The organism is Komagataeibacter intermedius TF2 (assembly GCF_000964425.1).
GTDB lineage: Bacteria > Pseudomonadota > Alphaproteobacteria > Acetobacterales > Acetobacteraceae > Komagataeibacter > Komagataeibacter intermedius.
In genome coordinates this window covers 1-57547 of sequence record NZ_BANF01000100.1, presented here as the reverse complement: position 1 = coordinate 57547, position 57547 = coordinate 1, and the positions used below count along the sequence as shown (strand labels likewise).

Annotated in this window: 48 protein-coding genes (1 of these 48 cut by a window edge); 25 read left to right on the top strand and 23 right to left on the bottom strand. The window is 66.0% G+C overall.

From position 1 onward, the window contains the following. The 4 genes from holA to B7449_RS12645 all read right to left on the bottom strand — a co-directional run. Positions 1-774, bottom strand: the 5' portion of a protein-coding gene (gene holA, locus B7449_RS12660; protein WP_039732678.1) for a DNA polymerase III subunit delta. Its footprint begins 246 nt before the window's first position; only the first 774 of its 1020 coding nucleotides appear in the window; the start codon lies at positions 772-774; its stop codon lies off the left edge, out of view. After that, positions 771-1628, bottom strand: coding sequence for an LPS assembly lipoprotein LptE (locus tag B7449_RS12655; RefSeq protein WP_039732679.1), 858 nt, complete (start codon positions 1626-1628; stop codon positions 771-773). The genes holA and B7449_RS12655 overlap by 4 nt, the downstream gene beginning before the upstream one ends. A 3-nt stretch (positions 1629-1631) precedes the next feature. Next, the gene (gene leuS, locus B7449_RS12650; RefSeq protein ID WP_039732680.1) at positions 1632-4265 is read right to left on the bottom strand and encodes a leucine--tRNA ligase; all 2634 of its coding nucleotides are present in this window, start codon (positions 4263-4265) and stop codon (positions 1632-1634) included. 101 nt (positions 4266-4366) lie between these two features. Next, positions 4367-4900, bottom strand: a complete 534-nt coding sequence (locus tag B7449_RS12645; protein ID WP_039732681.1) for a DUF3576 domain-containing protein — start codon at positions 4898-4900, stop codon at positions 4367-4369. Between the two features lie 228 nt (positions 4901-5128). Here B7449_RS12645 and B7449_RS12640 point away from each other — a divergent pair, with 228 nt between their 5' ends. Continuing rightward, complete coding sequence (locus tag B7449_RS12640; protein ID WP_039732703.1) at positions 5129-7162, top strand: glycoside hydrolase family 3 C-terminal domain-containing protein; 2034 nt, start codon at positions 5129-5131, stop codon at positions 7160-7162. Between the two features lie 137 nt (positions 7163-7299). Here B7449_RS12640 and B7449_RS12635 read toward each other — a convergent pair whose 3' ends face one another. The 6 genes from B7449_RS12635 to B7449_RS12610 form a co-directional block, all read right to left on the bottom strand. Next, complete coding sequence (locus B7449_RS12635) at positions 7300-8361, bottom strand: lytic transglycosylase domain-containing protein (protein ID WP_039732704.1); 1062 nt, start codon at positions 8359-8361, stop codon at positions 7300-7302. Between the two features lie 32 nt (positions 8362-8393). Then, on the bottom strand, positions 8394-8837 hold the full coding sequence (locus tag B7449_RS12630) for a DUF1489 family protein (protein WP_039732682.1): 444 nt from the start codon (positions 8835-8837) through the stop codon (positions 8394-8396). A gap of 17 nt (positions 8838-8854) precedes the next feature. Beyond that, positions 8855-9913, bottom strand: a complete 1059-nt coding sequence (locus B7449_RS12625; protein ID WP_082084862.1) for a nucleoside hydrolase — start codon at positions 9911-9913, stop codon at positions 8855-8857. 118 nt (positions 9914-10031) lie between these two features. Next, positions 10032-11204, bottom strand: a complete 1173-nt coding sequence (hemW, locus tag B7449_RS12620; protein WP_039732684.1) for a radical SAM family heme chaperone HemW — start codon at positions 11202-11204, stop codon at positions 10032-10034. A 153-nt stretch (positions 11205-11357) separates the two neighbouring features. Further along, positions 11358-13358 (bottom strand): potassium transporter Kup, encoded by a 2001-nt coding sequence (locus B7449_RS12615; RefSeq protein WP_039732685.1) that lies wholly within the window; start codon positions 13356-13358, stop codon positions 11358-11360. 126 nt (positions 13359-13484) lie between these two features. Continuing rightward, the gene (locus tag B7449_RS12610) at positions 13485-14168 is read right to left on the bottom strand and encodes a YggS family pyridoxal phosphate-dependent enzyme (RefSeq protein ID WP_039732686.1); all 684 of its coding nucleotides are present in this window, start codon (positions 14166-14168) and stop codon (positions 13485-13487) included. 70 nt (positions 14169-14238) lie between these two features. Here B7449_RS12610 and B7449_RS12605 point away from each other — a divergent pair, with 70 nt between their 5' ends. The 4 genes from B7449_RS12605 to B7449_RS12590 are packed head-to-tail and all read left to right on the top strand — an operon-like array spanning position 14239 to position 19146. Next, positions 14239-15573, top strand: coding sequence for an RsmB/NOP family class I SAM-dependent RNA methyltransferase (locus tag B7449_RS12605; RefSeq protein ID WP_039732687.1), 1335 nt, complete (start codon positions 14239-14241; stop codon positions 15571-15573). Positions 15574-15633: 60 nt separating this feature from the next. After that, entirely contained in the window at positions 15634-16311 is a 678-nt protein-coding gene (gene rpe, locus B7449_RS12600; protein ID WP_039732688.1) for a ribulose-phosphate 3-epimerase, read from the top strand. Positions 16312-16348: 37 nt separating this feature from the next. After that, positions 16349-18022, top strand: coding sequence for a heparinase II/III family protein (locus B7449_RS12595; protein WP_039732689.1), 1674 nt, complete (start codon positions 16349-16351; stop codon positions 18020-18022). Next, the gene (locus tag B7449_RS12590; protein ID WP_039732690.1) at positions 18019-19146 is read left to right on the top strand and encodes a glycosyltransferase family 4 protein; all 1128 of its coding nucleotides are present in this window, start codon (positions 18019-18021) and stop codon (positions 19144-19146) included. Before B7449_RS12595 ends, B7449_RS12590 begins: the two co-directional genes overlap by 4 nt. Positions 19147-19300: 154 nt before the next feature. On the opposite strand, the gene B7449_RS12585 is transcribed toward B7449_RS12590, so the two are convergent. After that, entirely contained in the window at positions 19301-19846 is a 546-nt protein-coding gene (locus B7449_RS12585; RefSeq protein WP_039732691.1) for a hypothetical protein, read from the bottom strand. Continuing rightward, a complete protein-coding gene (locus tag B7449_RS12580; protein WP_039732692.1) occupies positions 19843-21090 on the bottom strand; it encodes an aminopeptidase in 1248 nt (415 codons plus the stop codon). Before B7449_RS12580 ends, B7449_RS12585 begins: the two co-directional genes overlap by 4 nt. 117 nt (positions 21091-21207) lie before the next feature. On the opposite strand from B7449_RS12580, the gene B7449_RS12575 reads away from it, so the two are divergent. Further along, on the top strand, positions 21208-21555 hold the full coding sequence (locus tag B7449_RS12575; protein WP_235721080.1) for a Rieske (2Fe-2S) protein: 348 nt from the start codon (positions 21208-21210) through the stop codon (positions 21553-21555). Here B7449_RS12575 and B7449_RS12570 read toward each other — a convergent pair. From B7449_RS12570 to B7449_RS12560, 3 genes are all read right to left on the bottom strand, one after another. Continuing rightward, positions 21518-22039, bottom strand: a complete 522-nt coding sequence (locus B7449_RS12570; protein WP_039732694.1) for a DUF4186 domain-containing protein — start codon at positions 22037-22039, stop codon at positions 21518-21520. The genes B7449_RS12575 and B7449_RS12570 overlap by 38 nt on opposite strands. Before the next feature lie 11 nt (positions 22040-22050). After that, positions 22051-23298: a tyrosine--tRNA ligase gene (tyrS, locus tag B7449_RS12565; RefSeq protein WP_039732705.1), complete on the bottom strand. Its 1248-nt coding sequence runs from the start codon at positions 23296-23298 to the stop codon at positions 22051-22053. 118 nt (positions 23299-23416) lie between these two features. Further along, entirely contained in the window at positions 23417-24082 is a 666-nt protein-coding gene (locus B7449_RS12560; RefSeq protein ID WP_010507247.1) for an alpha/beta hydrolase, read from the bottom strand. A gap of 577 nt (positions 24083-24659) precedes the next feature. On the opposite strand from B7449_RS12560, the gene B7449_RS12555 reads away from it, so the two are divergent. From B7449_RS12555 to B7449_RS12515, 9 genes are all read left to right on the top strand, one after another. Further along, positions 24660-25796, top strand: a complete 1137-nt coding sequence (locus tag B7449_RS12555) for a cysteine desulfurase family protein (RefSeq protein WP_039732695.1) — start codon at positions 24660-24662, stop codon at positions 25794-25796. Next, positions 25793-26974, top strand: coding sequence for a cysteine desulfurase family protein (locus B7449_RS12550; RefSeq protein ID WP_039732696.1), 1182 nt, complete (start codon positions 25793-25795; stop codon positions 26972-26974). The genes B7449_RS12555 and B7449_RS12550 overlap by 4 nt, the downstream gene beginning before the upstream one ends. A 32-nt stretch (positions 26975-27006) precedes the next feature. Then, positions 27007-27321, top strand: coding sequence for a ferredoxin family 2Fe-2S iron-sulfur cluster binding protein (locus B7449_RS12545; RefSeq protein WP_010515078.1), 315 nt, complete (start codon positions 27007-27009; stop codon positions 27319-27321). A gap of 118 nt (positions 27322-27439) precedes the next feature. Further along, a complete protein-coding gene (gene mnmA, locus B7449_RS12540; RefSeq protein ID WP_039732697.1) occupies positions 27440-28549 on the top strand; it encodes a tRNA 2-thiouridine(34) synthase MnmA in 1110 nt (369 codons plus the stop codon). Beyond that, complete coding sequence (locus tag B7449_RS12535) at positions 28546-29214, top strand: glutathione S-transferase family protein (RefSeq protein ID WP_039732699.1); 669 nt, start codon at positions 28546-28548, stop codon at positions 29212-29214. The genes mnmA and B7449_RS12535 overlap by 4 nt, the downstream gene beginning before the upstream one ends. A 16-nt stretch (positions 29215-29230) precedes the next feature. Beyond that, positions 29231-30328, top strand: a complete 1098-nt coding sequence (locus tag B7449_RS12530) for a glycosyltransferase family 4 protein (RefSeq protein ID WP_039735574.1) — start codon at positions 29231-29233, stop codon at positions 30326-30328. A 121-nt stretch (positions 30329-30449) separates the two neighbouring features. After that, the gene (locus tag B7449_RS12525; RefSeq protein WP_039735430.1) at positions 30450-31451 is read left to right on the top strand and encodes a CobW family GTP-binding protein; all 1002 of its coding nucleotides are present in this window, start codon (positions 30450-30452) and stop codon (positions 31449-31451) included. Beyond that, on the top strand, positions 31448-32512 hold the full coding sequence (locus B7449_RS12520) for a WD40 repeat domain-containing protein (protein ID WP_039735431.1): 1065 nt from the start codon (positions 31448-31450) through the stop codon (positions 32510-32512). Before B7449_RS12525 ends, B7449_RS12520 begins: the two co-directional genes overlap by 4 nt. A 99-nt stretch (positions 32513-32611) precedes the next feature. Continuing rightward, positions 32612-33649, top strand: a complete 1038-nt coding sequence (locus tag B7449_RS12515; RefSeq protein ID WP_039735432.1) for a glycosyltransferase — start codon at positions 32612-32614, stop codon at positions 33647-33649. On the opposite strand, the gene B7449_RS12510 is transcribed toward B7449_RS12515, so the two are convergent. From B7449_RS12510 to B7449_RS12500, 3 genes are all read right to left on the bottom strand, one after another. Continuing rightward, positions 33632-34987, bottom strand: coding sequence for a chloride channel protein (locus B7449_RS12510; RefSeq protein ID WP_039735433.1), 1356 nt, complete (start codon positions 34985-34987; stop codon positions 33632-33634). The genes B7449_RS12515 and B7449_RS12510 overlap by 18 nt on opposite strands. A gap of 159 nt (positions 34988-35146) precedes the next feature. Further along, positions 35147-36049, bottom strand: coding sequence for a cation diffusion facilitator family transporter (locus tag B7449_RS12505; protein ID WP_039735434.1), 903 nt, complete (start codon positions 36047-36049; stop codon positions 35147-35149). A gap of 22 nt (positions 36050-36071) precedes the next feature. Then, a complete protein-coding gene (locus B7449_RS12500) occupies positions 36072-37139 on the bottom strand; it encodes a cation diffusion facilitator family transporter (RefSeq protein WP_039735575.1) in 1068 nt (355 codons plus the stop codon). Positions 37140-37289: 150 nt separating this feature from the next. On the opposite strand from B7449_RS12500, the gene B7449_RS12495 reads away from it, so the two are divergent. Next, a complete protein-coding gene (locus tag B7449_RS12495) occupies positions 37290-38975 on the top strand; it encodes an NAD(P)/FAD-dependent oxidoreductase (protein WP_039735435.1) in 1686 nt (561 codons plus the stop codon). Between the two features lie 41 nt (positions 38976-39016). Here the strand turns inward: B7449_RS12495 and B7449_RS12490 are convergent, their stop codons facing one another. Then, entirely contained in the window at positions 39017-41266 is a 2250-nt protein-coding gene (locus B7449_RS12490) for a primosomal protein N' (RefSeq protein WP_039735436.1), read from the bottom strand. Positions 41267-41370: 104 nt separating this feature from the next. Here B7449_RS12490 and B7449_RS12485 point away from each other — a divergent pair, with 104 nt between their 5' ends. From B7449_RS12485 to B7449_RS12475, 3 genes are read left to right on the top strand one after another with little or no spacing between them, the layout of a single operon-like run. Continuing rightward, positions 41371-42348, top strand: coding sequence for a tyrosine recombinase XerC (locus B7449_RS12485; RefSeq protein WP_039735437.1), 978 nt, complete (start codon positions 41371-41373; stop codon positions 42346-42348). A 12-nt stretch (positions 42349-42360) separates the two neighbouring features. Next, positions 42361-43317, top strand: a complete 957-nt coding sequence (gene pip, locus B7449_RS12480; RefSeq protein WP_039735438.1) for a prolyl aminopeptidase — start codon at positions 42361-42363, stop codon at positions 43315-43317. Continuing rightward, positions 43317-44279 carry a retroviral-like aspartic protease family protein gene (locus B7449_RS12475; protein ID WP_039735439.1) on the top strand — a complete coding sequence of 321 codons (963 nt, stop codon included), beginning with the start codon at positions 43317-43319 and terminating at the stop codon, positions 44277-44279. Before pip ends, B7449_RS12475 begins: the two co-directional genes overlap by 1 nt. Before the next feature lie 202 nt (positions 44280-44481). Here the strand turns inward: B7449_RS12475 and B7449_RS12470 are convergent, their stop codons facing one another. Then, positions 44482-44958: a hypothetical protein gene (locus B7449_RS12470; RefSeq protein ID WP_039735440.1), complete on the bottom strand. Its 477-nt coding sequence runs from the start codon at positions 44956-44958 to the stop codon at positions 44482-44484. Between the two features lie 43 nt (positions 44959-45001). After that, positions 45002-45340 (bottom strand): P-II family nitrogen regulator, encoded by a 339-nt coding sequence (locus tag B7449_RS12465; protein ID WP_010515060.1) that lies wholly within the window; start codon positions 45338-45340, stop codon positions 45002-45004. Positions 45341-45544: 204 nt separating this feature from the next. Between B7449_RS12465 and B7449_RS12460 the strand changes: the two genes are divergently transcribed. From B7449_RS12460 to B7449_RS12445, 4 genes are all read left to right on the top strand, one after another. After that, positions 45545-46777 (top strand): UbiH/UbiF/VisC/COQ6 family ubiquinone biosynthesis hydroxylase, encoded by a 1233-nt coding sequence (locus B7449_RS12460; protein ID WP_039735442.1) that lies wholly within the window; start codon positions 45545-45547, stop codon positions 46775-46777. A 105-nt stretch (positions 46778-46882) separates the two neighbouring features. After that, a complete protein-coding gene (gene cysE, locus B7449_RS12455; protein ID WP_373321490.1) occupies positions 46883-47692 on the top strand; it encodes a serine O-acetyltransferase in 810 nt (269 codons plus the stop codon). Then, positions 47692-48948 (top strand): TIGR03862 family flavoprotein, encoded by a 1257-nt coding sequence (locus B7449_RS12450; protein ID WP_039735444.1) that lies wholly within the window; start codon positions 47692-47694, stop codon positions 48946-48948. The genes cysE and B7449_RS12450 overlap by 1 nt, the downstream gene beginning before the upstream one ends. Further along, on the top strand, positions 48945-50444 hold the full coding sequence (locus B7449_RS12445; RefSeq protein ID WP_039735445.1) for an ATP-binding protein: 1500 nt from the start codon (positions 48945-48947) through the stop codon (positions 50442-50444). The genes B7449_RS12450 and B7449_RS12445 overlap by 4 nt, the downstream gene beginning before the upstream one ends. 143 nt (positions 50445-50587) lie before the next feature. Here the strand turns inward: B7449_RS12445 and B7449_RS12440 are convergent, their stop codons facing one another. After that, the gene (locus tag B7449_RS12440; protein ID WP_039735446.1) at positions 50588-53548 is read right to left on the bottom strand and encodes an Rne/Rng family ribonuclease; all 2961 of its coding nucleotides are present in this window, start codon (positions 53546-53548) and stop codon (positions 50588-50590) included. Between the two features lie 660 nt (positions 53549-54208). Between B7449_RS12440 and B7449_RS12425 the strand changes: the two genes are divergently transcribed. Further along, positions 54209-55168: an N-acetylmuramoyl-L-alanine amidase family protein gene (locus tag B7449_RS12425; RefSeq protein ID WP_039735449.1), complete on the top strand. Its 960-nt coding sequence runs from the start codon at positions 54209-54211 to the stop codon at positions 55166-55168. Between the two features lie 336 nt (positions 55169-55504). Next, entirely contained in the window at positions 55505-57079 is a 1575-nt protein-coding gene (locus B7449_RS12420; RefSeq protein ID WP_039735450.1) for a 2-isopropylmalate synthase, read from the top strand. A 92-nt stretch (positions 57080-57171) separates the two neighbouring features. Here the strand turns inward: B7449_RS12420 and B7449_RS12415 are convergent. Next, positions 57172-57547: hypothetical protein (locus tag B7449_RS12415; protein WP_048883673.1), on the bottom strand; the 376-nt coding region annotated here is incomplete at its 5' end.

Below are 57547 nucleotides of genomic sequence, written 5' to 3'. Positions count from 1 at the left end.
CGCAATCCGCGCCCGTCGCAGCCGGTGAATGTGCGACAGCAGCACGCGCGCCAAAGCGACCGGACTGCTGCCATCGGTGGTCAGCGCCCGTTCCGCGGCGGCATCCGCCCCCCTGCGGTCACCCGTCATGGCGGCAAAGGCCGCATCTTCCAGTGATACGCCCGCCGCGTCACCAATGCACGCGCGCACGTCCTCCATCCCCAGCCTGCCACCCGCACCGGCGAACAGGACCAGTTTTTCAACCTCGCTGCGTGTCGCCGCGCGGTCGGGCCCCGCGCGTTCCACCATCCACCCCAGCGCATCGGGGTCGATCCCTACATTCTGTGTCGATAGCATCTGCCGGATGGCGGCTTCCAGCGTCCGTCCCTCTTCGGGGTAACAGCCGATCACGCCGCACTGCCTGTCCTTTTCCGCAAAGGCACGCAACTTCGAACGCGACGCAAGGCCCAGCGCTTCCATAATTATCAGCGTATCGGATGACTGGTCCAGGCTGCGCTGCAATGGGGCAAGCAGGCTGTCACCCGCCTCGCGCAGCCAGACCACGCGTCGCCCTCCCGTCAGGGCAAGGGCGGTCGTCTCCTCTTCCAGCCGGTCATGGTCTTCGCGCCCCAGAATGGCGACCCGGAACGGATCGTGCAGATCCGCGCAGACCGCTTTCGCCGCGGTCGTGGCCCGTTCACGAATCAGCCCCGCGTCATCCCCGTGCAGGATAATGGCCCGCAGCGCACCCGGGGCCTGCAGGGTGGCGTTGACGGCGCGGGCATCGATCTTCACTCGTTCGCGCCCCCGCCGCCTATGCTGATGCCGGAGGAGGGGGATGTATCGACATCCGGGGCCATGGTGCCCGTACCGCTCCGGTTGCCGCTGGTGGATTGCGGCGTGCTGTCCATGGGGACGCTTTGGGTGGACAGGCTGCTGCCTTCGTTGTTTTCCTCGTTCAGCTGGGAATCTGTCCGGCCCGTCGCCAGCGCGGGCAGGCCATCGGCACCCGGCTGCTGGGATGGCATCTGGTTATTGGGGTTCACGATGCTGTTGGGATCGACATAGCGTGGCTGGTTCTGGTCCGCGACCGATCCGTCCACCGCCGGGCGGGCATGTGTGCGGAACCACGTCGCGACCTGCTGGGTGACCTGTTCGGCCATGTTCTTGGCGACGCGGGTCCGTACGGTTTCCAGGTTCAGCGTCAGGGCGAAATACTGTTCATATGTATTGTTGACCCCATCCACGACCGAGGCATCCCCCCCCGCCAGCATGCGTGGGTTGTCCCCCAGCGTATAGAGCTGCCAGTGGGCGAAGGCGGTGGTCCGTGTGCGGCCACTGGTATTGTCCGCGTGGATGTCCACCGCCTCGTTCATGATGTAGGTGCTGATGCGCAGTTCGTAACCGGTCGGGTCTTCCGGCCCCGCCCCGCCCAGATCCTGCTGCAGGAACTGGCGAAGCTGCTGACCGTACCGTTCCTGGATGACCGGTACGTACACCTGTTTCAGTTCCGCCACCACATTGGCCACGGTGGGTTTTCCATCCGCGCCAATATGGGTTCCCGTCGTCTTGTACATGGGCGAAAAGCCGCATCCCGCCACCATTAGCAGGATGCCCAGCAGGACAGGATGACGGACGGGATGCGCCATGGGCTATTTCGCAACCACGAAGTTGACGATCCGGCCCGGCACATGGATGCGCTTGACGATCCGCGCGCCATCCAGCAGGCGCGCCACGTTGGGTTCGGCTTCCGCCATGGCGATGACCCTGTCCGCGGGCATGTCCGGCGGCACGGCGATCGTACCGCGCAGCTTGCCCATGATCTGGACGGCGATGGTCAGTTCGTTCGCCTTCAGCAGGTCCGCGATGGCGACCGGCCACGTGCGGTCCACCACCGGCTGGCCACCGGGTTCAAGCAGCGCCATCATCGTTTCCGCCTGATGCGGCACCATGGGCGCGCACAGCAGCGCCAGCGTGGTGGCCGCTTCACGCCGGGCGAACGCCATGCCGTCCTCGCCTGCCGTCTTTTCCGCATCGGCCATGGCGGAGGTCAGTTCATGCAGTCGCGCCACGGCGACGTTGACACTGAAGGTTTCCAGCGCATCGGTCACTGCCGCGATGGTGCGGTGGGTGGTGCGGCGCAGGGCATCCGCATTGCGTGAGATGGTGGCGGGACACGCGGCATCCGCCGGGGTCTGTTCCGCCACCGTGCGGACAAGGCGGAACAGGCGCTGCAGGAAGCGCGATGCCGCGGCAACGCCGGATTCCGTCCATTCCATGTCACGTTCCGGCGGGCTGTCGGACAGTACGAACCACCGTGCCGTATCCGCGCCGAAGCGTTCGATGATGGCGACGGGCGCCACCGTGTTGCGCTTGGACTTGGACATCTTTTCCACGCGACCGATGGTGACGGGCGCACCATTGTCGCGGCGTACGGCCCCGTCGGCCCTGCGCTCGACCTCTTCGGGATACAGCCAGTTGCCGTCCGCGTCGCGGTAGCTTTCGTGGTTGACCATCCCCTGCGTGAACAGCCCGTTGAAGGGTTCGTCCACATGCAGGTGTCCTGTCTCATGCATCGCGCGGGTGAAGAAGCGGGCATACAGCAGGTGCAGGATCGCATGTTCGATCCCGCCGATATACTGGTCCACCGGCAGCCAGCCATCAGCTGCGGCAGGCACGGTGGGCGTGGGCGCGTGTGGCGCGGTGAAGCGGGCGAAATACCACGAACTGTCCACGAAGGTGTCGCAGGTATCGGTTTCGCGCACGGCGGCCTTGCCACATTTGGGGCAGGTCACGTGCTTCCATGTCGGGTGGTGTTCCAGCGGGTTGCCGGGGCGGTCGAATGTCACGTCCTCAGGCAGCGTGACCGGAAGCTGGTCATCGGGCACCGGCTGCGCGCCGCAATCCGTGCAGTGGATGACGGGAATGGGGCAGCCCCAGTAACGCTGGCGCGAAATGCCCCAGTCACGCAGCCGCCAGTTGACCACGCCCTGACCGATTCCCATGCCTTCCAGCCGGGTGATCGCTTCCTTTTTCGCCGTCTCGGTATCCAGACCGTCCAGGAAGCCGGAATTGAACAGCGTGCCGTGGCCGTCACAGGCCCTGTCGGTCATGGTGAAGGTCGCGGCCTCGGCCCCCGGCGGCAGGATCACGGGGGTAACCGGCAGGTTGTACTTGCGCGCGAAATCAAGGTCGCGCTGGTCGCCGCACGGGCAGCCGAACACCGCGCCCGTCCCGTAATCCATCAGCACGAAATTCGCGATCCAGACCGGAAAGGATTTATCGGGCATGAAGGGGTGGCTGACGCGCAGCCCGGTGTCGAATCCACGCTTTTCAGCGGTTTCGATTGCCTCTTCCGACGTGCCCAGACGCTGGCATTCGGCAATGAATTCCCCGGCCGCCGCATTTTTGGCCGCAATCCTGGCCGCCAGCGGATGGTCGGCCGCAATGGCCAGGAAGGACATGCCAAACAGCGTGTCGGGGCGGGTGGTGAAGACCTCGATCGAATCAAGGTCGATGTCGAAACCCGCTGGCGGTTCATGCAGGGCGAAACGGACCCTGGCCCCTTCGGATCGGCCAATCCAGCGTTCCTGCATGGTGCGCACGCGTTCGGGCCAGCGCGGCAGGGTGGACAGGCCATCAAGCAGCTGCGGGGCGAACTGCGTGATTTTCAGGAACCACTGCGACAGCTTCTTCTGTTCGATCAGCGCGCCCGAACGCCAGCCCCGGCCATCGACCACCTGCTCGTTCGCCAGTACGGTGTTGTCCACGGGATCCCAGTTGACCCAGCTTTCGCGCCGTTCAACCAGCCCGCCCTTGAGCATGTCGAGGAACAGCTTCTGCTGCTTGCCATAATATTCCGGCAGGCAGGTTGCGATCTCACGATCCCAGTTGAATGAAAAGCCCAGCCGTTTCAGCGTCGCGCGCATGGCGGCGATGTTGTCCATCGTCCACTGGCCCGGATGCACCCCGCGTTCGCGCGCGGCGTTTTCCGCCGGCAGGCCAAAGGCGTCCCAGCCCATCGGGTGCAGCACGCTGAAGCCACGCGCGCGCTTGTACCGCGCCACCACATCACCCAGCGTATAGTTGCGCACATGGCCCATATGCAGCTGCCCCGACGGATAGGGGAACATCTCCAGCACATAATATTTGGGCCGGTCGGCAGGGGGAACGTCCGGGACATTGAAGATGCCTGACGAAGCCCAGCGTTCCTGCCACTGCGGCTCGGCCGTGTGGAAGTCATAGGCGGGGAGGGCGCTGTCCGGTGGGGTGCTGGTTTCGGTCATCTTCTTCTGGTTCGGTATGCGGGAGGCGGGGCTGCCCCCGCCGGAAGGGTGCGGGCGGCACGGCCTGCGCCGCCCGGTGGAAAGGAACGTCGGGCCGGGGGTCAGCGCTGTCCGCTATCGGTCCGCAGCTGGCGCGCGCGGGTCAGGATACGCGCGGTAATGTCGGATACGGTATTGGCCGCGACCGGGGTATCGACCCACTGGTTGTCCTGGAACACCTGACGGAACACCGATACGCGCACCGCATCCGAACGCAGGCTGCGCGACAGGATGAAACAGGTGATCTTGAAGCGTTCATCCTTGGTTGCGGGCGGTGTGTACCAGTCCGTCAGGATCACGCCCGCCACCGCATCGGCGGAGGCGAACGGCATGAAGGACAGCGTATCCAGCGCGCCGCGCCACAGGAAGGCATTGACCCCGTTGCTTTCCAGCGGGGTAGAACCGCCATTGGCGCCCCGGTCTTCCTTCAGCAGGCGGTTCTGGGGAATGGCCAGCCCGCTTTTGTCATGCTGTGGCGCGCTGCCGCAGCCTGCCAGCAGGCTTATGGCCAGCAGCGCGGGCACGATCGCACGCGGCGGCAGGTGGCGGCCCGATGGGGCGGCAGGAGGGGCAGAACAGGGCGGACGAAGGGTCATGATGCCTCTATGGACGCCGGGGATGGCCCCCGCATGTGGTAATCCAGCCATGCGCCTGACCTGCCGGCCATGCCGGGCAGGGTGCGTTCTGGCCTGTCGCGTTGTCCGTTCTTCATATCCTGCCCCGCCTGTCCCGCCAAGTCGCACGGCCACTTTACCCTGCGTTGCGTGACAATCCCGGCCCGGAGGCGCAAAAATGGCGTCACCTTTCAACAGCAATGGGACATGATGAGACATTCAGCCATATGGTACGTCGCCGCCCTGTGTACGGGCATCGTGTTTTTGCCGCTGTCGGTCATGCCAGCCCATGCCGCCGGGGCGCCGGGTGGCAGCACGGGCACCGCGCATGCGGCGGACATGGCTGCGCGCATGCAGCCTGATGAACAGCAGACGGTCGTGCAGGCCCGCCCCGCTGCCGGTCTGGGCACCACAGCGGAGGCAGGCGACCTGCTGGCATGGCCGGGCGTGGCCCGTCTGGGCCTGCCGGTGCTGCGCATGCCGGATTTCGCCCATGCGGCCCAGTCTGCCGATGGCGCACCCCATCCGCTGCTGCCATGGCTGGCGCTGGCGGCGACATGGGACCCTGACCTTGCCCGCCGGGCGGGCAGCGCGCGGGCACGGTCCGAATGGCTGCACGGCCGTGCGGTGCTGCGGGTGGGGGGCGTTGACCTGCTGCCGTCGGGCCGCCTGCAGGCGGGGGAGGACCAGGTTCTTGCCGGAGGCATGGCGGGCATGATCGGGGCGGGACTGCTGGCGGGGCATGTGCTTCCGGTCTTCGGGTCCGTCGCGACGGAGGAACAGCCCCGCGCGGATGGCGCCCTGCCTGACCGCACGACGCAGGTGCCCGCGGCCCAGCTTGCATCCCAGAGCCTGCTGGGTGTCGCCATGGCGCTGGAGACGGCGCATGGGGGCGCCATACTGTGTGGTGGCATGGCGCCGTGCCAGACCGTAACCGGCCTTGGGTCCATAGTGCATGACGCCTGGCATTTCCCCGGCATGGTCATGGCGCGGCCCGGTGGCGCGGGCGAAATCAGGAATGCGGACATCGCGCCCACGCTGGCGGCCGTGGCGGCCAGCGTGGACATGGAACAGGTGGATACGGACGGCCATGACGTCTTTGGCGCGGCCCTGCGGCAGGCCGTGCGCGAGGGCAGTCTGAAACCCGCGCAGGTGCAGGCCATGGTGACGCATATCCTCGCTTCGTTCTACATGTCGGGCAGCCTTGACCATCCGCCCCCTTTCTCCAGCGCGCATAATGGTGCGCCGCCCGCATCCCCTGACACGCTGGTGGCGGATGTGGAGGCACAGGGCGCGGTCCTGCTGCAGAATGAAAACAGGGTCGTGCCGTTTGACCCCGCCCTTGGCCCCGTCCTGATACTGGTCCATCCCGCGTTGCGTCCTGCGGCGGAAAAGCTGGCTGATGCGCTGCGGCATGCGGGGCTGAATGTGGCGCTGTCCGTTGCGACAGAGGGAGCGGGTGCCCCTGGCACCCTGCCACCTGCCGTATCGCAGGCCGCGCGCACGCTGGTGCTGAGTGCCGGCAATGATGACAACCAGATGATTTCGACAGTGGCGGAAATGGGGGGGCACGTTGTCGTGGTGCTGGCGTCGGACGACCCGGACCGGCAGATGCCCTGGCTGGATACGGTGGACAGCGTGGTGCAGGCATGGGCGTGGCGGGATGAATACGCCCAGCCACTGGCCGCCCTTCTGTCCGGACAGCAGGATTTTTCCGGGCATCTGCCGGTTACGCTGACGGGGGGCTTTTACCCGCCGGGCCTGGCGGATGCCGATTATCGCGCGTTCGCCCGCGCCCATGTCGTACCGCTGTTCCCGTTTGGCTATGGCCTGTCAACGCGGGGACACCTGACCTTCAGTGACCTGCATGTCGTGCGCGAGGGCAACCATGCGACGGCCAGTTTCTCCATCACCAACCCCGATGACACCCCGGTGCGCGCGGTTCCGCAGCTATATGTGGAAATGCCCGATGATGTGCCGGGCGCTGCCCGTCGCCTGGCCGGATGGCGCAGCATCATTGTCGCGCCGGGACATACGGTGCGGCTGGGCGTGCCGGTCAGCCTGCGGCTGGTGGGGCAGTGGAACCCGGCGGGCGGCAACTGGAGCGTGCCAGCGGGGGATTATACTCTCTCTCTGGGGTTTTCTTCTGTCATGATGGTGCGGCATGCGACGCTGCATCTGCCCGCGCTGCATGTGCCCGGTGCGCTGGACAGCACGCCCGCGCCGGTTGTGGCTGCGGAATAGGGACAATATGTTCATGAAAATGAAGAAAGATTTTTGGTGAAGCGTTCTTCAGAAAGCTTCGGAAGAACGTCGCCTTTTTGAACAAAGGCGACACTCCGGAACGTTTATGTTGCGCATCAGGACGTCATCGGACCCTGTTACTGTCCCGGGCGGACCACGCTGCAGGGCAGGCCCTGATTTTTCAGTGTGGAACAGGCCTGCGTGGCCGTCGCCTGTGACAGCCCGGCAAGGCGGGCGCGATAGATCACGCCGCCGGTGGGCCTGTTGACCGGAATGACCATGCTGCGCGCGCCCTGCAGGGCGGCGAAATCCCCCTGCCGGGCCATGGTGGTGGCGAAGCGGGCCTGTCCCTCGGCGGTAAAGGCTCCGACCTGCACCATCCATGCCCCGTAACCGGCCCCGGCGCTGGCGGCGGGGGCGGCAGCCGTGCGGGCGTCGGTATGGCACGTGGTGTTGGTGGGATCATACGCCAGACTGGCGTCCTGCACGCAGGCCGTGCGGTGCTGTACGGGGGCGGGCGGGTTAAGGGTGGCGTACTGGATATAGGTATGGTCGGCCTTGACCCTGGTGTTGCCCGGTCCCAGCGCGGGCGGGTTGGCCGCGACGCGCTGGCCGGAGGAACCATAGACCGCCAGCGGCCCGCTCAACGCGACCTCGTCGCCAAGGTTGGGGGTGATGATACGCAGGTAGCGGACTGTCTGGCTGGGCAGGGGGCGACCATTTTCAAGATAGTCATTCAGACGCTGCGTGCCCGCGTTATAAGCCGCAAGGAAGCCCGGCGCGCCATATAGCCCGTACAGGATGCGGATATAGGCCGTGCCCGCAAGGATGTTGTCATGCGGGTTGTACGGGTCGGACCCAAGGTGGTTGCGGCGCTGCATGTCGGCATAGGTCGGCGGCATGAGCTGCATGAGCCCGATCGCCCCGCTGGCCGACCGGGTCAGGTGCCCGTCGATATATTCATGGCCGCCGGATTCCTTCTGGATCACGGCGCGGATCCATTCCTGCGGTACCGCGAACCGGGTGGAGGCATCGGCAATATAGGGCTGCCACGGGTCCGTGGCCGGGCCCGGCGCGCGGTAGGCGGCCTTGCCTTCATAATAGCTGTTGTAATGCGACGTCTTTCCACCGCCGCCGCCTGAACTGGCGCAGGCGGCAAGGCCCAGCCCGGTCAGGGCCAGAACACCAAGGCGCGTCATGCCCCGCAGGGAAGAAAGGGTCGGGGACATGTTCAGATCAGGCACAGTTCCGCCAGTTCGTTACGGAGGGCTTCGGGCAACGCATCGCCCGTATGGCTGTTGGCCAGCAGGTCGGGCGGCGCATCCTCGGGGCGGAGGTAGCGCCAGCCCTGAAACGGCCGCATGGCGCGTGGCTGGACCGGGATGATGTCAGGCGCCATGACCACCAGCGCGCATGGCGTGCCATCTTCACGCGTGTCGGGCTGGATTGCGGTAATGCGCTGGCGGCACAGGATGCGCCCGGCAATGACACGGTAGATCGACCCGCCATCCAGTATGTCCGCGGCCCTGCGGGGGTACATGCGGGTACGGAACCACGGCATGCCGGCGGCGCTGGTGCCGTCCAGGTCATCAACCGGCGGCGTCTGGAGGGACTGGCGCGCGGCCAGGTCCTCGATGGACTGGATGCCAACCGCCAGTTTGACCATGTGCAGCATGCTGCGTGTATTCCCCGTCAGTGCTCCCGACCGGGCAGGTCGGTATGTGCCTGCTGCGCGAAAATGTCGCGGAAGCGGTCGGCATCGATGCTGCGCACGATATGCACGGTGCGCATGGGGCTGTCATGCGGGGCCAGCGAATCGGGCACGACAAAGGCATGGCCGTAATGCGGGCCACGGCTGGTATCAATATCCATGCGGGCATCCACGGCGGATGTCACCAGCGTGGGATCGGCGGTGATGGCGGTCGTCATTTCATCCCACATGGGCAGGGGATCATAATATCTGCCGATATAATCGGTCAGCGGCGTCTTCTTCGCCGTCAGCCGGGCCAGGTACTGCTTCGACAGCATGAGATCGTTCGAGACGCTGCCCACCACGGTCACCTTCTTCCACGGCGCGGTCAGCGTGATATGGGCGGCTTCGGGATCAAAGATCATGTTGAAATCGGAGGCGAAGTCCGCATTGCCGGTAATGGACATCATGCTGGTGTCCAGCAGGCCCCCCATGAAAACAAGCTGCTTTGCCGTTTCGGCAAAGGTCGGGTCCTGACGGATCGCCAGCGCCAGGTTGGTCAGCGGTCCCGCCGCGACAATCGTGACCTCATGCGGGTGGGCATGGACCTGTTCAATCAGGAACTGCGCCGCACTCTGCGCCACGGGGGCCAGATGGGGCGCGCCTTCCTTCATGGCCGGGATGGCGGGCTGGGTGTCCGTGGCGCTGTCGATCGAACCGGCCCCGCCCCATGCGCCTTTCCATGGAATGATGCCGTACTGCTGTTCATGCAGTTTCATTTCGGCCCGTGTGTTGACCAGCGGATAGACCGCGCCATCGGCAACCGGCACGTCGGTACGTCCCACGATTTCCAGCAGGCGGCGCAGGTGCGCGGATTCCGCGTTTTCCCACCCGTCGCCCGACACCACCGTAAAGCCCAGCACGCGGACATGCGGGTTGAACAGCAGCGGAATGGCCGAAAGCTGGTCCGACCCACCCGGACCAAGGAAATCGTTATCCTCGATTACAAGTTCCTGACCGGTCGTGGCCGGTGCAGGGGCGGCGAGGGCCGATGTGGCCATCAGCGTGACAGCCGTAAGACAGGCCGCAAGCCGGGCAGTCAGTGAAAGGGCGGATGAGAACACGCGACGCACTCCTTGGCCTTACGTATGGTGGGACGCCATCGTATTGCCTAAATTCCTAAAGCACCAGCGCAGCCAGCAGGCTTTCCAGCCGCAGGCGGCCCGCCGCCGTGGCCCGCAGGGTCTGGCGGGCGGGATCAGCGACCAGATAGCCTTCCTCCATCGCGGCGGCCATGATGTCGGCGTCGGTTGCGTCGTGCACCGTCATGCCGGTGCGGCGGGCGAAGCGCGTGGTGGAAATCCCTTCAGCCAGCCGCAGCCCCATCAGCAGCATTTCGCGCGCGCGGTCGCGGTCATCCAGCCTTTCTTCCGCATGTGCGCCGGTGCCGGTACGTTCCACCCGCTCCGCCCACGGTTCGGGCGCGCGGTGGCGCCGGGTGGCGCAGGTCACGCCATTGCGGGTCAGCCGGCCATGCGCGCCCGGGCCAATGCCCAGATAGTCGCCATACCGCCAGTAGGTCAGGTTATGGCGGCTTTCGGCGCCGGGGCGGGCATAATTGGAGATTTCATACCCAAGCAGCCCGTGGCGGCCCGCGACCTCGGCGGTCAGTTCATACAGGCGTGCGGCCTCATCCCCATCGGGCAGGCGAAAGCGGCCCTGACGGTACAGGCTTTCGAACTTCGTGCCGGGTTCGATGGTCAGCTGGTACAGCGACAGATGATCCGAGACCAGCGACAGCGCCGCCTCCAGCTCCGCTCGCCATGCGGCGGCGTCCTGTCCGGGGCGGGCGTAGATCAGGTCGAATGAAATCCGGTCAAACAGGCTGCGCGCCGTCTCCAGCGCCGCCATGGCCTGTGGCGCATCATGTTCGCGCCCCAGGAACCGCAGGGCTTCGGCATCAAGGCTCTGGACACCGACGGAAATGCGGTTGACGCCAGCATCACGGAAGGCGCGCAGCCGACCGGTCTCCACGCTGGTGGGATTGGCCTCCAGCGTGATTTCGACGCTATTCGTCAGGCCAAACAGGGTGCGGGCATCATCAATCAGTCCGGCCACCGTTTCGGGCGCCATGAGCGATGGCGTGCCGCCACCAAAGAAAATGGAACTTATGGTCGGACGCTCGGCCCGACCGTCGCCCATGCGGGCGGCTTCATGCGCCAGTTCGCGCCGCAGTGCCGCGCCAAAGCGGGCGCGGGGGATTTCATTACGCACATGGCTGTTGAAATCACAGTACGGGCATTTGGACAGGCAGAACGGCCAGTGCACGTACAGCGCCAGCGGTTCGGCCATGCTGGATGCGGGATTGTGTGAAAATCCTGCCAAGGCGACTCCTCGCAAACTATCAGACGTTTTTGGTGAAGCGTTTTTCAGAAAGCTTCAAAAAGAATGCCGCCTTTTTGGAAAAAAGACGGCACCCAGAAACCTTTATTCTGTTCAGGAATGTCAGATCGCCAGCCGCACGCCCAGCTCCACCACGCGGTCGGGCGGGATGCGGAAGAATTCCGTCGCTGGCGTCGCGTTGCGCGCCATGAACAGGAACAGCGACATCCGCCACCGCGACAGCTTGGGCACGGACGAACGCACAAGCAGTTCGCGGCTGGTGAAATAGGATGCCTGAAGCGCATCGAAATCAAGGCCGCTGGCCTTCAGGTCCTCCAGCGCGCGGGGCAGGTTGGGCATTTCCATGAAGCCGTACCGCAGGATGATCCGGTAGATGTCGGGCGCCAGTTCCTGCAGCGCCACGCGGTGGCCGTGATCGGCTTCGGGCTGGTCCAGCGTCTGCACGGTGACGAACAGCACGTGGTCATGCAGCACCTTGTTGTGCTTGAGGTTGTGCAGCAGGCAGGCGGGCACGAAATCGGGGTTCCCGGTCATGTACACCGCCGTGCCCGGCACGCGGATGATGCGCGACTGTGGCAGGCGGGCCAGGAACGAGTTCATGGGCATGCTGTCCTGCTTCTGCCGGTTCATGATCAGCTGGCGGCCCTTTTTCCACGTCGTCATCATAAGCGTCAGCACGATGCCCAGCAGCACCGGCACCCAGCCGCCCTGCGGGATCTTGAGCGCGTTGGACGCGAAGAACGTCGCATCAAGCAGGAAGAAACCGCCAAATGTCACGATCGCGGCGGGCCGTGACCAGTGGTACAGCCTGCGGAACACGACCATGGCCAGCACGCAGGTGCACATGAACGTGCCCGTCACCGCAATACCGTAGGCGGATGCCAGCGCGTCCGAACTGCGGAAGGCCAGTACCAGCAGCAGCGCGCCCACCATCAGGAAGCGGTTGAATTCCGGCAGGTAGATCTGGCCTTCTTCCTCCGCATTCGTATGGGTCACGCGCATGCGTGGCAGGTAGCCCAGCTGGATGATCTGGCGGCACAGCGAAAACCCGCCCGAAATGCCCGCCTGGCTGGCAATGACGGTGGCGAAGGTGGACAGGATGATCATCGGCACCTGCAGCCAGTGCGGGCCAAGCAGGAAGAACGGATTGGCCAGCGCCCCGGGGTCCGCAATGATCAGCGCGCCCTGGCCCAGATAATTCAGCGCAAGGCAGGGGAGCACGCAGAACAGCCACGCATAGCGGATGGGCTGGCGGCCGAAATGCCCCATGTCGGCATACAGTGCTTCCGCCCCCGTAACCGACAGCACGACCGAACCCAGCGCAATGAACGACAGCCACCCGTGATAGACGATGAACTGTACCGCATAGGTGGGCGATATGGCCAGCAGCACCGCCGGGTGATGCAGGATCTGCAGTGCCCCCAGTATGCCCAGCAGGCTGAACCACACCAGCATGATCGGCCCGAATACGGTGCCCACCTTGCCCGTGCCGTAGCACTGGACCGAAAACAGCCCGATCAGGACCATAAGCGCAATGGGTATGACCAGATCACGCGCGGCAGGGAAGCTGACCTCCAGCCCCTCCACCGCCGACAGCACGGAAATGGCGGGGGTGATCATGCCATCGCCAAAGAACAGGCAGGCCCCGCCAATGCCGACCATACCCAGCGCGATGCGCAGCCGGTTGCTGGGGGCCACGCGCTGGGCCAGCGACATGAGCGAGATGATCCCGCCTTCCCCGTTATGGTCGGCGCGCATGATCAGGATGACGTATTTGACCGTCACGATCAGCAGCAGCGACCAGATGATCAGGCTGAGAACGCCCAGAACCTCCCACGGGGCGATCCGGTGGTGCTGCGAGACGACCATGATGGTCGAACGCAGGGCGTAGATCGGGCTTGTGCCGATATCGCCAAACACCACGCCCAGCACGCCCAGCAGGGCGGCAAAGCCCACGGGGTTTGCGGCGTGTTCGTGCTGGTCCGCGCCATATTCGGTAATCTTGGGCGCGGTCGTGGCCTTGTCCGCGGCAGTTGCGGGATGACCTGCGCCATCCGGCGGCGTCGGGGATCCGGGGGCAGAAGGCCCCGTGGGTTGCGTCATGTCGTGACGGCTCCGCGGCAATGAAGACAGAAAACCGGCATCACATCGCGACCGGATAGTTTCGCATTACCGCCTCGCCCCATGCGCAGCAAGGCCCGTCTCCGCTCAGGTGCCATTCAGGCATGGTCAGGCATGGGCGGGACGGGCACCGAAAATGGCGCTTCCCACCCGCACCAGCGTCGCGCCACAGGCAATTGCGCGTTCGAAATCGGCCGACATGCCCATTGACACGACCGGCAGCCCGTGCCGTGCCGCCATGTCCGACAGCAGCCGGAAATGCGGCGCCGGGTCCTGATCGTGCGGCGGGATGCACATAAGACCCCGCACCGCATCGCCAAAGCGCGTGATGCTGGCGGTGATGAAGGCGTCGGCGTCTTCCCGCCTCACGCCCGATTTCTGGGTTTCGTCGCCCGTGTTCACCTGCACCAGCAGGTGGGGCAGGCGACCCGCCCTGTCGCCCGCGCGCGCGATCGCATCCGACAGGGACGGCCGGTCTAGGCTTTCGATCATATCCGCGATCCGGACGGCCTCCAGCGCCTTGTTGGTCTGCAGGCCGCCGATGATGTGCAGCCGCAGGTCGGGCCAGCGTTCGCGCAGGGCGGGGAATTTGGCGGCGGCTTCCTGCACGCGGTTTTCACCGAATGTCCGCTGCCCTGCCTCCAGTGCGGCGATGACGCTGGATTGCGGATGGAACTTGGAAACGGCCACCAGTCCGATGGTGGACGGGTCGCGGCCTGCCGCCTGCGCGCTGGCGATGATGCGGGCGCGGATGCCCGTCAGCGCCTGTGCTATGGATGTGGATGTTGACATGGCTCTAGGCTTGGCCTGAATACCTCCCCGGTCAAGCCCCCGCGTATCGCAGTTTTCAGGTCAGGATTTCATGAAGCCTTCCCCGTCCCCGTCGTCCCGCCCCACCGGGCGCCGCCCCAACGCAGGCCGCCCCGACCGGCGCGGTGGCAAGGTCGCGCCGGATCCCACGCGCGACATCGCCTTTGATATCGTCGAGGGCGTGATCGTGCACCGCCGCATGCTTGATACGTCGCTGGACCATTCGCTTGCCGCCCGCGCGGCCGAACCGCGCGATCGCGCCGCGGGCCACCGGCTGGCCGCCACCGTGCTGCGGCACATGGGCACCGCGAACGAGGTTCTGGCTCCGTTCCTGAAGCGCGAACCGCCCGAACCCGTTCGCGTGGTGCTGCTGATCGGGGTGGCGCAGCTCCTGTTCCTTGACACGCCGGCCCACGCCGCCGTGGCCACGTCCGTCGCCCTTGCGCGCCGGCGGGGGCTGGTGCCGTTCGCGGGGCTGGTCAACGCGGTGCTGCGCCGTGTCGCGGCTGGCGGGACGCAGGCGCTGGAGGGGCTGGATCAGGCGCGGCTGGATGTGCCGCCGTGGCTGTGGCAGTCGTGGGGGAAGCTTGCGCGTCCCATCGCCCGCGCGCTGGGGCATGAGCCGCCGCTGGACCTGAGCATCCGCCCCGGCGCCGAACCCCCGCCGGGGGGCGAGGTAATGCCCAATGGAAGCGTGCGCTTTGCCGCGGGGTCGGTAAAGGTGGTGGACCTGCCCGGCTTTGCCGAGGGGACGTTCTGGGTGCAGGACATGGCCGCCAGCCTGCCCGCGCGGCTGCTGGATGTGAAAGCGGGCGAACGTGTGGCCGACCTGTGCGCGGCCCCCGGTGGCAAGACCGCCCAGCTTGCCTTTGCCGGGGCGGACGTCTTCGCCATTGAACGCGAAGGCCGCCGGATCGAGCGGCTGCGCGCGAATCTGGCACGCCTGGGGCTGGATGGGGTGAAGGTCATCCATGCGGATGCGGCACAGTGGCGGCCTGATGTCCCGCTGGACGCGATCCTGCTGGACGCGCCATGTTCGGCCACCGGCACCATCCGCCGCCACCCCGACGCCATGTGGATCAAGCGCCCGCGAGACATCGCCACCATGACGGAAGGGCAGGACCGGCTGCTGGCCGCAGGCCGCGACATGCTGCGGCCGGGCGGGCGCATGGTCTATGCCGTGTGTTCGCTACAGCCCGAGGAAGGCGAGCAGCGCGCCCGCGCGGCCGAGGCGATGGGCCTGATCCCCGATCCCTTCACGCCGGAGGAACTGGCCTTCCTGCCGCAGGCCCGCACGCCGGAGGGGTGGCTGCGCACCCATCCCGGCATGCTGGCGGATCATGGTGGCATGGATGGCTTCTTCGCCGCGCGTTTCCGTCGGGCCTGAGCGGGACGGGGGCATGAGGAAAGATTGGCGTTAGTCATTGATTGCTGTTAAAAAACAGGTATGGCTGCTCTCAAGACCCCCCTCATCGCGCCCAGCGTCCTGTCAGCTGATTTTTCCCGCATGGCGGATGAAGTCGCCGCTGTCGAAAACGCTGGTGCAGACTGGCTGCATCTGGATGTCATGGATGGGCATTTCGTACCGAACCTGTCCATGGGACCACAACTGATCAAGGCGCTTCGCCCGAAGTCGAAGCTGCCATTTGACGTGCACCTGATGATTGCACCCGTCGATCCGTATATCGAAGCCTTTGCGAAGGCCGGGGCCGATCATATTCACCTGCATGTGGAAGCCGGTCCCCACACCCACCGCTCGCTGCAGCATGTGCGCGACCATGGGGTGAAACCCGGCATCGCCATCTGTCCCGCCACCCCGCCCGAAGCGGTGGGCGAAGTGCTGGATCTGGTGGACATGATCCTGGTCATGACGGTCAACCCCGGTTTTGGTGGCCAGAAATTCCTGACCAGCCAGCTGCGCAAGATCGAAACCCTGCGCCGCATGGCGGATGCGACGGGCCGTGACATCCGCATTGGCGTCGATGGCGGCATTACCGCGCAGACCGCGCCCCTGGCAGTTGCGGCAGGCGCCGATGTCCTGATTGCCGGGACATCCGTGTATGGGCAGGATGATTATGCCGCCGCCATCAGCAACCTACGGATCGGGGCGCATAACCCGGCGTGAGGGTATGCGTCCCGCCATATCGGGGGGATAGGGCCCCATGCCGCTGAAGCGTCTGGCGCGCGGCGCGCGCCTTTCATTCGCGCGGCTGCCGTTGCTGGGTGGGGGCAGGCGGCTGCCTGTCGCGCCTGTCCATAACGTGCGTGACCTGTGGCCGGGTGATCCGGCGGCGGGCGCGCAGCTTGCGCGCGGCAGCCTGACATGGGCGGGCTATACCCACCCCGTCGGGCCGGGACAATGGGATGCGCCCGAATTTGAACCCGGTTTCCGCGAGGGGCTGCTCAGCTTCCGCTGGCTGCGTGACCTGCGCGCGGTGGGCACGGATGCCGCGCGGCTGAAGGCGCGCGCGCTGGTCGATGACTGGCTGCACCATCCATCCCAACACCCCATGGCGCTGGATTGCGGGGTGATTGGCGCCCGTGTCGCGGCGTGGCTGGGGCATTACGATTTCTTTGCCGCATCGGCCAGCGATTCCTTCCGCCAGCGCCTGATGGAACGGATACTGGTGGAAGGGCGCACCATCGCCGCCCTCATGCCACCTGAACAGCATGGCTGGCAGTCGCTTACGGCGCTCAAGGGCCTGCTGGCGGTGGCGGTGGCCATGCCCGAATATACCGGTTTCCTGACCCGGTACCGCCGCTATATCGACAACGAGGTGGAAAGCCAGATCCTGCCCGATGGCTGGCATGTCGAACGTAGCCCGGAGGTCCAGCTGCGCGCCCTGCGCGAACTGGCGGAAATGCGGGCCATGATGCAGGCAGTGCAGCATGCCCTGCCGCATTCGGTCGCCATCGCGCTGGACAAGATGAGCCCCGTGCTGCGGGCCATGCGGCATGGGGACGGGGGGCTTGCGCTGTTCAATGGCAGCCATGAACGTAGCGCGACGCTGATCGAGATGGTGCTGTCACAGGCCACGCGCACCCGCGTCGTGGCCAATGCCATGCCCGATGGCGGTTTCATACGCATGCAGGCCGTGCGATCGCTGCTGCTGGTGGATGTGGGGATTCCCGCCCCGCCCGAATATGACCGCAACGCGCATGCGGGGACGCTGTCATTCGAATTTTCCTGTGCGCGGCAGCGTCTGATCGTTAATTGCGGCGGCGGGGTCCTGCCTGTTTGGAAAGAGGCCCTGCGCCAGACCGCGGCCCATTCCGTGGTGGTGGTGGAGGACATGTCCTCGTCCGAATTCGGGACGGATGGCACGGTGCGGCGCAGGCCAGCCCATGTCAGTGTCGATCATGCCGTGGCCGAAGGCGCGCACTGGCTGAACCTGTCGCATGACGGCTACCATCCTTCGGCGGGGGCGACGTATTACCGCAGACTGTATCTGGGCGGTGATGGCGAGATCCTGCGCGGAGAGGAAATGCTGGAAGGCGAGCGGGAAGTGGCCTTCGTTCTGCGCCTGCACCTGCATCCGACGGTGACGGCAGTGGATGCGCAGGATGGCTCCGTCCTGCTGGAAGCGGGGGAGCAGCACTGGCGGTTCCGCGCGGCAGGCGGCGAGGTCGCGATTGAGGAAAGCGTCTATTCCGGTGGGCAGGTGCCGCAGCCGACCCTGCAACTGGTCGTGCGGGTCGATCCCGCAGCCCGGCAGAAGCAGGAAGACGGGGATACCCCGGATGCCCCGGCCATGGGGGGAGATGCCCCGCCAGGCAAGGTGCGGCAGGTGGTGCGCTGGGCGCTGCGTCGTGAGAAGCTGCTGCTTCTGGCATGAAGATCCTCGAAGTTACGAATGTCGATTTTTCGTTACGCCAGTTCCTGTTTCCCCTCATGCTGGCGCTTCGGGATGAAGGGCATGACGTGGTGGGGGTATGCGCCGATGGTCCCCTGCTGAAGGATGTGCGCGCATGTGGGCTGCGGGTCGAGACCGTGCCGATGTCGCGCACCCTGTCCCCCCTTGCGCAATGGCGGGCATGGCGGGCGCTCGTGCGCCTGATCCGGGCGGAAAAGCCCGATATGGTCCATGCGCACATGCCCATAAGCGGCCTGCTGGCGCGTTTCGCGGCATGGTGGTGCGGGGTGCCCTGCATTGCCTATACCTGTCATGGGTTCCTGTTCAACCAGCCGGGATCACGCCTGCGGCGTGCCGTGGCCCTTATGCTGGAATGGCTGGCGGGACAGGTGACCGGCATCTACCTGACGGTATCGCAAAAAGAGGCATGTGACGCCCGTAGACTGCGGATCAACCCCCGCGCCACGGCCATCGGCAATGGACGTGATCCGGCCATTTTCCACCCCATGCCCGAACAGCGCGCGGCGCTGCGCGCACGGATGGGGCTGGACGCGGGACAGGTCGTCATCCTTGCCGTCTCCCGCCTGGTGCGGGGCAAGGGGTATCCCGAACTGCTGGCGGTCATGCGCGCCCTGCCTGACAACGCGGTGTTATGGGTGGTGGGTGAGCGTCTGCCCAGTGATCGCGGCATGGACCTTGGCGCGTGTTTTGCCGCAGCACAGGCGGCCCTTGGCACGCGCATGGTCATGTTCGGATATCGTGCGGATGTCGCGCCGATCATGGCGGCTGCGGATATTTTTGTCCTGCCCAGCCATTTCGAGGGTCTGCCGATGAGCGTGATCGAAGCCATGCTGTGCGGCCTGCCGGTGGTGGCAAGCGATATTTCCGGCCCGTGCGAACAGGTGGTGGAAGGCGAGACCGGCCTGCTGGTGCCGCCGGGCGACGTCGCACGGCTGGCTACGGCGCTGGACCGGCTGGTGCGTGATGGTGCGCTGCGCCAGCGCATGGGGGAGGCGGGACGGCTGCGCGCGCTGGCCCATTACACGCAGGCCGACATCATGGCGCGCACGGTTGCCCTGCTGACAGCGGGATGCCCTGTCGCATAGGCACGGACAGGAAGGCGGTTCCAGAAAGTCCGCCTGCGTCACGCCGCGTCGGTCATGAAGGCATTCCTGGCGCGGTTTCTTCAGGAAACGCCGCCTTTTTGAAAAAAAGGCGGCGCCTAAAGACTTTTATTTGTTATCAACAGGTTGCTGGGGGTTAACGTCCCATGTCCTGCTGCTGGCCATCGCTGCCGTTCATGATCTGGATCAGCGCCTGCGTCTGCGCCGTATGTGACTTGAGCAGGCTGACATTGTCCGGGTTCAGCGGTGGGATGGACTTGCTGTCCTGCGGGGGGTGCTGCATGACGGCGGCGGTCATGCCAAAGGTGGTGATGCCCATGACGAATTCACGCGCCGTCATGTGACCCTGCTTCAGGATCGGCGCAAGCTGGGGCATGGCTTCGGTGCGCTTGATGGTATCGTCCAGCGACAGGTTCGGCGTTTCAGGGGGGGTGATGCGTGAATTGCGGATCTGCTCCATCACCGGCGTCATGCGCGTGAAGAAGTCCTTGGGCAGCCTGTACTGCGCCACGGTTTCCATATCATGCCTGATCGCAGCCTGCTGGGCGGCGCTTGGGGCCTGCTGGGTCATCTGCTGCGTGGGCTGCTGGGCCATGGCGGACGGCATGACGGCGGGCAGGCGGGTCAGGGCAAGGGCGCATGTGGTGGCCAAAAGCGCCTTGCGCACGAAGGAAGAAGTCATGGCTGGTTGCTCCATTCGCCCTGTCTCATCAGGGGTTCGCGGGTGCCATCATGGTTGATGGCGTCCACGTCGATTTTGCTGGACCCGATCATCCAGTCAATATGGATAAAGCTGGTATTGGCCCCCTGCTGCGCCAGATGGGCTTCGGTCAGGCTGTCGGTGTCCAGCATGCATTTGGCATAGGACTGGCCCAGCGCGATGTGGCTGGCGGCGTTTTCGTCAAACAGCGTGTTACGGAACAGGATGCCGCTTTGTGAAATGGGGGAGGACGCGGGCACCAGCGCCACTTCACCCAGCCTGCGCGCGCCGTCATCGGTATCGAGTATGCGTTCCAGCACGTCCTGCCCGGTGCGGGCATGGGCTTCGACAATGCGGCCATCTTCAAAACGCACGGCGATATCATCAATCAGCGTGCCCTGATGGAACAGCGGCTTGGTCGCGCGTACTGTCCCGCTGACCTTGCGGGCGTGCGGGGTGGTGAACACTTCCTCGGTCGGAATGTTGGGGTTGCAGATGATCCCGTTCCCCGCGGGTTCCGCCCCGCCAGCCCATGCATGGCCATCGGCCAGCCCCACGGTCAGGTCGGTATCCGGCCCGGTGAAATGCAGGGCCGCGAAACGGCGTTCGTTCAGCCATGTCGCACGTTTGTGCAGGTGGGCGTTATGGGCTTTCCATTCGGCCACCGGGTCGTCCACCATCACGCGCGACGCCTGGAAAATGGCGTCCCACAACCGGCTGACCGCCGCATCCGCCGACAGGTCAGGAAACACCTGCGCCGCCCATGCGGGGGTGGCGAAGGCCACGATGTTCCAGTTGATGGCGAAGCGGGTGATCAGTTCCATGGCCGGACGCCCCGCGCGCGACGCCGCACGTCCCACGCGGGAGACGCGTTCGGCATTTTCATTGGCCAGCAGCACCGGGTTGCCACCCGTAATCGCCATGCGCGCCGCCCCCTTGCGGTAGGCATTGGCCATGCCGTCCTGCAGCCAGTCGGCGGCGGTGTCCAGCGTATCATCGGCGGCGTGGCGGAAGCGGGCCAGTGTCGCCACGTCATCGGCATAGAACGGTGTCACCAGCGACGCCCCGGCCCTGTAGGCGTGTTCCGTGATGCGGCGGACCAGCGGCACGGCATCCAGCGGTGCCGTGATCAGAAGCTGCTGCCCGTGCGCGACATTCACACCAACGCGGACGGCGACCTCAGCCAGACGGTCCAGAAGATGTTCATGCTGGGGGGAAAGAACCATGCGTCATCATATCCTGTTAATGTTGGCCGGTGCGCCGCATGCCTGCGACAGGGCGCATGCACGATAGACGACACACCCCATTCACGTAAGATGGTAACTGCGCAGCAGGGAGAAGGCATGAGTTCAATGAAACAGGCGTTACCGGGTTCCCGTTCCCTGTGCGCAGTATCCGCCGCACGTGAAGAACCCCGGCGGGTCATGTGCGATGGCCGGGCGCTGGTGGTGTGGATGGTGGAAGACGACCGCCCCGCCGTGCTGGATGACCGCTGCCCACATGGCAACGCCCGCCTGTCCGCCGGCTACGTGCTGTATGGCCGCATTGTCTGCCCGCTGCATATGTGGACCTTCGGCCCTGACGGGCGCGCGCAGGCCCCCGGTGGCCGGGTGGAGGCGGCGGGACCGATGCCGCGTTCGTATGAATGCTGGATCAGCGGGGATCAGGTCTGGGCGCGGATTGTGGCGTAGCGGTCGCCGCATCGCGCCTGATCCATTCCTGTATGACCGACAGGATATAGGCCTGCTGTGCCGCATCAAGCGGCTGGCCTGCGGGCATGGCGTGCCATTTGGCAACGCAGCCACGACAGCAGGTGCCCGTGGCATGCTGGGCGATGAAAACCGGATGGCCCCGCCATGGGGTCTGCCGCCCGTCCTTGTCCGGTTGGGCGGGGGCGAGTCGGGTGGCGATGAAATCCGCCGCGTGCGTCATGACTTCCGGCAGGCCCCGCGTGGCCAGGTACTCCCGTTCCCTTGCCCCAAGGTGAAAGCGCGCGCGGAAACGTGAATAGGCCAGCCGTTCCCACAGTTCCCGGGGCACGGCGGGTAGAGAGTTCAGGTCTGGCGTGGCCGGGCGGGGGCCTTCTGGCGCGACAGGAACTGGCGGCATGGCGGGCGCGAACAGGTCGGACTGCTGCGCCTGCGTCCTGTCCCGGCCTGCCCGCCTGCGTGTCATGGCTGTGTCCTTCAGGCCGGCTGGACCAGGATATGGCGCTTGCGGCCCGATGACAGCTTGAGCGCGCCGTCAATCAGGTCCCTGTCGGACACGACCTGCGCCTCGTCCCGGATCACCACATCATTCACCCGCGCGCCGCCGCCACGGATCAGGCGGCGGGCCTCCCCGTTGCTTGTGGCAAGACCGGCTTCCACAAACACGCGGAAGGCGGGCACGCCTTCGGCCAGCAGGGCGGCGGGCAGGGAAACGGTAGGCAGGGCGGCGGCGGTGACGGCCCCTTCCTCGAACGTGCGGCGTGCGGCCTCGGCGGCTTCCCCGGCGGCGGCGCGGCCGTGGCACAGGGCGGTGGCCTCGGTGGCGAGGACCTTCTTCGCCTCATTGATTTCCGCGCCGCCAAGGGCCGCAAGGCGCTCACATTCCGCGATGGGCAGTTCGGTAAACAGCTTGAGGAAGCGGCCAACATCCGCATCTTCCACATTGCGCCAGAACTGCCAGTATTCGAAAACCGGCAGCCGCTGCGCCGAAAGCCAGACGGCACCCTGCGCCGTCTTGCCCATTTTCGCGCCGGAACTTGTGGTCAGCAGCGGCGTTGTCAGGCCGAACACCTGCGCACCATTCATCCGGCGCACAAGGTCGATGCCCGATACGATGTTGCCCCACTGGTCCGATCCCCCCATCTGCAGGGTCACGCCATGACGGCTGTTCAGTTCCCGGAAGTCATAGGACTGGAGAATGGAGTAATTGAACTCCAGGAACGTCAGGCCCTGCTCACGTTCCAGCCGCGACCGCACCGAGTCGAAGGACAGCATGCGGTTGACGGAAAAATGGATACCCACATCGCGCAGCAGGTCGATGTAGGACAGCCGGTCCAGCCAGTCGGCATTGTTGGTCAGCAGCGGATCGGCAGGCCCGGTGCCCAGTGGCAGGAACTGCCGCAGGCAGCCTTCCACCCCACGCATGTTGGTGGCGATGGTTTCCGCCGTCATGAGCTTGCGCGCTTCCTCACGGAAGGAAGGATCGCCAATTTTCGCGGTGCCGCCACCAACCAGCGCCACGGCGCGGTGGCCATGGCGGTGCAGCAGGCGCAGCATCATGATCTGGATCAGGCTGCCCACGTGCAGGCTGTCCGCCGTGGGATCGAAACCGATATAGCCCCCCACCGGACCGGCCTGCATGGCCGCGTCAAGCGCGTCCATGTCGGTGCACTGGAAAATGAAGCCGCGTGCTTCGGCTTCCCGGAGGAATTCACTCTTGGGCATGATCTGTTCCGCGCTGTGATAGGCATCGCTGGCCGGGCCGCCCCGGCGCGGACCAGCCTCTAGCATGTTCACGGCCCATCATGGAACAGCCCGGCCCGACCGGGGTGGATTGGGGGCGTCAGTCGGCGGCCAGCGCCAGCGCCTTGCGGTTCATGACCGTGCTGACATGGTCTTCCAGCGCCTCGGCTACCTGATCGGCATGGTTGGCAAAGACGTGGTCCGCGCCTTTGAATATGCGGTAGTCCACCGTCACGCCCTTCTGGGTGTTCAGCTTGTCCACCAGCTTGCGCACGGCGGGTTCGGGCACCAGTTCGTCATTTTCGCCTGCGATCATCAGCCCGCCGCACGGGCAGGGGGCAAGGAAGCCGAAATCATAGTGGTTGGCCGGCGGCGCCACGCTGATCCAGCCCGTGATCTCGGGGCGGCGCATGAGCAGCTGCATGCCGACGAACGCACCGAACGAATAGCCCGCGATCCACAGGCCGCTGGCGTTCGGGTTGACCATCTGCATCCAGTCAAGGGCGGCGGCGGCGTCCGAAATCTCGCCAATGCCGCCGTCATAGCGCCCCTGCGAGCGACCGACCCCGCGCGAATTGTAGCGCATGACCGAGAAGCCCATTTTCTCGAACGCGCGGTACATCGCATAGGTGATGCGGTTGTTCATGGTTCCGCCATGCAGCGGGTGGGGATGGAGTACCAGCGCAAGCGGCGCGTTGGGCGCGCTTGAATGATGGTATCGACCTTCCAGACGGCCATCAGGGCCGGCAAACATGACCTCAGGCATAGGTGTCCCGCATTTGCGTTTTCCCGCGCATTCCAGGCATTGCGGCAGGAAATGTTGCTGTTGCAGCCCGCCCGACCGGCGATGCCCCGTCAGGTCGGCAGGCAGAGAAACTGCTGTCTTTCGGTGTCAACTGTGCCGGAAGCTGGAATACACCGTGTATTCACCCGCTGGCGGTCACACGAAAAACAGAATTGATCCGGTCTGGGGTGCCAGGCCGAAAGTATACCAACCCGCCTGATAATGGGCCTGTTGCCTACCGGACAAAAGTGCGTCTTCGGCAGGCGTGCCCTGCGCGGGGGGCAGATATGGTCATGCATCGTGTCCACCCGGCATGGGGATCAGGCTTTTTTTTCGGTGGCGGGCCGGGTGTGTCGTATCGGTTTGCTCTCCTTGCCATGCCCGGATGGCGGGCGGGCGACATTGAGGCAGCGGTATGGAAACGGTGTGTGCACCAGCCATAACACGTTGCAATAAATATTATGTTGCGCTGCCTTATAGCGGTGTGGATTCACAAAATGCCAGATAAATCGTAATTCATGTCGCAAAATGACTTGGCGTAACCATATGGCTGGACAGCATGAACACCCGACGTGACAGTTTTGGCTACCTCGACGCGAATGCGTCCGAACCCGTCCGGCCCGAGGCCCTGGCCGCCATGGTCGCAGCGGCGGACGTGGTGGGAAATCCTGCATCCGTGCACCGTGCAGGGCGTGCCGCGCGCGCCGTTCTGGAAACCGCGCGGGAGGGGCTGGCCGCCCTGTTCGGGGTGACGGCGGAAAACTGCGTCCTGACATCGGGCGGGACGGAGGCGAACGTGCTGGCCATTACCGGTCAGGCCCATGGCAGGCGGGTACTGGTGGGGGCCAGCGAACATGACGCGGTCAGGGCGGCGGCACGGGCGCAGGTGGTGCCCGTTGGCCGCGATGGCGTGCTGGATACCGGCGCGCTGGCGCGCATGCTGGCGACCGATGGCGGCACGCCCGCGCTGGTCTGTGTCATGCTGGCCAATAACGAAACCGGTGTCATCAATCCCGTGCCCGACATCGCGGCACTTTGCCATGCCCATGGCGCGCTGCTGCATGTGGACGCGGTGCAGGCAGCGGGCCGCATTCCCTTCACCATGGACGGGCTGGGGGCGGACAGCATCGCCATTTCAGGCCATAAATTCGGTGGCCCGAAGGGGGCTGGCGCGCTGTTTCTGGCGGGTGCGCGGTTCCATGCCATCACCCCGCTTCTGGCGGGTGGGGGACAGGAACAGGGCCGGCGTGGCGGCACGCCCGCGCTACCCGCCATTGCCGGCATGACGGCTGCCGCCACGGTGGCGGTGACGGATATGGCGCAGCAGGCCACCCGACTGGCCGCGCTGCGCGACCGGATCGAGGCGGCGGCGGTGGCGGCGGGTGCGCAGGTCTGCGGTGCGGGTGCCCCGCGCCTGGCCAATACGAGCAGCTTGCTGCTGCCCGGACGGCGGGCGCAGACGCAGCTGATCGCGCTGGACATGGCGGGATACGGCGTTTCGGCCGGGTCAGCCTGCTCATCGGGCAAGGTTACGCGTTCGCATGTGCTGGACGCCATGGGCTTTGGGGAGGAAGCAGGCTGCGCCATCCGTGTGTCCCTGCCATGGTCGGTGACACAGGCGCAGGTCGATGGCTTCATCGCGGCCTACACGGCCATGGCCGGGCGCCTGCCCGCGATGCAGGCAGGTGCGGCATGACTGCGTATCCTGACCTGATCTATCTTGACTATCAGGCCACCACGCCATGCGATCCGCGCGTGATGGCGGAAATGATGCCGTGGTTTACCGAAAGCTTCGCCAATCCCCACAGCCTGGACCATGCGGCGGGGCGCGCGGCCCATGACGCGGTGGAACAGGCCCGCGCCGAAGTTGCGGCGATACTGGGGGCGGACGCGCGAGAGATCGTTCTGACCTCCGGGGCGACGGAAGCCAACAACATCGCCATCAAGGGCGCGGTGCGTCACCTGCTGGACCGGGGGGACGCGCGCAGGCGGGTCATCACGCTGGCGACCGAACATAAATGCGTGCTGGAATCGGTGCGTGACCTGGCCCGTGAAGGGTGCGAGCCGGTGATCCTGCCGGTCCGGCCCGATGGCACGCTGGACCCGGCCGTGCTGGAGGAGGCGCTGCGCGTCCCGACCCTGCTGGTCAGCATCATGGCCGCCAATAACGAAACCGGTGTGATACACGATCTCGCGGGTTTCGCTCCGCTGGTCCGCAAGGCGGGCGCCCTGCTGCACAGCGACCTGGCGCAGGCCGTGGGCAAGGTGGATGTGGACGTGCGGGCATGGGATCTCGACCTTGCATCCGTGTCCGGGCACAAGCTGTACGGCCCCAAGGGGGTGGGCGCACTGTTCGTGCGCCGCAGGCCGCGCGTGCGGCTGGCCCCGCTGTTTTCAGGCGGCGGACAGGAACGCGGCCTGCGTTCGGGCACGCTGCCCGCCCCGCTGGTGATCGGATTCGGGGCCGCGTGCCGGATCGCACGCAGCGAAGGCGTGGCGGAGCGCACGCGGCTTGCAGGCCTGCGGGACAGGTTGCTGGCGGCGCTGCATGCGGGATGCGACGGCGTGCATGTTCATGGCGGCATGTCGGGACGGCTGGCGGGCAACCTCAACCTGCGCTTTGAGGGGGTGCGGGCGCTGGACCTTCTGCGGGCCGTGCCGCAGCTGTGCCTGTCCACCGGGTCGGCCTGTTCCTCGGCCGAGGTGACGCCGTCCTATGTGCTGACGGCCATGGGGCTGGATGGGGTTCAGGCCGCCGGAGGCTTGCGTCTGGCCGTCGGACGCTATACCTCAGCCGCCGATGTGGATCGCGCAGCGGCAATCATGTGCCAGGCTGTGGCACGGTGCCGCGCGACAGGCAGTTCTTCGCCATAGATCGGGCGAATGGTAGCAGGCAGGATGGAAAGATGGCGCATATAGTATTCATCGAGCGTGACGGCACCCGCCGTGAAGTTGCGGCCCCGCTGGGCCTGTCAGTTCTGGAAATCGCCCACAAGAACGGGATCGACCTGGAAGGTGCGTGCGAGGGCTCGCTGGCCTGCGCCACCTGCCATGTGGTGGTTGACCCCGAATGGGCGCCGAAGCTGACGCCCCCGACCGAGGACGAGGAAGACATGCTCGACCTTGCCTTCGGTCTGGAAAAAACGTCCCGTCTGGGCTGCCAGATCGTGATGACCGAGGCGCTGGACGGTCTGGTGGTGCGCCTGCCGCGCACGTCCTGACCGGCGCCTGTGATACACCGCGCGGAATGATACGCGCGCAACATGATGTTTGACGTGCGATGCCCGGGGGCGGATAGTCCTGCGGGCATTGCCTGTCATCGGGAAGTGGAACCAAGCCATGCGCATTCTTGTGGCCATGTCCGGCGGGGTGGACAGTTCCGTCGTTGCCGCCCGTCTGGTGGACGAGGGGCACGAGGTGATCGGCGCGACCCTCCAGCTCTATGACTCACGCGAAAGCACGAAAAAGGGCGCGTGCTGCGCGGGCCGCGACATTCACGACGCCCGCCGCGTGGCCGACAGGCTGGGCATTCCCCATTACGTCATCGACGCCGAACACCGCTTCCATGACAGCGTGATCGGCACATTTGCCGATGCATATGCCGCGGGCGAAACCCCCGTGCCCTGTGTTGCATGCAATCAGGGCGTGAAGTTTACCGACCTGCTGGGCATGGCCCGTGACCTTGGGGTGGATGCCATGGCAACCGGCCATTACGTCCGCCGCGTGGATGGCCCGGATGGTGTGGAAATGCACCGTCCCGTCGATGCGGGGCGTGACCAGTCATGGTTCCTGTTCGCGACCACGCGTGACCAGCTTGATTTCCTGCGCTTTCCGCTGGGCGACATGCCGGACAAGGCCGCCGTGCGGGCGGAAGCCGAACGCTTTGGCCTGGCGGTTGCGGCCAAGCCCGACAGTCAGGACCTGTGTTTCGTGACCGACGGTTCCTATGCCGGGCTGGTGGAAAAACTGCGGCCCGATGTGACGGGGGCGGGTGAAATCGTGGACCGGGCCGGTCATGTGGTGGGCCAGCATGAAGGTGTGACCCGCTACACCGTGGGACAGAGCAAACGGCTGGGCAATGCCGCGATGCAGCATGGCGAACGCCAGATGGTGGTCGGCATCGAACCCGCCAGCAAACGGGTGGTGATCGGCCCCCGCGCGCAGGCCGTTGCCCGTACGCTCATGCTGCGCAACATGAACTGGCTGGTGCCCCCGCCGGGGCCGGAGGGCCTGCGCTGCGCTGTGCAGATCCGCGCGCGTGAAGCCGCCCGGCCCGCCACGGTGTGGCAGGCCCCGGACAATGGCGCGCGTGTGGAACTGGATGAAGGTGCGGTGCCCGCACCGGGGCAGGCCTGCGTGATGTATGATGGCACGCGGGTGCTGGGCGGTGGCTTTATCCGCCGGGTGGACGCTGTTCAGGCCGGAAGCGAAGGAAAGGCGGCATCATGAGTGACGGAATTCTGGTCATTGGCACGCGGCGGTATTCGTCATGGTCGCTGCGCGGGTGGCTGGCCGTGCGGCTGGCCGGGCTGGATGTGCGCGAACAGGTGATCCCGCTGGCGGATAATGGGGAAACGCCAGCCATCCGCACCATTTCGCCCAATGGCAAGGTGCCCTACCTGGAACATAGGAACATCGCGGTGTGGGAAAGCATCGCCATATGCGAATACTGCGCCGAACAGGCCCCCGGCCTGTGGCCGCAGGACGCCCGGCAGCGGGCGTACGCGCGCAGCATCTCGGCGGAAATGCACGCAGGCTTCCGCGCCGTGCGGCAGGCCATGCCCATGAACCTCGGGCGGGACAGCCGCCCGCTTGCGGCGGGCACCACGCCTGACATTGATGCGGATATCGCCCGCATCGACGCCATCTGGACCGAAGCCCGGCTGGATTTTGGCAAGGGGGGCGCGTTCCTGTTCGGGGCGACGTTTGGCATGGCGGACGCCATGTTCGCGCCGATTGTCGCGCGTTTCCTGTCCTATGGCATCAACCCGTCACCGGAATCGCGGGCTTACATGACGGCGGTGCGCACCCACCCGCTGGTTGATGACTGGTACCAGAAGGCCGCACAGGAACCCGCCGAATGGCGGCAGTCCCGTTTCGAGGATATCGCCTGAGACGCCGCCCATGACCATGCCGTGGCGCGTGGCCGTGGTCCTGCCCGCGCGGGAGGGGTTTTCCCCCGGCGCGGTAGGGGCGATCGGCCTGCAGGTTGCGGCCCTTGCGGGGCCACAGGATGTCATTGTGGGGCCACCGCTGGCGGGACCGTCCCTGCTGCCGGGCCACGACTATCGCGCCGTGCAGCCCGGCCTGTGGCCGCCGGGCAGGCGCAGCGTGCGGTACGCCGCCGCGGTGCTGCGCGCGGTGGCCGAAAGTGGCGCGGCCGTGGCGGAAGTCCACAACCGCCCCGATACCGCCCACTACATTGCCCGCCATCGCCCCGGTCAGCGCGTGCTGCTGGTGCTGCATAACGACCCGCAGGGCATGCGGGATGCACAGACACCGACACAGCGGCGCGCCCTGCTGCGGCTTATGGATGTGGCCTGCGTGTCGGGCTGGGTGCGTCAGCGGTTCCTTGATGGCCTGCCGGATACCTGTGCGCGGCATGTGGGACTGTCGCCTAATGGCGTGGCGTTGCCCGCAACCGTGCCGCCCATGGCGCAGCGTGCCCGCCGCGTAATGTTTGCCGGGCGTATTGTTGCAGACAAGGGGGCGGACCTGTTTGTCGCGGCCTGCGCACGGCTTGCGCAGACCCATCCCGATTGGAATTCCTGCATGATCGGCGCCGACCGCTTCCGGGCCGATGCGCCGGTGACGCCGTTCGTCTCCGGTCTGCTGCCCATGGCCACGTCGGCGGGGGTGGAGATGGCTGGTTACAGGCCACATGCACAGGTACTGGCCGCCATGGCGCAGGCGTCCATCGTGGTCGTGCCCAGCCGCTGGCCCGAACCGTTCGGCATGACCGCGCTGGAAGCCATGGCCGCGGGCGCAGCCCTGATTGCGGCCCCCGTGGGGGGACTGCCGGAAGTGGTGGGCAATGGCGGCCTGCTGTGCGCGCCCGAACCCGCGGTGGGGCTGGCCCGCGCCATTGCCGGACTGATGGACGACCTGCCCGCGCGTGACGCCCTTGCCGCGCGCGGGCGCATACAGGCCGCGCGTTTCAGCATTGATCATGCCCGCGCCTGTCGTGCGGCAATGCGTGATGCCGCCCTGCACCGGGGCGGGGCCTGAGCGTCTTTTCCGTTTTTCTGTGCTGACGGGTATGGGACAGGTCGCCCCATGGCCCTATATCTGGGCAGACAAGGCTTAACGCCACGCATGATGCAGGCAATTTGAAAAGACCGGAGGCCACATGTCCGATACCGTTCAGGCGTCGCCCGACGCCGCAGCCCAGAATACCCTTGTGCCGGTGACGGTGCTGACGGGCTTCCTTGGCGCGGGCAAGACGACGCTGCTCAACCATATCCTCACGGCGCAGCATGGCCGCAAATACGCGGTGGTGGTGAACGAGTTCGGTGAACTCGGCGTGGACAACGACCTCGTGGTGGATGCTGACGAGGAAGTGTTCGAGATGAACAACGGCTGCATCTGCTGCACCGTGCGCGGCGACCTGATCCGCATCCTTGGCAACCTCATGAAGCGTCGGGCTAAGTTTGACGGCATCATTGTCGAAACCACCGGCCTGGCCGATCCCGCCCCGGTCGCCCAGACCTTTTTTGTCGATGAGGACGTGCGTGGGAAGACCCGTCTGGATGCCGTGGTCACGGTGGTCGATGCCTACAACGTCATCCAGACGCTGGATGAAAGCCCCGAGGCGGTGAACCAGATCGCGTTTGCCGATGTCATCATCCTCAACAAGACCGACCTTGTGGATGAAGTGGCGCTGGCCACAATCGAATCGCGCATCCGCTCCATCAACGCCGTCGCACGCATCCACCGTGCGCAGCGTGGCGACGTGCCGCTGTCCGATGTGCTGGACCAGGGCGGGTTCGACCTGCAGCGCGCGCTGGAACACGCGCCGCATTTCCTCGAGGACACCAGCCATTCCCACGAAGCGGACGTGACCTCCCTGTCCTATGAAGTGGAAGAGCCGCTGGACGCCGCCAGGTTCCAGGCATGGATCGGCGCGGTGCTGCAGGAACAGGGCGCCGACATCCTGCGCGCCAAGGGGATACTGAACTATGCTGGCGAGGACCAGCGCTTCGCCTTTCAGGCCGTGCACATGATGGCCGATGGCGGTTTCATTGGCCCGTGGAAGGACGGCGAGCCGCGTGTGTCGCGCCTTGTCTTCATTGGCCGGAACCTCAACCGTCCGCAGCTTCGCCGCGGTTTTGAAAGCTGCCGTGCGAAATGAGCGATACCGTGAACGATACCATTCCCGCCACTGGCCTGCTGGAACGTCGTGGGGCCATGCGCCAGCTGGACGGCCAGATCACCGGCTGCACCATTTCACGCGACAGCCAGCAGGTTGCCTTCGCCACGGGTGAGGGCGACATCATGGTGGCGGAGCGGGCCGACTGGGGCCAGTCGGATGCATGGACCGTCACGACCGTGCATGACGGTGCAATCCTTGCCATCGCGCCCGACGCCGGGCCCACCGGCTTCCTGACTGGCGGTGATGACAATGCCCTGCGCCGTATTGCCGCTGATGGCAGCGTAAGCGACCTTGTGAAAGGCCGCCGCTGGATCGAACACATCACGACATGGACCAATGGCAAGGGCGGCGTGATCGCCTTTGCATCGGGCAGGCAGGTCGAACTGCGCGACGCTGACGGGCACACGACGCTGAAGGTGCTGGAGCATCCATCCACCGTCAGCGGCATCGTGTTTGACGCCAAGGGCAAGCGCATCGCGGCCTCGCACTACAATGGTGCGTCGATGTGGTTCGTGCAGGCGAAGGTGGATACCGTGCGCCCGCTGGAATGGAAGGGCAGCCATATCGGCATCGCCATCCATCCGGCGGGCGAGGCGCTGGTGACTTCCATGCAGGAATCGGAACTGCATGGCTGGCGGCTGTCGGACGGGCACAACATGCGCATGAGCGGTTATCCGTCCAAGGTGCAGTCCATGGCCTTTACCCGCAATGGCAAATGGCTGGTGACCAGCGGGGCGGACACGATCGTGATGTGGCCGTTCTTTGGTGGTGGCCCGATGGGCAAGCCACCAGCGGAGGCCGGTGGCCTGCCGGGCGTGATGTGCACCCGTGTTGCCTGCCACCCTGTCCACGATATTGTGGCGGCGGGGTTTGCCGACGGATCGGTGCTGATGGCCGATACCGGGGCACAGCGTATCCTGCCGGTATGCATCGGCGGGTCGGGCGCGGTGACGGCGCTGGAATTCAGCCCTGATGGCTGCTGCCTTGCCTTCGGCTCGGAAGATGGCCGCGCCTGCGTGGTGGATCTGAGCGCCAAATAAACAGATCAGGTCATAAAGGTTTCCGGGCGCTGCCTTTTTTCACAAAGGCGGCGTTCCCTGAAGCCTTTCATGAATTGCAGTCAGGTGACGGGGCAATGCATGCGCGTACTTCATGTCATGGCCGCCCGTGGCAATGGTGGGGCCGAACTGTATTCCACCGATGTCATGCTCAGCCTGCAGGGGACGGGGCTTGCGCAATGCGTCGCCATGCATCCTGATGCCCCGCGCAGAAAGGAACTGCAACAGGCGGGGGTGGCGGTGGAAACGGGGCCTTTGCGCCTGCCGCTGCGTCCGCTGGCCCGCCGTGCGCTGCGTGGGCTGATTGCACGTATGCAGCCCGACCTGATCCATTGCTGGCTGCGCCGCGCGGCGGAACTGGTGCCCGCGCATACGGGTGTTCCCGTCATCGGCTGGTTTGGCAATTACAAGGACCTGCGTCCCTTCGCGCATTGCGACTGGTTTGTGGGCTGCACGCCGGACATGGCGCGGTCCATGCGTGAACGTGGCGCGCCTGCGGACCGGGTGGCCTATGTCCCGACCTTTCCCTCTGTCACGCCCCAGCCGCCGGTTTCCCGCCGGTCGCTGGATACGCCGGAGGACGCGCCGGTGCTGCTGGTGCTGTCGCGCCTGCATCCGGCCAAGGGGCTGGAGACGCTGCTTGATGCGTTGGTCCTGCTGCCGCGCTGCCATGTGTGGCTGGCGGGGGAAGGGGAGCTGAAAACGGCCCTCATGGTGCAGGCAGCGCGGCTGGGCCTTGCACAACGCGTGCATTTCCTTGGCTGGCGGTCGGACCGGGGGGCGTTGCTGGCGGCGGCGGACATATGCGTGCTGCCGTCGCGCTATGAACCCTTTGGCACCGTCATTCTGGATGCCTGGTCGGCGGATGTGCCGCTGGTTGCCTGTGCCGCGGCAGGTCCCCTGGCGCATGTGCGCGATGGGGAAAATGGCATGCTGGTGCCCATTGACGACGCACCCGCGCTGGCCGCCGCCCTGCGGCGCGTGCTGGATGAACCGGCGCTGGCCGCGCGGATCGTTGCGGGGGGGCGGCGGGACTACGAAGCGCGTTTTACCCGCCAGGCGGTCACGGCACAGTGGCGTGCGCTGTATGACCGGGTGCTGTCAGCGCGCGGTGGGTAGGGGCGGCGCGGCCGGCGGGCGCGGTGTCGCCACCGGGGGGCGGGGTGCGGTGGCCATGCCATCCAGAAACGCTTCGGCCAGTGCGGCATAAAGTGGCTGCGAACAGATCATGCGTGAGACGCCATAGGCCAGGAACGACGTGGCCAGCAGCGCCAGCGTCACCTGCTGGTTGTCACACATTTCCATTACGATGACCGATGCGGTCAGCGGTGACTGCACCACGGCGGAAAAATAGGCCACGGTGCCCAGCAGCACCACGGCGCCGGGCGTGGTATGTGGCAGGAACTGCGCGACCCACCCCCCGAACCCGGCCCCGATGGCCAGCGACGGCGCGAACAGCCCCCCCGGAATGCCCGAGCAGTAGGAAATGATGGTGGCGATGAACTTCAGGATGAAGAAGGACGCGGGATAGTGCGTCTTGCCTTCAATGATTTCATGCGCCTGTTCATAGCCGGTGCCATAGGTGATCCCGTCCGATGCGATGCCGATCACCGCCAGCAGCAGCCCGCACGCGGCGGCGAAGGCAACCGGCCTGCCGCGCGCAAAGCGTCCCAGCCCGCCGGGCAGGCCGCGCGTGGCCCGGATCAGGATGGCGGAAAAGACCCCGCCCCCGATCCCGCCAAGGATGCCGCAGGTCGGCACGGCGATCCAGCTTATGCCGATCGGCACCACGACATCCGTATGCCCGAAATAGCTGTAGTTCCCCACCAGGGCGATGGCCGTCACACCCGACAGGATCACCCCCGTCAGCATGGTGCCGCTGGTGCGCTGTTCAAAGGAATGGCTGAGTTCCTCGATCGCGAACACGATACCGGCCAGCGGCGTGTTGAACGCAGCCGACACCCCCGACGCCCCACCGGCCAGGATCAGCCCGCGCCGCATGCTGACGGTGGACAGGTTCAGCCACCGGCCACAGGCATGCATGATGGCGGCACCGATCTGCACGCTCGGCCCCTCACGCCCGATGGAGCCGCCGGCCACCAGCCCCAGCGTGGTCAGCACGATCTTGCCCGCCGCCACCCGCAGCGAAAGCAGCCGGTCGATGATGGCGAAATTCTCAAGGTGCAGTGTGGCGATGGTCTGGGGTATGCCGCTGCCCTGCGCGCCCCGGAACCATGTGCGCGTCAGCCACGTGGACAGCGCCAGCCCCGCAGGCGTGAGCGCCAGCATGATCCACGGGCTGATGGCGATGATATGGTTGCGCAGCGTGGCCGCCGCGTCCGCCGCCATGGCGAAACCCACCGCAACCACCCCCACCACGACGGCGGCTGCCCAGCACGCCAGCTTGCGCCGCCACTGTTCGGTGGTGATGCGGGCGGAACGGCGCAGGTGGCGCATATGCTTCCTGCGGATCTCAGTAAGGTCGGTTCGCATTACCGGCAATGTACTTTCAGCAACGGCACTGACATGTAAAACCGGGCCGGGACAGTCCGGTTGCGGGGCCAGGGCAGCATTTATCGCAGGTCAGCCGACCATCTGGCGAACGGGCGGAGGGTCCTAGGGCAGTACCAGCACGCCCGTATGCTTGGCCTTGCGTTCAGGCTCGACGTGGATATGGATCAGCGCATCCCCCACACCCGCGCGCAGCCCGTCCTCGATCCGGTCGCAGATATGATGGGCATCCTCTACGCTCATGGCGCCGGGCACGACAAGGTGGAATTCGATGAATGTCATGGCGCCCACGATACGCGCGCGGATGTCATGCGCCTCGATCGCGCCGGTGGCGGTGTGGGAAATGATGGAGCGGATTTCCCCCAGCGTTTGGGAATCCGGCGCTTCGTCCATAAGCCCGGCAATGGAGGTGCGCATCATGTCCCACCCCGTGCGCAGCACGTTCACCGCGATCATGGCCGCCAGCAGCGGGTCCAGCCACAGCCAGCCCGTCAGCGGGATCAGGACAAAACCGCAGATCAGCACCGCGGATGTCCAGACATCGGACAGCACATGGTGCCCGCTGGCCACAAGGGCGGGGGAATGGTGCGCCCGCCCCATGCGCATGAGGAACAGCCCCCAGCCGAGGTTGAGCAGCCCTGCCCCCCCATTGAGCGAAATGCCCAGCAGCGAATCCTCGGGCGGGTGCATATGCATGAAGCCCACCCATGCCTCATGCGCGATGGTGAGGGCGGTGATGACGACCAGCACCCCCTCCGCCACGGCGGACAGGTATTCGGCCTTGTAATGGCCATAGGTATGGTTGTGGTCGGGCGGCAGGCTGGCCACCCGCAGCGCCCACAGGCCCGCCACGGCGGAAACCACGTTTATGATCGTCTCGATCGCGTCGGAATACAGCGCGATGCTGCCCGTAACCCGCCATGCCGCGTATTTCATGCCCAGCGCGATGATGCTGACCACGACGCTGCACCAGGCCGCGCGTATCTTGGTGTTGGTATTGGAAAACATATCGGGCAGGGGACTCTGGAACCTAGACTGTACGGGCGTCGGCAAGGATGCAGTGATCGGCATCGCTCAGCGTTTCGATCTGGAAGGTGGGGTGGACGATGCCAAAGCGTTCACGCAGTTCATGGGCCGCACGGTTCAGCAGCCCGTCGGGGGCATGCCCGTTTTCACTGGCGCTGCGCACCAGGTGGACCGTCAGCGCCGTTTCGGTGGTGCTGATCGGCCAGATATGCAGGTCATGCAGATCGCATACGCCGGGCAGCGTGCGCAGGAAGGCATCCACCTGGGCTGCGTTGATGCCACGCGGCACGCGGTCGAGCGCCATGTCCAGCGAATCCCGCAGAAGCGACCACGTTGCGACGATGATGGACAGTGACACGACAAGGCAGATGACCGGATCGATTCGCAGCCACCCCGTCATCAGGATCAGGCCACCACCGGCCACCACCGCCAGCGACATGAGCGCATCCGACGCCATGTGCAGGAACGCGCCATGCAGGTTCAGGTCCGTTTTGCCGCCGCTGGCGAACAGCATGGCCGTCACCCCGTTGACCGCGATGCCGATGCCCGCCACCACCATTACGGCAACGCCCGCCACCGGGTGCGGGTGGATCAGCCGCAGCACGGCTTCCCACATGATCCCGCCAGTCACGACCAGCAGGGCGACGGCATTGCCCAGCGCGGCCAGTATGGAAGAACGGCGCAGCCCGTACGTGAAATTGCGGCTGGGCGAACGGCGCGACAGGATTTCCGCCAGCCACGCGGCCCCGAGTGCGAGTACGTCCGACAGGTTGTGCCCCGCATCCGCCAGCAGCGACAGCGCATGGCTGCGCACGCCCCAGACAGCTTCCCCGATGACGTAGACAAGGTTCAGGGCGATCCCGATGGCAAAGGCCCGGCCATATGATGCGGGTGTGTGGACATGATGGTGGCCAAACAGCCCCCCATGGTCATGCCCGCAGTCATGGCCTGCGTGATCATGGCCATCATGGTCGTGGTCCGCATGATCGTCGTGACCGTGGTCATCATGACCATGATCGTGATTATGCTCATGGCGGTCATGATCGCCATGATTATGCTGGCACTCATCCATGGGGCCGCATCCATTCATCCGGGGGAACTGAAAATGTGCCGCCTTCCTAGCAGAAGGTTACGGCACGTCACCAGCACTTAGCGCATTTTGTGCGTGGGTCCACCGTGATATGGCATCGCCACGGCCCCATTGCCATGGAAACGCGACCCGATGATCCGACTGACCGAACTGCGCCTGCCAATCGACCATGATGCCGCCGCCCTGACGCAGGCGGTGGCCGACCGGCTGGGTGTGCCGGTTGCTGACGTCATGGATATACACATATTCCGCCGGGGGCATGACGCGCGTCGCCGCCACCGTATCGTGCTGGTCTATACGGTGGACTGCGCCGTGCGGGATGAAGCCGCCATCCTTGCAGCGCATGAGGGCACGCGCGACATCATGGCAGCCCCCGATACGTCCTATCATTTCGTGGTTGATGATGGTCCCGTCATGGCGCGGCGTGCGGTTTTCGTGCGCCCGGTGGTGATTGGCGCGGGGCCATGCGGGCTGATGGCGGCCCTGGTTCTGGCGCAGATGGGGCTGCGCCCGCTGGTGCTGGAACGTGGCAAGGTGGTGCGTGAACGCACGGTCGATACCTTCGCCCTATGGCGCAAATCCATCCTGAACCCCGAAAGCAACGTGCAGTTTGGCGAAGGTGGGGCGGGCACCTTTTCTGACGGCAAGCTGTACAGCCAGGTCAGCGACCCGCGTCATTACGGGCGCAAGGTGCTGGCGGAATTCGTGCGCGCTGGCGCGCCGGAGGAGATCCTCTACCTGTCCCGTCCCCATATCGGCACCTTCCGCCTTGTCTCGATGGTCGAGCATATCCGTGCGGAGATCGAGGCGCTGGGCGGCGAATACCGCTTTGGCGCGCATGTGACCGATTTCGTGGTGCATGATGATGGCGCGGCCGGCCGGCGTATCGCCGCCCTGCGGCTGGCGGACGGGGATGAAATCGCGGCCAGCCATGTCGTGCTGGCCATCGGGCACAGCGCGCGTGACACCTTTGGCTCCCTGCATGCGGCCGGGGTGGAGATGGTGGCCAAGCCGTTTTCGATTGGCGTGCGGATCGAACATCCGCAATCCATCATCAATACCGCCCGTTATGGGCAGCCCGATACCGTGCCGCTGCTGGGGGCTGCGGATTACAGACTGGTGCACCACGCGGCCAACGGGCGGGGGGTCTATTCCTTCTGCATGTGTCCCGGCGGCACCGTTGTCGCGGCCACGTCGGAGGCGGGGCAGGTGGTGACCAATGGCATGAGCCAGTATTCCCGTGCCGAACGTAACGCCAATGCCGGCATTGTGGTGGGGGTGACGCCGGAACGCGATTATCCCGGCGGCCCGCTGGCGGGTATCGCCTTCCAGCGCGAATGGGAACGCCGCGCGTTCGAGGCCGGTGGCGGCGCCTATTTCGCCCCGGCCCAGACGGTGGGGGATTTTCTGGATGGCAGGCCGTCCACCACGCTGGGCGATGTCGTGCCGTCCTATAAACCCGGTGTCACGCCCACCGACCTTGCGCGCTGTCTGCCGGAATTCGCGGTGACCGCCATGCGCGAAGCCCTGCCTGCGTTTGAACGCAAGATAGCGGGATTTTCCATGCGGGACGCCGTCATGACGGGGGTGGAGACGCGCACGTCCTCCCCCCTGCGCATTCCGCGCGGGGTGGATGGGCAGGGCGTGAACGTGCGTGGCCTGTTCCCCGCGGGTGAGGGGGCAGGCTATGCCGGGGGTATCCTGTCGGCGGGGATTGACGGTATCCGCATTGCCGAGGCCGTGGCGCTGTCACTGGCCGGTCGCCCGGTGGAAGTGGCCATGCAGCGCGGCATGACGCATGCGACCGACGCGCAATAAATCATAAGAAAGTTTTGGATGAAGCTGTTTTTATCAAAGACCTAAAGGAACGAGACCGGGTCAATATCCACGTCGATCCGTGCCCCGCGTTCGGGTTTCACGCGCGACAGCCATTCGCGCACGATCGGCTGTACCGCAATGCTGCGTCGCGCACGCAGCAGCAGGCGGATGCGGTGCCGCCCGCGCAGGATGGCCAGTGGCGCGGGGGCAGGGCCAAGAACCTGCACGCCATCAAGCCGTGGGGCGTTCTGGCCCAGCGCGCGCGCGGTCAGGTCCGCTGCGTCTGGCGTCTCGGCGCTGACGATCAGGGCCGCCAGCCTGCCGAAGGGCGGCCAGAAACCGGGTCGGCGCTGTTCGGCTTCCTGTTCCATGAAGCTTGCGAAATCGCCTGACACCAGCGCCTGCATGACCGGATGGTCGGGCACGTAGCTTTGCAGCAGCACGCGGCCCGGCGCCTCGGCACGTCCGGCACGTCCCGCGACCTGATGCAGGAGCTGTACCGTGCGTTCGGACGCGCGCAGGTCGCCACCGCCCAGGCCCAGGTCGGCATCCACGATTCCCACCAGCGTCAGGTGCGGAAAATGCCAGCCCTTGGCCACGATCTGCGTGCCGATCACAAGGTCGATCTCGCGGCGTGCTATGCGCTCGACCGCGGCGGCGGTGGCGGCGGGACCGTTCAGCGTATCGCTGGCCATGACCAGTATCCGCGCATCGGGGAAGGTGGCGCGGGCTTCTTCGGTTATCCGCTCCACGCCCGGCCCGATGGGGGTCAGGCTGTCGGCATCGGCGCATTTGGGGCAGGTCTGCGGAATGGGTTCGTCATATCCGCAATGGTGGCAGGTCAGGATATGGCGCGCGCGATGTTCCACCAGCCACGCGGTGCAGTTGGGGCACTGCATGCGGTGGCCACAGGTGCGGCACAGTGTCAGCGGTGCATAGCCGCGCCGGTTGAGGAACAGCATCGCCTGTTCGCCGCGCCCGATCGCGTCATTGATCGCCCCGGTCAGCACGGGCGACAGGAACAGCCCGCGTTCGGGCGGGTCCGCGCGCATGTCCAGCGTTTCCACGTCCGGCATGCTGGCGTTGCCGTGGCGTGCGCCCAGTTTCAGGTGCCGGTACCGGCCCGCGCCGACATTGGCCAGGCTTTCAAGGCTGGGTGTGGCGGACACCAGCACCACGGGCGCACGGCTCATGCGCGCGCGGACCACCGCCATGTCGCGGGCGTGATAAGTGACGCCGTCTTCCTGCTTGAAGGCGATTTCGTGTTCCTCATCGACAATGATCAGGCCAAGCTGGTCAAACGGCAGGAACAGCGCCGAGCGCGCGCCCACCACGACCCGTGCCGTGCCATCGGCTACCGCCCGCCATGTCACCCGGCGCAGGCGTGACCCGAGGTCGGAATGCCACAGGGCGGGTTCCGTGCCAAAGCGGCGGGAAAACCGCCCCGTCCATTGGGCCGACAGCGCAATTTCGGGCAGCAGCACCAGCGCCTGCCGCCCCGCTGCGATACACGCGGCGATGGCCTCCATGTAAATCTCGGTCTTGCCCGACCCGGTCACGCCTTCCAGCAGGGTGATGGAAAAGCTGTCTTCCGCCACGCGGGCGCGCAGTTCGGTTGCGACCTCCGCCTGATCACCTTCCAGCACCGGGGGACAATGCGCGGGATCGGGACGGGCGAAAGGCGGCGGCGGGGCGATTTCAACCGCCCGCAGCGCGCCTGCCTGCGCCAGACCCCGGATCACGGCAGCACCTGCGCCCGCGCGGCGGGCCAGTTCCGTCGTGGTCAGCGGTGTCCCTTCGGCAGCGGCATCCAGCACTTTCTGGCGCGCAGGTGTCATGCGCAGGTCCGCAGGCAGCGTCTGGGCCGTGGCCCACCCGGTGGCGGGACGTGGCAATGGGGCGAGCGCATTGGCCCGCAACGCCATGGCCAGCACCATGCCAGGCGGGGAAAGGGTATAGGCCGCCACCCAGTCCACGAACTGCCGCAGCTGCGCGGGCAGCGGCGGCAGGTCCAGGCGGGCTGCCACGGGCTTGAGGCGCGATGTCGCCACCTCCTTCTGGGGAGGTGGGGTGAATTCGGGCGGCAGGCGCGGTGCCGCGTCCCATATCACCCCGGTTTCGGTGCGACGGCCCAGTGGCACGGTCACGATGTCACCGGGGCGGGCATCCGCCAGACGTGGCGGCAGCAGGTAGTCCAGCGGCCCGGCAAAGGGCAGGGTCAGCATGACCCGCACGCGGCCATCGGCAGGGGCGGGCAGCAGGTCCGGTTGTGAAGGATTGCGATGCGGCATGTGTTTTTCTACCGTCGCCCGTCGCCCGTGTCTTGTCCATCATGGACGCATGGCGCACACATCGTCATTAAGGCACGCGACAGCACGATGAAAGAACGCGCGACATGATGGCAACCGGGGCGCGTGACGCCTTCCTGCACTGGATGGAGACCGAACGCCGGGCGTCCGCCCTGACGCTTACGGCCTATCGGGGGGATCTGGACCGGTTTCTTGCGTTCCTGACCATGCATCTGGGGGCGGAGCCGGACATGGCGGCGCTGGCTGGCCTGTCACTGACCGACCTGCGGGCATGGCTGGCCCATGAACATGCCACGGCACTGGGCGGGCGGCGTCCCACCACGCAGGACCGGGCTGCGCGAACGCGCGCGCGCCGGGTTTCGGCGTTGCGGTCCTTCTATCGCTATCTTGCACGCCATCATGGCGTCGACAATCCGGCGCCGGGCCTGCTGGCCGCGCCGCGCACGCGCCGCCCGCTGCCCCGCCCGCTGCCAAAGGCGCAGGCGCTGGAGGTGCCCGAAGGGGTGTCGGACATCGCCCATACCCCCATGGCGCGGGTGCGCGACGGGGCGCTGTTCATGCTGCTGTATGGATGCGGCCTGCGTATTTCCGAAGCCCTGGCGCTGGATGTGCGCGATCTTGATCAGGCACGCACCCATGGCGATGGCACAAAAGGCGATGGCGTGCTGCGCATACGCGGCAAGGGGGGGAAGGAACGCATGGTGCCGGTGCTGCCACAGGTCATGCAGGCCCTGTTGCGCTGGCGGGGCGCGCACCCGCTGCCGCAACCCGATGCGCCGCTGTTCGTGGGCGTGCGCGGTGGCCGCCTGCAGGCAGGCATTGCCCAGCGCGCCATGCGGACATGGCGGCACATGGCGGGCCTGCCCGAACATGCAACGCCGCATGCGCTGCGTCATTCCTTCGCCACCCACCTGATGGAAGGCGGCGCGGACCTGCGTGTGATACAGGACCTGCTGGGCCATGCCAGCCTGTCCACCACGCAGCGTTATACGCTGGCGGATGAAGCCCGGCTTATGGATGTGTGGACACGTGCCCACCCCCATGCCACCGATACTGCACGATGAACAGGATTGCCCATGTCCCAGCGGTTTCCCTATCCCCCGATTGCCCCCTACGACCACGGCTGGCTTGATACGGGCGAAGGGCACCGTATTTACTGGGAACTGTGTGGCAACCCCGACGGCATTCCCGTCGTCTTCCTGCATGGTGGTCCCGGCGGCGGGTGTTCGGCCTTCCAGCGCCAGATGTTCGATCCCGCGCGGTACCGCATCCTGCTGTTTGACCAGCGTGGCTGCGGGCGCTCGACCCCGCATGCCGGGCTGGTCAACAACACGACATGGCACCTTGTCGCGGATATCGAGCGGCTGCGCATCATGACGGGCACGGATGCATGGATGGTGTTTGGCGGGTCATGGGGGTCAACGCTGGCGCTGGCCTATGCACAGGCGCATCCCGACCGGGTCAGCGCGCTGGTGCTGCGCGGTATCTTCACCCTGCGTCGGGCGGAACTGCTATGGTATTATCAGGATGGTGCGTCATGGCTGTTCCCCGATCTGTGGGAACAGTTTGTCGCCCCCATTCCCCCCGGCGAACGCCATGACCTGATGGCGGCCTATCACCGCCAGCTGACCAGTCAGGATGCGGACGTGCAGATGAAGGCCGCCATTGCATGGAGCGTCTGGGAAGGGCGCACCATCACCCTGCTGCCTGGGTCCGATACCGTCATACAGCATGCCGATCCGCGTTACGCACTGGCGTTTTCGCGCATAGAAAACCATTATTTCGTCAATGCCGGGTGGCTGGACGAAGGCCAGCTGATCCGTGACGTGGATCGGATCCGGCATATTCCCGCCGTCATCGTGCAGGGGCGTTATGATGTCACGACCCCCATGCGCACGGCCTGGGACCTGCATCGCGCCTGGCCTGAGGCGAAGCTGCACATTATCGATACGGCGGCCCATGCCATGACCGAACCGGGTATCCTGTCCGCCCTGCTGGAGGCCACGGACACCATGGCCGGGCGACTGGCCTGATGGCCGGGGTCCGCGCATGGCCTGTGGCATGTGGCGTTGCCGCCGTTACGGCCTGCTGGCTTGCGTGCGCGCCCGCCATGGCGGCGCAGGGCACGGAACTGAGGCTGTGCAACCATGAACGCGTGGCGCAGGTGCCGCTGCGTGATGATGGGGGGTACCTGTCCATTGTCATCAGCATTGCGGGGCATGACCTGAGCGCGCTGGTGGATACCGGATCGGATGGCGGGCTGCTGACGCCGGATATGGTGGGGTACCTGCGCCTGCGGCTTGATCCCGACCATGAAACCGTCGTCCATGGCACCGGGGGGGTTGCGCAGGCGACGCCCAATGCCCTGGTGCCCGACCTGCGGGTCGGCGGTGTCGATTTCGGCGCGCGTTCGGTGCCGGTGGGTGAACTGCCGGGGCAGCCGATGATCCACCCCCCCGTTGCCGGGTTGCTGGGGGGAGATATCCTGTCGCGGTTCGATCTGGACATGGATGTGCCCGGCGGCACGCTGACATTGTGGAACATCCAGCATGGTTCCATGGCCTGCGCCCCGCCACCGGCATGGGACGGGCCATATGAAACCCTGCCGCTGCGCAGGCAGGACAACCGTTTCCTGCTGGAAGTGAAGCTGGATGGCAGGCCGGTTACGGCGCTGCTCGACAGTGGCGCGCGCTCGCGCATTGTCTCGCCGGAGGTGGCGCACCGCGCGGGTGTCAGCCAGTCACAGCTGGACCGCGATCCCGGTGGCGTGACCGCAGGTGTGGACGGGCACAAGGACATCTATCACTGGCACCGTTTCGACAACCTGCAGGTCGGCCATGAACTGGAGCGCAATGTCACGCTGACCGTGGCCCCCCTGCGCGAACATCTGGAAATGCTGCTGGGATCGGACTGGTTCGCGTCCCATCGGGTGTGGATATCCTACGCCACGAACCAGGCCTTTGTCCGTCCCGCGCCACGGCAGCCGGCCAGATGAGGCAATCCCCGGAAACGCGGGAGGTTTCCGGGGCTCCGTTTTTCACAAGGGCGGCGTTGCCCGAAGCTTTCCGCGAACGCTTCACCTGTAACATTCATGCATGGTGGCAGAGTGGCGTCCGGGCTGGCTGTTCAGGCAGCATCCAGAAAAATCAGGCCCGGCATGGATTGCCGGGCCCTGTAACCGTTGGGGGGGACGTGAATCAGCCCTTCAGCCGGGCGTTGCACACGCTGTAATACCCGCCGCCACGCTGGATCCAGCGCAGGCCGCCATTGGCGTTGGTGGCCTTGTTGGCGTTGTACTGGTCAAGGCAGGTGTGCAGGCGGGCCTTGCCTGCTGCTTCCTTGCTGTATTTGGGGGAAACGGCATCGGGCAGCGTGGCGTTGGTGGACACGGGGGCGGCAGCCGGGGCGGATGCCTTTGGTGCGGCCGGTGTCGCAACGGGGCTGGCGGCAGGGGCTGCCGGTTCCGCGGCCTTGGTTTCGGGGGTGGCGACGTCGCCGCACTGGGCGGTCTTGAAATCCTTGTAGCTCTGGCCGTTCAGCGTGCCTGCGGTGCGGGCGGTGGTGAACTTCTGGTGGCACGACTTGGAGGTTTCGCGTGCATGCGCGGCACCTGTGGACAGTGCGAGGGCAAGCACGGAAGCAGTTGCGATCCTGAAGCGGAAGGATGTGGTCATGGGGTTGGTCGGTCCTGAAATGACGGTTGTGAAAATATGTGGGTTACAGCGCGCTGTCGCCCGTCTCCCGCGTGCGGATGCGGATGACGCTCTCAAGCGGGGAGATGAAGATCTTGCCATCGCCAATCTTGCCGGTATGGGCGGCTTCCAGAATGGTTTCCACCGCCTGTTCCACCAGATCGTCGGTCACGGCGACCTCGATCTTGATCTTGGGCAGGAAACTGACGTGGTATTCCGCCCCGCGATAGATTTCGGTCTGGCCTTTCTGGCGGCCAAAACCCTTGACTTCCGATACGGTCAGCCCCTGAATCCCCAGCGGGGTCAGGGCTTCACGCACATCGTCGAGCTTGAAAGGCTTGATGATGGCTGTGACAAGCTTCATCTCACCGCGTCTCCATTCTGCTGTCCGGCCGGGCTGACCGTGTGTGAAAGATAAAGTAACATCCCGTCTATACCCTGATCGGGTGATACATGTCATCCGCCTTCGCACATCCGATGTGGTAAGCGCGCTTGTGCCTTCCCCGTGGGGGGGAGTAAATCCGACGGGCTTGCCGCACCTGCCCGCAGGGCCAGAACAGGAAACGAAATGACCGCGAACATGTCCTCCACCACCACGTCCGGACCCCTTGAGGTCGATGTCTGCATCGTGGGGGCGGGACCGGTGGGTGCGACGCTTGCCTGCCGCCTTGCCACAGATGGCATGAAGGTCGCGATCATTGACCGCGCGGCCCTGCCGCCCATGGAACATCCCGCCTTCGACGGGCGCGCCTATGCCATTGCCGCGGGCTCGCGCCGCCTGCTGGAAGATGCGGGCGTGTGGCAGCGCCTGCCCATGGATTCGTGCGATATCCGCGAAATCCGCGTGACTGACGGCAGGCCGGGACGCCCGCCGTCGCGCCTGTTCCTTGAATTCGGGCGGGAAGACGCCGACCAGCCCTTCGGTGCGATGATCGAGGCGCGTGCCCTGCGCGTGGCGCTGAATGCGTCCCTGCACGCGACGCCGGGCCTGCATGTTTTCGCCCCCGATGAAGGCGTGGTGACCCGGAACCCCGATGGCGCGGTCATCCGCACCACCAGCGGGCGCGTCATCCATGCGCGGCTGGTTGTCGCGGCCGAAGGGCGGCGCAGCCCGCTGCGTGATCAGGCCCGCATTACCGTCACGCGCCTGCCCTACAACCAGTGCGGCATCGTCTGCGCCGTGGCCCATGAACGCCCGCATGAAGGCCGTGCGCTGGAACACTTCCTGCCCGCCGGTCCCTTTGCGCAGCTGCCCATGGCGGGCACGGCCGAACACCCCAATCTGTCCGCCCTTGTCTGGACCGAAAGCGAGAAGGCGGCCCGCCGTCTGGCCGACCTGCCGCATGACGCTTTCGCGCATGAAATCCGCCGCCGCATGGGCGATGACTGGCTGGGTGCGGTCAACCCGGTGGGGCGGCGGTGGGTCTATCCGCTTTCGGCGCAGTACGCGCAGCGTTATATTGATACGCGTCTTGCCCTGGTGGGGGATGCGGCGCATGGCATCCATCCCATTGCGGGGCAGGGGCTGAACCTTGGTTTCCGTGATGTCATTGCCATGGCGGACATCCTGCGCGGCGTGCATGCGGGTGGCGGGGATGTGGGTGCGGTGGATGTGCTGCGCAGGTATCAGGCCCGCTGCCGGCCCGCCAACATGCTCATGCTGGTGGCGACCGATGCGCTGGAACGCCTGTTTGGCAACGACAACCCGGTCCTGCGGCTGGCGCGCGACGTGGGGCTTGCGACCGTCAACCGCATCACCCCGCTGCGCCGCAGCTTTGCCCGGCACGCCATGGGCCTGTAAAACGGGGACCGCGACGAATAACAGGGCCTCAGGGCCGGAACGGATGGCTTAATGTCTGAAAAGCAGCCTGCTGGCATTCCCATGGATACACGCACGCGTCCCGTCATGCCGCCAACGCTGGGGCATGTGGACCCGACCGCGCTGTGGCAGGAAATCGTGAACGGCGCATGCGGGTGCAATGACCCGCTGGTCAAGGGGCTGCTGGCCACCGGCATCCGCAACCATGCATCCTTCCGCTGTGCGCTGGCCGCCCTGATCGGACGCAAGCTGGGGGACCGTTCGGTGGCGGATGACGCGCTGGCCGAACTGGTGAGCGAGGTGTTCGACGCCGATCCCGGTATCGTCAGTGCGGCGGCGGCCGATCTGGTCGCCATCCGTGAACGTGACCCGGCCACGGCCAATTACGTGACGCCCTTCCTGTTCTTCAAGGGGTATCACGCAGTGCAGAGCTACCGCGTGGCGCACTGGCTGTGGCACAACAACCGCAGCTATCTGGCGCTGCATCTGCAAAGCCGGTGTTCCGAACTGTTTGCCGTCGATATCCATCCCGCAGCAACGCTGGGGCGGCGTATCCTGCTGGACCACGGCACGGGCATCGTGATCGGGGAAACCTCGGTGCTGGAGGACGACGTCTCCCTGCTGCAGGGCGTGACCCTTGGCGGCACGGGCAAGAACGTGGGCGACCGCCACCCCAAGGTGCGTCGTGGCGTGCTGATCGGGGCCGGGGCCAAGATCCTGGGTAATATCGAGATCGGGGAGGGCGCCAAGGTGGGGGCGGGCTCCATCGTGCTGGAATCCGTGCCGCCCTACACCACCGTGGTGGGCAATCCCGCCCGGATCGTGGGCACGCGGCATTCCAGCCTGCCGGCCTTCACCATGGACCAGATGCTGCCGCCGATCGATTATATCATCTGATGACCGAATTCGTTTTCAGGCCGCATGTCGCGGTTATCGGCGGTGGCCCCGCCGGGCTTGCCGCAGCCGAAGTCCTGTCCGCCCATGGCTGCGGTGTCAGCGTGGTGGAACAGATGCCCACCATGGGGCGCAAGCTGCTCATGGCCGGGCGGGGCGGGCTTAACCTGACCCATTCCGAACCGGCCGACGCCTTTGCCGCGCGGTATGGCGCGGCGCGTCCGATGATGGAGCGCGCCCTGCGGGCCTTTACCCCGCAGGATATGGTGAAGTGGGCCGGGGAGCTGGGACAGCCCTGCTTTACCGGCAGCAGCGGGCGCATCTTTCCCCGCGCCATGAAGGCGTCACCGCTGCTGCGGGCATGGCTGGCGCGGCTTGCCGCGCGTGGCGTGCGCCTGCTGACGCGCCACCGCTGGGACGGGTGGGACGCGGATGGCAGGCTGCGGGTGTCGGGTCCCGGTGGCCCGGCCTGCTGGCGCGTCAACGCAACTGTGCTGGCGCTGGGTGGGGCAAGCTGGGCGCGCCTGGGGTCGGATGGTGCATGGCGGGAACGCCTGCTGGGCCTTGATGTCGATGTCTCCCCATTCGTCCCGGCCAATTGTGGTTTCGTGACCGGGTGGCGTGACGCCTTCACCACCCGTTTTGCGGGCACGCCGCTGCGCGGCATCGCGCTGACGCTGGATAAGGGGGACACGGTCCGTGGCGAGGCCGTGGTCACTGGCGCAGGCATTGAAGGCGGCGCGGTCTATGCCCTGTCGGCTGCAATTCGTGACCGGATTGCACGCGATGGGCAGGCGCTGGTCCATATCGACCTGCGGCCCGCGCTGGATATGGCGGAAATTACCACCCGGATTGCGCGCGTGCGTTCGCGTGAAAGCCTGTCCAACACATTGCGCAAGGCGCTGCGGCTGCCACCCGTGGCCGTTGCCCTGCTGCGCGAAGGGGAAGGCGGACCACCAGCGCGTGATCCCGCTGTCCTTGCCCGGCTGGTCAAGGCGGTCCCGGTGATGCTGCGCGCGCCTGCGCCACTGGACCGTGCCATTTCGGTGGCGGGGGGAATCGCATGCACCGCGCTGGATGAACAGTTCATGCTGCGTGCGCTGCCCGGTGTTTTCGCCGCCGGTGAAATGCTGGACTGGGAGGCCCCGACCGGCGGTTACCTGCTGCAGGGCTGCATCGCGACCGGCCGCATGGCGGGGCAGGGTGCATGGGAATGGTTGCGTGACTCGCAGCGCGGGCGGTATCCGTCAGCGCCATGAGTGTTGCGATCACGATAGGTGAACGGCGCGGGGCTACGGCAACCGATGCTCCCGTGGCGATGGATCTGGCGGAACTGCTGTCCACCCGCCTGCTGGTGCAGGGCAATTCCGGGTCGGGCAAGTCGCACCTGCTGCGCCGCCTGCTGGAACAGTCTGCGCGCATGGTGCAGCAGGCGATCATCGATCCCGAGGGCGATTTCGTCAGCATAGCCGAACGCTATGGCCATCTGGTCATCGACGCCGCTGAACATACCGAAGCGGCGCTGCAGGCGGCGGGCGAGCGGATGCGCATGCACCGGGCATCCGTCGTGCTGAACCTGGAGGGCGTGGATGCGGATGTGCAGATGCGCCGCGCTGCCGCCTTCCTTGGCGGCATGTTCGAGGTGCCGCGCGATTACTGGTATCCCGTGCTGGTCGTGGTGGATGAAGCCCAGCTTTTTGCGCCTGCGGCGGCGGGCGAGGTGTCGGATGAAGCGCGCCGTGCCTCGCTCGGCGCCATGACCAACCTCATGTGCCGTGGGCGCAAGCGCGGGCTGGCCGGGGTGATCGCGACCCAGCGCCTGGCCAAGCTGGCGAAGAACGTCGCGGCTGAAGCGTCGAACTTTCTCATGGGCCGCACTTTCCTTGATATCGACATGATGCGGGCCGCCGACCTGCTGGGGATGGAGCGGCGGCAGGCGGAAAGTTTCCGCGACCTTGAACGCGGTTATTTTGTCGCCCTTGGTCCGGCCATATGCCGCAGGCCGCTGGCGGTGAAAATCGGCCCGGTGGAAACCGAAAGCCGCTCGGCCGGTCCCACGCTCATGCCGTTCGAGCCGGTGCCTGCGGGCGATGAAATCCGCGAACTGATCCTGACCCCCGTGCCTGAACGCGAGATTCCGGCCCGGCCGCCGCGCAGTTTCAGCCCGCCCCCCGATATTCTGGCCCAGCTTGCCGCCCACGCCGAAACCGCGACCGTGGAGACGGCGGAAGACGAACCGCCCACCCCACCCGTGGATGCGGCAGCCCAGCGGTTGCGCTTTATCGAGATCCTGAGCGATATCCTGCGTGACGAAGATGCGGGCTTCCGTCCCGTGCATGTGCTGTATCAGGATTTCCTTGTCCGCTGCCGGATCGAGGGCATGGGGCGTGACGCGCTGGACATGCCGCGCTTCCGCCGCCTGCTGGCGGTGGCCAAGGCGGGCGTGGACGCGCAGACGGCGGAAAGCGGGCAGTGGCGGCAGGCCGAACAGATGGCTGTCGTGCTGCCCGATGATGTGCAGGGTATTTTCCTGCTGATTGCCCGCGCGGCCCTGCATGGTGAACCCTGTCCGTCCGACAGCCTGATCGCCCGCACTTATGGTACCCATTCACTGGGACGTGCCCGGCGGCAGCTGGCGTATCTGGAGGAGCAGAACATGATTGTCCTGCGCAATGACGGGCTGGGCCGGCGTAGTGCCGCCATTATCGGTCCCGGCTGGGAAACCGCCCCCGCCATGCCGGACGGGAACGGTTAGGACGTTTTCCAAAAAGCTTCAGGAAACGTCATCGTCCTGCATGGCATGAGGGTATCCGGTTTTCCCGTAGGGACGTCTGGACAACAAAAAACCCTGCCTTCGTATGAAGGCAGGGTTTTTTGTTGCTGGTGAGCCAGACGGCCTCAGCGCTTCCACCATCCCGTGCGACGGTGGGTGGTCGGGGCCGCATCCACGTCGACCGGCGTAATGGCCGTGTCCGCCGGGGCATCGGTGGCTTCCGCCGCCTCATCCGCCTTTTTGCGACGACGGCGGGTTGCCGTCGCGGTCGTGGCCGTCTTGCGGGTTGTGGTCCGCTTTTTCGGGGCGGGCTTTTCAGCCTTTTCCGCTTTGGCGTCCGCCGTTTTGGCCTCGGTCTCGACCGGGGCTGCATCGGCTGCTGCGTCTGCTACGGGTGCAGCCTTCTTGCGGCGCGTGACACGACGGCGCTTGGGGGCTTCTTCCGTGGCAGGTGCGGCGGCTTCGGTCGTGGCGGCGGGTGTTTCCACCGCCGGTTCCTCGGCCTTGTCCGCCGCCTTTGCCGCCGTGCGGGTGGTGCGGCGGCGTGTGGTGGCCGTCGTACCCGTGCTGCGGCTGGCCGCACGCTTGCGCGTGGGCTTGGCGGGGGCTGTTTCCTCAGCTGCCGGTTCGTCCGCCGGTTTTGCCCCGGTTTCCACTGCCGGTTCCTCGGCTACCGGTTCAGCAGCCTTGCGGCGGCTGGTCGTGCGGCGCGTGGTGGTCGTGCTGGCACGGCGGCGGCGCTTGGGGGCTTCTTCCGCAGCCGGTTCCGCAGGCGCGGGCGCAGCTTCGGGTTCGGCGGCTTCCGCTTCCACGGCCGGGGCGGCAGGTTCGGCAACCGGTGCGGGCGCGGCCTCGGCGTCCTGTGCCACGGGGGCAGCCCCGTTTTCCACCGGGGTGGTACGACGGCGCGTGCGGCGACGCGTGCGGCGCGGCTTGGTGGTTTCTTCCTCGGCCACGGGGGCCGGGGCGGCTTCCTCCACTTCGACCACGACCGGATCGGCTTCGACAACCACTTCGCTCGGTGCGGTTGTCTGTTCGATCACGTCAAAGATGTCGATGATCGCATCGCCATACGGATCGGCCGGGGTCGGGCCACGATAGGCTTCACGCGGCGCGGGTTCCGGTGCGGGCGCGGGTGCGACTGGAGCCGGTGCCTGTTCCGTCGCCGTATCCTCGGTTGCCTGCGTCTGTCCGGCCTGCGCTGCGGCGCCACCGCGACGGCGGCGACGACGGCGGCGGCGGCGATGGTCGGTGCCCGAGGCGATATCCTCGTCCTCTTCCGTCGTGGCGACGGCGTCGGGCGTGGCATCGGCTGCGGGCGGCTCGGCCTGGATCTGGATTTCACGCACATGGCTGCTTTCAGCCGGGGCGTGTTCGATCACCGGGGCGTCAAAGCGGGCCGTCTGCTGGCGTACGCGCTCGATCCTGCATTCCTGCGGCTGCAGGGCGGCATCGGGTGCGAAGGCAACCTGCATCTTGTGGCGGGTTTCGATTTCCGACAGCCAGTTGCGCTTGTGGTTGAGGATGTAGAAGGCGATTTCCGGCGCGACGCCAACGGAGATTTCCGCTGCCTTGCGCTGCATGCCTTCTTCCTCGATCGCGCGCAGCACATGCAGCGCCGAGCTTTCGATCCCGCGCACGATGCCGGTGCCCTGACAGTGCGGGCAGGGCATGAAGGCGGATTCGGCAATGGAGGGACGCAGGCGCTGGCGCGACATTTCCAGCAGGCCGAAATGCGAGATCTGGCCAACCTGGATGCGCGCGCGGTCGGTGCGCAGGGCGTCCTTCAGCTTCCGCTCGACCATGCCGTTGTGCTTGCGGCTTTCCATGTCGATGAAGTCGATGACGATCAGTCCGGCCAGATCGCGCAGGCGCAGCTGGCGGGCGACTTCCTCGGCAGCTTCGAGGTTGGTGCGCAGCGCCGTTTCCTCGATATTGCGCTCCCGCGTGGCGCGGCCCGAGTTCACGTCGATCGCGACCAGCGCCTCGGTCTGGTTGATGACCAGATAGCCACCCGATTTCAGCTGCACGGACGGCGAGAGCATGGAATCCAGCAGCCCTTCCACCTTGTAGTGGGAGAACAGGGTCTGTTCATGATCCTGCCACAGCTTCACCTTCTGCGCGTTCTGCGGCATGAGCATGCGCATGAATTCACGCGCGGACTTCCAGCCCGGCTCGCCATCAATCAGGATCTCGCTGACTTCGCGGGTATAGATGTCGCGGATGGCGCGCTTGATCAGGCTGGCTTCTTCATAGATCAGCGCGGGCGCGACCGATTCCAGCGTATGCTGGCGGATGTCGTCCCACAGGCGCAGCAGGTATTCGCAGTCGCGCATGATTTCGGCGCGCGGGCGCTGGGCGCCGGCGGTGCGCACGATCATGGCCATGCCGCGCGGGATCTGCAGTTCGGTAATGATGTCGCGCAGGCGACGGCGGTCAGCCACCGACGTGATCTTGCGCGAAACGCCCCCGCCGCGCAGCGAGTTGGGCATCAGCACGCAGTAGCGGCCCGCCAGCGAGACGTATGTGGTCAGCGCCGCGCCCTTGTTGCCGCGTTCTTCCTTGACCACCTGCACCAGCAGGATCTGGCGGCGGCGGATGACTTCCTGGATTTTATAGTTGCGCAGGAAGCGCGCGATGCGGCGCTGGGCCTGCGCTTCGTCGCCGGTATCGTTTTCACCGCCTACGGTCTCGGGCTCGTCGCCGTCCTGATCAACCGGGGCGTCGGCCTCGTCTTCGGCGCGGGGAGCGTCGTCTTCCTCGTCATCGCGGGCGCGGCGTTCTTCTTCCGCGCGGCGTTCCTCTTCCTGCAGCGCCAGCAGCTTTTCGCGGTCGGATACGGGGATCTGGTAATAGTCAGGGTGGATTTCACTGAAGGCAAGGAACCCGTGGCGGTTGCCGCCATAATCCACGAACGCAGCCTGAAGGCTGGGTTCCACGCGGATAACCTTGGCCAGATAGATGTTGCCCTTCAGCTGCTTTTTTGAAGCGGCTTCAACATCGTAATCTTCCAGGTGGTTACCATCCATCACGACCACGCGGGTTTCTTCCGCGTGGGTCGTGTCGATCAGCATGCGTTTGCTCATAAATAGGCGCACTCCGGTATGTCACGTTCCGGCATCCGGGCTGCGCGCGTCTTCCGTGGCGGCAGGGGGACGTAAGGGGAACGGACAGAAACATGAAAAAACAGGCGACCGGACCCGGACGGAACACCACCGCGCGGCGCGCGGGCGGACAGGCCATGGCTGACATGCGGATGCAGCGCCGTGGCGCCGCCCGCGTTCGGGCATGGGGTCATCGCATGTGCGGCAAAAACCCGCGTGGTGTTCAATCCATCCTCGGTCATGGCTGGGGAGGGCGCTGCCCGGCCTTATTGCCGGAGCGGGACCTTCCGTATCGACGGGTATGCCATCCGGTTTCCTGTCGATGGGGAACACCGGCGCGGCAGCGTCAGGTCGTGCGCGGCATGTGCCCCCACGCCGTGGCGTGGCCGGAAAAAGGCCGGTAAGCGTATGTCGCGCATGCATGATGCATGCCGGATGGAGAAAATCATGCCTTCTGGCATCCTGCCGTTTCGGACATGCCAGCAAGGCAGCCGGACTTGGCGTGGTCCATCACGGCTGGGCAGCATGGCGCAATGAATCCATTCCTGCAAGGGGGGCGTGCGTTTATCCCGCTGACGCCCGGCCCGTACGGTGATAAGGGAAGCGGACGGACCCATAACTGTTTTGACCGGAACAAAATGCATGCCCACAGGCCGGCCGGATGGAAATGACGCCTACCCCCGCGCGCCATGGCGCGATGACGGGCGCACGCGCGTGCCCGACCTGACGCGGCGCATGCTGGTGGGGGGGCTGACGGGACTGGTGCCGTCGGCTGCACTGGCGCGGGTGACGGCGCATGCGCCCGTTCATGCTCATGCGCCCGCCGCAGCCGCCCGTCATGTCGCCCATCCGGCCCATGCGCCGCTGCATGCCCCCGCCATTGTGGGCCGCGCCGCGCCGCCAAAGCCGCTGGTCATGCTGGACCCCGGCCATGGCGGCAAGGACCCCGGCGCGATCGGCATTTCCGGCACGTACGAAAAGCATGTGGCGGAAGCCGCGGCCAGCGAACTGCAGCGCCAGCTTGAGGCCAGCGGGCGGTACCGCGTCGCGATGACGCGCGCGGATGACCGCTTCATCCCGCTGGAGGGACGGGTGGACATCGCCCATAGCCACAAGGCGTCGCTGTTCATATCCATGCATGCCGATGCCCTGACCAACCGCGCCGTGCGCGGGGCCAGTGTCTATACCCTGTCATCGAAGGCGTCGGACCGGCAGACGGCCATGCTGGCGCAGACGGAAAACAGCGCCGACCGCTATGGCGGCCCGCAGGTGCATGCGGACTCTCCCGAAGTGCAGGAAATCCTCGCCAGCCTCGTGACCGAGGAAACCCGTCACGGCGCCGCCCACATGGCCAGCAGCATCGTCACCTCCTTCCGCCCGCGCATCGGGCTGTTGCAGCATCCCTCGCGCCATGCCTCGTTCGTGGTGCTGAAATCGGCCGATATCCCCTCGGTCCTGGTGGAAATGGGGTTCATGTCCAACCACATGGATGAAGCAGCCCTGCGTCAGGCCGCCCACCGCATGGTGGTGGCGGGCGCCATGGTGCAGGCGATCGACCGCTATTTCGCAACCGACAGCATGGTAACCCATGCCACGGGCTGACGCGGCGGCGCGATGGGGCATGGCGGCCCGGCCGCGTGATGGGCAAAGCGGACGCTTTTACGGTTGCAATCGGGGGGCGGGCCTGTATTGTGCGCGCCATGGTAACAATGACGCACATTGCCGGGGCTGGAACGGGCGCATACGCGCACCTGTCCGCGCGCGCATGTGCCGGTGCCGGGCTTCTTCGTCTTCGACTTATCCGCCCCTGAGCGATCAGGGCCGGCTGCGTGCCGGCGCGCCCAGGGGATCTGATCTCGCCGGTTCATGCCGGTTTGCGAACACGAATGACAGGGGCACGCAACCGTGCCGCCTCCCGTCCCACAAGAAGGTATTACCATGAGCATCGACCATCCTTCCTTTGGCCGTATCGACCCCAATCGCGTCATCATTTTCGACACGACCCTGCGTGACGGGGAGCAGTCGCCCGGTTTTTCCATGAACCTCGCGGAAAAGCTGCGCATGGCCGAAGCGCTGGAGGAACTGGGCGTGGACGTGATGGAAGCGGGCTTTCCCGTCGCGTCGAAGGGGGATTTCGACAGCGTTTACCAGATCGCGCAGAAGGTGAAGGACACCGTCGTGTGCGCGCTGGCGCGCAGCGGTGGCAAGAACGACATCGCCAGCGCGGGCGAGGCGATCCGGCCGGCGAAGCGCGGGCGTATCCACAACTTCATTTCCACCTCGCCGCTGCACATGAAGTACAAGCTGCGCATGGAGCCGGAAACGGTTCTGGAGGTGATCGAGGCCGGCAACCGCGCCGCCCGCCAGTTCACCGATGACGTTGAATGGTCGGCCGAGGACGGGTCGCGCACCGATCCCGACTTCCTGTGCCGCTGTGTGGAAACCGCCATCCGCGCGGGTGCGACTACCATCAACATTCCTGACACCGTGGGCTATTCCACGCCCGAGGACATGGCCCGCATCTTTGCCGACCTGCGCGCCCGCGTGCCGGGTGCGGACGGGGTGATCTTCTCCACCCACAACCACAACGACCTGGGGCTGGGTGTCGCCAACACGGTCGCCGCGCTGAAGGCGGGTGCGCGGCAGGTGGAATGTACAATCAACGGCATTGGCGAGCGCGCGGGCAATGCAGCGCTGGAGGAAATCATCATGGTGCTGCGCACGCGCCATGACGTGCTGCCGTTCACCACCGGCATCCATACCGAGCGCCTGCTGCGCACCTCGCGCATGCTGGCCACCATCACCGGCTTTGACGTGCAGCCCAACAAGGCCATCGTGGGCCGCAACGCCTTTGCGCATGAAAGCGGCATCCATCAGGATGGCATCCTGAAAAACGCCGCGACGTATGAAATCATGACGCCCGAAAGCGTGGGCTGGACCCGGTCATCGCTGGTGTTGGGCAAGCATTCGGGCCGTGCCGCCTTCCGCGACAAGCTGAAGGCGATGGGCTACGACAATCTGGAAGAAGCGCAGTTCAACGAGGCCTTCAGCCGCTTCAAGGATCTGGCTGACCGCAAGAAGGTCATCTATGATGAGGATCTGGTGGCGCTGGTTGATGATGAAGTGCGCGACCATGCCCGCATCCGCTTCATCTCGCTGGACGTGACCGCGGGGTCCCGCCGTCCCGCCACCGCCGATCTGGTGCTGGAGGTTGATGGTGAGCGCAAGGAAGGCCATGCGGAAGGGCAGGGGCCGGTTGACGCCGCGTTCAACGCAATCCGCGCCATTGTCGCCCATGATGCCACCCTGCAGCTGTATTCCGTCGGCGCCGTGACCGAAGGCAGCGACGCGCAGGCCCGTACCTCGGTCCGTCTGGAAGAAGGCGGCAAGCTGGTGGACGGGCAGGGGGCGGATGCCGATACGCTGGTGTCGGCCGTGCGCGCCTATGTCCATGCGCTGAACAAGCTGCTGGTCAAGCGTGACCGTGCCGAACCTGCGGCGCTGGATGCCTGACCGGCGGAAGCCGGGCTGCTTATGCCAGAACACCCCGCCACGGACTGTCCCGTGGCGGGGTGTTCTGCTGTAATGGGCCTGCTGCGCGCGGGTCAGTAGCCGTCATATCCTGCGGGATACGCGCCTTCCTGCTGCGGGTAGGCGCCCTGCTGGGGATAGCCTTCCTGTCCATATCCGGTGGACTGGCCGTAATAGCCACCCTGCTGCTGTCCGTAATACCCGCCCTGCTGCCCATAATATCCACCCTGCTGGGGATAGCTGGGCTGGGCATAGCCATAGCTGCCGCCCTGCTGCTGGGCGGGGTAGGCTGCGCGCGACGCGCCTGCGGCCGGCGGGCAGGACTGGGGGGAATAGCCCGGCGGCAGCACGCGCCCGTCGGGGCATATGGTGGACGGGGCTTCCGCGCGGGGACGGCGCGGGGGCGTTGTCGCAGCCCCGATCGCGGCCCCGCCGGCGCCACCCGCCAGC

Coding starts and splice junctions, on each gene's coding strand:
- B7449_RS12655 (WP_039732679.1), bottom strand. CDS start 1,628: ATGGCGCATCCCGTCCGTCATCCTGTCCTGCTGGGCATCCTGCTAATG.
- leuS (WP_039732680.1), bottom strand. CDS start 4,265: ATGACCGAAACCAGCACCCCACCGGACAGCGCCCTCCCCGCCTATGAC.
- B7449_RS12645 (WP_039732681.1), bottom strand. CDS start 4,900: ATGACCCTTCGTCCGCCCTGTTCTGCCCCTCCTGCCGCCCCATCGGGC.
- B7449_RS12640 (WP_039732703.1), top strand. CDS start 5,129: ATGAGACATTCAGCCATATGGTACGTCGCCGCCCTGTGTACGGGCATC.
- B7449_RS12635 (WP_039732704.1), bottom strand. CDS start 8,361: ATGACGCGCCTTGGTGTTCTGGCCCTGACCGGGCTGGGCCTTGCCGCC.
- B7449_RS12630 (WP_039732682.1), bottom strand. CDS start 8,837: ATGCTGCACATGGTCAAACTGGCGGTTGGCATCCAGTCCATCGAGGAC.
- B7449_RS12625 (WP_082084862.1), bottom strand. CDS start 9,913: ATGGCCACATCGGCCCTCGCCGCCCCTGCACCGGCCACGACCGGTCAG.
- hemW (WP_039732684.1), bottom strand. CDS start 11,204: ATGGCCGAACCGCTGGCGCTGTACGTGCACTGGCCGTTCTGCCTGTCC.
- B7449_RS12615 (WP_039732685.1), bottom strand. CDS start 13,358: ATGACGCAACCCACGGGGCCTTCTGCCCCCGGATCCCCGACGCCGCCG.
- B7449_RS12610 (WP_039732686.1), bottom strand. CDS start 14,168: ATGTCAACATCCACATCCATAGCACAGGCGCTGACGGGCATCCGCGCC.
- B7449_RS12605 (WP_039732687.1), top strand. CDS start 14,239: ATGAAGCCTTCCCCGTCCCCGTCGTCCCGCCCCACCGGGCGCCGCCCC.
- rpe (WP_039732688.1), top strand. CDS start 15,634: ATGGCTGCTCTCAAGACCCCCCTCATCGCGCCCAGCGTCCTGTCAGCT.
- B7449_RS12595 (WP_039732689.1), top strand. CDS start 16,349: ATGCCGCTGAAGCGTCTGGCGCGCGGCGCGCGCCTTTCATTCGCGCGG.
- B7449_RS12590 (WP_039732690.1), top strand. CDS start 18,019: ATGAAGATCCTCGAAGTTACGAATGTCGATTTTTCGTTACGCCAGTTC.
- B7449_RS12585 (WP_039732691.1), bottom strand. CDS start 19,846: ATGACTTCTTCCTTCGTGCGCAAGGCGCTTTTGGCCACCACATGCGCC.
- B7449_RS12580 (WP_039732692.1), bottom strand. CDS start 21,090: ATGGTTCTTTCCCCCCAGCATGAACATCTTCTGGACCGTCTGGCTGAG.
- B7449_RS12575 (WP_235721080.1), top strand. CDS start 21,208: ATGAGTTCAATGAAACAGGCGTTACCGGGTTCCCGTTCCCTGTGCGCA.
- B7449_RS12570 (WP_039732694.1), bottom strand. CDS start 22,039: ATGACACGCAGGCGGGCAGGCCGGGACAGGACGCAGGCGCAGCAGTCC.
- tyrS (WP_039732705.1), bottom strand. CDS start 23,298: ATGCCCAAGAGTGAATTCCTCCGGGAAGCCGAAGCACGCGGCTTCATT.
- B7449_RS12560 (WP_010507247.1), bottom strand. CDS start 24,082: ATGCCTGAGGTCATGTTTGCCGGCCCTGATGGCCGTCTGGAAGGTCGA.
- B7449_RS12555 (WP_039732695.1), top strand. CDS start 24,660: ATGAACACCCGACGTGACAGTTTTGGCTACCTCGACGCGAATGCGTCC.
- B7449_RS12550 (WP_039732696.1), top strand. CDS start 25,793: ATGACTGCGTATCCTGACCTGATCTATCTTGACTATCAGGCCACCACG.
- B7449_RS12545 (WP_010515078.1), top strand. CDS start 27,007: ATGGCGCATATAGTATTCATCGAGCGTGACGGCACCCGCCGTGAAGTT.
- mnmA (WP_039732697.1), top strand. CDS start 27,440: ATGCGCATTCTTGTGGCCATGTCCGGCGGGGTGGACAGTTCCGTCGTT.
- B7449_RS12535 (WP_039732699.1), top strand. CDS start 28,546: ATGAGTGACGGAATTCTGGTCATTGGCACGCGGCGGTATTCGTCATGG.
- B7449_RS12530 (WP_039735574.1), top strand. CDS start 29,231: ATGCCGTGGCGCGTGGCCGTGGTCCTGCCCGCGCGGGAGGGGTTTTCC.
- B7449_RS12525 (WP_039735430.1), top strand. CDS start 30,450: ATGTCCGATACCGTTCAGGCGTCGCCCGACGCCGCAGCCCAGAATACC.
- B7449_RS12520 (WP_039735431.1), top strand. CDS start 31,448: ATGAGCGATACCGTGAACGATACCATTCCCGCCACTGGCCTGCTGGAA.
- B7449_RS12515 (WP_039735432.1), top strand. CDS start 32,612: ATGCGCGTACTTCATGTCATGGCCGCCCGTGGCAATGGTGGGGCCGAA.
- B7449_RS12510 (WP_039735433.1), bottom strand. CDS start 34,987: ATGCGCCACCTGCGCCGTTCCGCCCGCATCACCACCGAACAGTGGCGG.
- B7449_RS12505 (WP_039735434.1), bottom strand. CDS start 36,049: ATGTTTTCCAATACCAACACCAAGATACGCGCGGCCTGGTGCAGCGTC.
- B7449_RS12500 (WP_039735575.1), bottom strand. CDS start 37,139: ATGGATGAGTGCCAGCATAATCATGGCGATCATGACCGCCATGAGCAT.
- B7449_RS12495 (WP_039735435.1), top strand. CDS start 37,290: ATGATCCGACTGACCGAACTGCGCCTGCCAATCGACCATGATGCCGCC.
- B7449_RS12490 (WP_039735436.1), bottom strand. CDS start 41,266: ATGCCGCATCGCAATCCTTCACAACCGGACCTGCTGCCCGCCCCTGCC.
- B7449_RS12485 (WP_039735437.1), top strand. CDS start 41,371: ATGATGGCAACCGGGGCGCGTGACGCCTTCCTGCACTGGATGGAGACC.
- pip (WP_039735438.1), top strand. CDS start 42,361: ATGTCCCAGCGGTTTCCCTATCCCCCGATTGCCCCCTACGACCACGGC.
- B7449_RS12475 (WP_039735439.1), top strand. CDS start 43,317: ATGGCCGGGGTCCGCGCATGGCCTGTGGCATGTGGCGTTGCCGCCGTT.
- B7449_RS12470 (WP_039735440.1), bottom strand. CDS start 44,958: ATGACCACATCCTTCCGCTTCAGGATCGCAACTGCTTCCGTGCTTGCC.
- B7449_RS12465 (WP_010515060.1), bottom strand. CDS start 45,340: ATGAAGCTTGTCACAGCCATCATCAAGCCTTTCAAGCTCGACGATGTG.
- B7449_RS12460 (WP_039735442.1), top strand. CDS start 45,545: ATGACCGCGAACATGTCCTCCACCACCACGTCCGGACCCCTTGAGGTC.
- cysE (WP_373321490.1), top strand. CDS start 46,883: ATGCCGCCAACGCTGGGGCATGTGGACCCGACCGCGCTGTGGCAGGAA.
- B7449_RS12450 (WP_039735444.1), top strand. CDS start 47,692: ATGACCGAATTCGTTTTCAGGCCGCATGTCGCGGTTATCGGCGGTGGC.
- B7449_RS12445 (WP_039735445.1), top strand. CDS start 48,945: ATGAGTGTTGCGATCACGATAGGTGAACGGCGCGGGGCTACGGCAACC.
- B7449_RS12440 (WP_039735446.1), bottom strand. CDS start 53,548: ATGAGCAAACGCATGCTGATCGACACGACCCACGCGGAAGAAACCCGC.
- B7449_RS12425 (WP_039735449.1), top strand. CDS start 54,209: ATGCCCACAGGCCGGCCGGATGGAAATGACGCCTACCCCCGCGCGCCA.
- B7449_RS12420 (WP_039735450.1), top strand. CDS start 55,505: ATGAGCATCGACCATCCTTCCTTTGGCCGTATCGACCCCAATCGCGTC.